Below are 50,183 nucleotides of genomic sequence, written 5' to 3'. Positions count from 1 at the left end.
CGCGGCGGACGTCCGCCGCGTGCGCCGCGTACACGGGGGCGAACCGAACCGGCTGCGGGGCGAACGGAATAAGTCGTACAAGCCTCGCTGAAGGGTGGCAATTCACCCTCCCCTCCGAAGAGGTGCGAAAACGGATCATCCCCCTGGTCAGGGACGGATCCACCCTTCGCGGACCCTCGCGCCGGTCCGATCGGAAGATGTGCCAGAGTTGCCACGTCCGGCCTGTGAACACGTACCGTACGGCGGAACAGGCGGACCAGCCGGGAGACCGGGAAGGGGCAGCTGGGTTGACCACGCACGCACCGCAGGCGCTGCAGTCGGTGACGCTGCCGGCCTCGCTCGACGAGGCCGTGGCGGCGCTGGAAGCCATGCCCGCCGCCGTCCCCGTGGCGGGGGGAACGGACCTGATGGCGGCCGTGAACAAGGGGCTCCTGCGCCCCTCGGCGCTGGTCGGCCTCGGCCGGATCAGCGAGCTGCGCGGCTGGCACTACCAGGACGGCCACGCCCTGCTCGGCGCCGGTCTCACCCACGCCCGCACGGGACGGCCCGACTTCGCCGCCCTGATCCCCGCCCTGGCCGCCGCCGCGCGCGCCGCGGGCCCGCCCCAGATCCGTAACGCCGGAACCCTCGGCGGCAACATCGCCACCTCCGCGCCCACCGGGGACGCCCTGCCGGTGCTGGCCGCCCTGGAGGCCGAGCTGGTCGTGGCCGGACCCGGTGGCACCCGCCGCGAGGTCCCCGTCTCGCACCTGCTGGCGGGCCGCGAGATGCTGGGCCCGGCCGAGCTGATCGGCTTCGTCCGGGTCCCGCTGCTGCACGCCCCGCAGGTGTTCCTGAAGGCCACCGGCCGCACCGGCCCCGGCCGTGCCACCGCCTCGGTCGCCATCGTGCTGGACCCGGCCCGGCGCGGGGTGCGCTGCGCGGTCGGCGCCATCGCCCCGATGCCGCTGCGCCCGCTGGAGGCGGAGCGCTGGATCGCCTCGCTGATCGACTGGGACGGCGAGCGGGGCCTGGCCCCCGACGCGCTGGCCGCCTTCGGCGAGTACGTCGCCGCCGCCTGCATCCCGGACCACGCACCGCCGGCCGACGGATCAGAGGCCCCGCCGCTGTCCCCGGCCGTACTGCACCTGCGCCGCACTGTCGCAGCGCTCGCCCGACGCGCGCTGGGGAGGGCCCTGTCGTGAGCAATGAGGAACCCCCCAACCAGCCGGGCCCCGACCCCCGGTACGGGGGCTGGGAGCCGACGCCGCAGAGCGGTGAGTACGACGCGGACGCCACCGCGTTCGTCCAGCTCCCGCCGGAGGACCTGGACAACGCGCCCCTGGCCGCCCCGGGCCAGGGCTACGTACCGCCGATGATCCTGCCGCTGACCCCGGCGGCCGGTCTGGACCCGGCCGCGACGGGCAGCTGGGTCGTGCAGACGCAGAGCCAGCAGCAGGCCCAGGCCGAGCGGCGCGCCCAGGAGGCGGCCGCTCCGGGCGCGGTGCAGTGGCCGGACCCGAACGAGCAGGGCGGGTACGCGCAGCCGTACCAGGACACCTCGCACACCACGGCCCAGTGGAACTTCACCGAGGCCATCGGCGAGCAGGCGGCGCCCGCAGAGCACTCCCGGCACACGGACCCTGGTGGCCACGCGGACCACTCCGGTCCTGCCAGCCACACAGACCACTCCGGTCCCGTCGGCCACACAGACCACTCTGGACCCGTCGGCCACACGGAGAACGCCGGACACACCGGCCCCGCCGGGCACACCGGCCACACGGAGAACCCCGGGCACACCAGCCCCGCCGGGGACACCAGCCCCGCCGGGCACACCGGCCAGTGGACGATCCCGGTCGCGGACGGGGATCTTCCGGACGAATCAGGCGAGTTCCCGGCCTCGGCGTCGGCCCCCCAGCAGTGGTACGCGGACGACACGCGCCCCGCGACGCTGCCCGGCGGCGCCCCCGCGCCCTGGGCCACGCAGCCGCAGCCCGAGGAGTCCCCGGCACCCGTGCGCCCCGGACCGGACGAGGAGCACGCGACCCCCTCGGGCCACCCCGGCCCCGGCCCCGAGGCCGCCCACCCGCTCCCCGCCACGGATCACGAAGCGGCGGCCCCCCAGCCAGAACCGGAATCCGTACCGGAACCGGAACCGGAAGCCCGAGCCGACCAGGAACCGGCAGCGGCGCCCACCTCCGCAACCGGCCACACGACCGACCACACGGCCCTGCCCGGCCCCGAGAACACAGCGGCCCCCGCATCCGAGGCCGGACCCGACCCGGCCCCCGAAGCGGAACCGGAACCGGACCCGGCCCACGACCCCGCGCACGACCCGGTCGCCGCCCCCGTCGACGTACCCAGCGAACACCCCTCCGCCTCCTACCTCCTGCACGTGAACGGCGTGGACCGCCCGGTCAGCGACGCCTGGATCGGCGAGTCCCTGCTCTACGTGCTCCGCGAGCGCCTCGGCCTCGCCGGGGCCAAGGACGGCTGCTCGCAGGGCGAGTGCGGGGCGTGCAACGTCCAGGTGGACGGCCGGCTCGTCGCCTCCTGCCTGGTGCCCGCGGCCACCGCCGCCGGGAGCGAGGTCCGTACGGTCGAGGGGCTGGCCGTCGACAGCGAACCCTCCGACGTCCAGCGTGCCCTCTCCGCCTGCGGCGCCGTCCAGTGCGGCTTCTGCATCCCCGGCATGGCGATGACCGTCCACGACCTGCTGGAGGGCAACCACGCCCCCAGCGAGCTGGAGACCCGCCAGGCCCTCTGCGGCAACCTCTGCCGCTGCTCCGGCTACCGGGGCGTGCTCGACGCCGTCGCGGACGTCGTGGCGGCCCGTGAGGCGAGCGCGGAGGCGGCCGCCTCCGCCCCGGCCCAGGACGAGGCCCGCATCCCGCACCAGGCCGAGCCCGGCGCCGGCGGCGTACAGCAGCCCCAGCCGCATCAGCCGCATCAGCCGCACCAGGGAGGCGCGCAGTGATCAACGCGCGCAGACCCGCGTCACCCGGTCACGATCACGGTCACCCGCCTGTCTCGCCCGTCCGGCCCGTCCGGCGCGCCCGGCCCATCCGATCAGTCCGACCGGCCCGATCAGTCCGGCCCCCCGCGACACCACAGGTCACCCCCCGCCGCCGACGCGGCGGTGCGAACGACAAGGAGGCGGCGTGAGCGGCGACGCAGCCACCGCGGCCAACGCGACCAGCACCAGCCTGCCCAGGATCGACGCCTCCGCCGGCCCCGGTGACGGGCCCGGCCAGGAGCCGCCCCTGATGGGCCTGGGCGCCTCGCTACAGCCCGCCGACGCCCGCGCGAAGACCGAGGGCACCTTCCCGTACGCCGCCGACCTCTGGGCCGAGGGGCTGCTCTGGGCCTCCGTGCTGCGCTCCCCGCACCCGCACGCCCGCATCCTGTCCATCGACACCTCGGCCGCCGCCGCGATGGCCGGGGTGCGCGCGGTCGTCACGCACGAGGACGTCCCCGGGGACAGCAACTACGGCCGCCGGGTCGTCGACCGCCCGGTCTTCGCCGCCGACCTGGTCCGCCACCACGGCGAGCCGATCGCCGCCGTCGCCGCCGACCACCCGGACACCGCACGGCTGGCCGCCGCCGCCATCGCCGTCGAGTACGAGGTGCTGGAGCCGGTCACGGACCCGGAGAAGGCGTTCGCGGCGGAGCCCCTGCACCCCGACGGCAACCTGATCCGGCACATTCCGCTCCGGTACGGCGACGCCGAGGCGACCGGCGAGGTCATCGTCGAGGGCCTCTACCGCATCGGCCGACAGGACCCGGCCCCGATCGGCGCGGAGGCCGCCCTCGCCGTGCCCCGCCCGGACGGCGGCGTCGAGCTCTACACCGCCTCCACCGACCCGCACACCGACCGCGACCTGGCCGCCGCCTGCTTCGGCCTGGAGCCGGACCGGGTCAAGGTCGTCGTCACCGGAGTCCCCGGCGCGACCGGCGACCGTGAGGACCCCGGCTTCCAGATCCCGCTGGGCCTGCTCGCCCTGCGCACCGGCTGCCCGGTGAAGCTGGCCGCCACCCGCGAGGACTCCTTCCTCGGCCACGCCCACCGCCACCCGACGCTCCTGCGCTACCGCCACCACGCGGACGCGGAGGGCCGGCTGGTCAAGGTGGAGGCGCAGATCCTGCTGGACGCGGGGGCGTACGCCGACGCCTCCTCGGAGTCGCTGGCCGCCGCGGTCGCCTTCGCCTGCGGCCCGTACGTCGTCCCGCACGCCTTCATCGAGGGCTGGGCGGTCCGCACGAACAACCCGCCGTCGGGCCACGTACGCGGCGAGGGCGCGATGCAGGTGTGCGCGGCGTACGAGGGCCAGATGGACAAGCTGGCCGCCAAGCTCGGCATCGACCCGGCCGAACTCCGCCTCCGTAACGTGCTGTCCACGGGCGACATCCTCCCCACGGGCCAGACGGTGACCTGCCCGGCCCCGGTGGCCGAACTGCTCCGCGCGGTCCGCGACCACCCCCTCCCCGCCCTCCCCAAGGACACCCCCGAGGACGACTGGCTGCTGCCCGGCGGCCCCGAGGGCGCGGGCGAGCCCGGGGCGGTGCGCCGGGGCGTGGGCTACGGCGTGGGCATGGTCCACATGCTCGGCGCCGAGGGCGCGGACGAGGTCTCCACGGCCACGGTCCGGGTCCACGACGGCGTGGCCACGGTGATCTGCGCGGCGGTCGAGACGGGCCAGGGCTTCACCACCCTCGCCCGCCAGATCGTCCAGGAGGTCCTGGGCGTGGACGAGGTCCATGTGGCGGCGGTCGACACCGACCAGCCCCCGGCGGGCCCGGCGACCCACGGCCGCCACACCTGGGTCTCCGGCGGGGCGGTGGAGCGGGCGGCCAAGATGGTCCGCACCCAGCTCCTCCAGCCGCTGGCCCACAAGTTCGGCATGTCCACGGAGCTGCTCCAGATCGCGGACGGCAAGATCACCTCGTACGACGGTGTCCTCTCCACCACCGTCATGGAGGCGATGGACGGCAAGGAGCTCTGGGCCACCGCCCAGTGCCGCCCCCACCCCACCGAGCCGCTGGACGACTCCGGCCAGGGCGACGCCTTCGTGGGCCTCGCGTTCTGCGCGGTACGGGCGGTCGTCGACGTGGACATCGAGCTCGGCTCGATCCGCGTGGTGGAAATGGCGGTAGCCCAGGACGTGGGCCGCGTCCTGAACCCGAAGCAGCTCGCGATCCGTATCGAGGCGGGCATCACCCAGGGCATCGGCGCGGCCCTGACGGAGAACCTCCGCACCGCGCGAGGCCTGATCCGCCACCCCGACCTGACCGGCTACGCGCTCCCGACCTCGCTGGACGCCCCGGACATCCGCATCGTCAAACTGGTCGAGGAGCGGGACGTGGTGGCCCCCTTCGGCGCCAAGCCCGCCTCGGCCGTCCCCGTCGTGACGGCCCCCGCCGCAGTCGCCTCGGCGGTCCGCTCGGCCACCGGCCGCCCGGTGAACCGCCTGCCGGTGCGCCCGCAGGCGGCGGTGGTGAACGCCAAGAGCTGAGGGACCGTGCGCCGGACCGGCGTACGGGATGTCGAACACGGGGAGGGACCGGCGTGATCACCGAGCCGGAGCTGGTGGGGGAGTCGGGCGCGGAACGCGGCGCCGACGAGGTGGGCGGCTACGACCGGAAGCCCGCGTCGGGTCGCCGACGCGGACACGGCCTGCTGTGGGGCGCGGCCGGGGCGCTGGTGGCATCCGCCGTGTGGGCATCGGCCGTCTTCGCGTACGGCATCGGCGGCGACCGCAAGCCGGAGACGCACGGTTACCAACTGGGGGAACGTTCCTGCTCCGCCCTCCGGCTGACGGCGCTCACCGCGTCCGTGGGCAAGCGGGAGGAGCCCCCGTCGCTCTCCTCGGGAACCATCGGACACCCGGCACTCGACAGCGTCACGTGCTCCACGTCGCTCGGCTCCTCCGGAGGCTCCAGCAAGGAATGGAGCTCCCAGCTCCACGTCTGGATGGTGGCCGAACTGCACAAGGAGACCGACCCCCGGCCCGAATTCGAGGCCCGCGGGGGCGTGGCGAGTCTGCTGGGCAACGAACCGGAACGCTCGGAGCTGGTACCCGGCCTCGGGGACCTGGCCTATCTGCTGGTCGTGGACGAATACGACGCGGAGCTGCGGGTGCTGGAGGGCGGTGCCGTCATCACTCTCTCCATCTCCCTGAATTGGGACTACACGGGGTCCGGCGACGGCGATGCGCCCCCGCCCGACGCCCCCGGTGTGGAGCAGTACCACCCGGACCTGATCAGTGACATGCGCGATCTGATGAAGAGGCTGAAGAAGGCCTGAGGACCGCTGCCCGCCGTGGCGGGCTCACTTGCTCTGGGAGCTGGAGGCTGCGGGAGCGGAGACGACGGGGCCGCTGAGTGCAGCTCCGCGTCAGTGGCCGGGACACGGCTGTGCGGCGGCAGAGCTGTGTTCGCCAACGTGGGCAAGGCGCTGAAGGTGATCATGGAGGCGTCGCAGTTCGAGGCATCGGGCGAGAAATTCCCGTCGGGCGACCCGGCCCCCAAGTTCACCGTGCTCAGGATGGGGGAGCGGGCCCTGACCGCGCCGGACGGGGCGTTCCTCCGGTTCGCCTGCCGAAGCGGAATGCTGCCCGGCTCCGGACCGGCTCACCTGGGCGTCGGTGTGGAGCGTGGGGGAATGACCGTGGAACCCGAGGGCGACCCCGAGGCGCTGAAGAACGCCTACGCGACCGTGGCCCACTCCTTCTCCTTGGCCATGGCGAAGGAATTGGAGTGCGAGAACGACGGGGGACTGGAGGCCAGGCCGTCACTGGACCCCATGACCCCATGACCCCGCACACGCCGAAGGCCGCCTCCAGAGGTATAGAGGCGGCCTTCGGCTTTCGGGCTTCTTCGCTGGAGGCCGTGACCGGAATCGAACCGGTGTAACTCGAGTTGCAGTCGAGCCCCTGAGCCTCTCGGGCACACGGCCATGCCTTGCTGTTGTGTCCTCGACGTTAGGGGGCGTGGGGAGCGGGCCACAAGGAAAACGGGCGGTCCGCAATACGACTGCCATACGCCGTTCACGCCCGGGGCTTCCGCCCTACGACCAAGGGACGAGCCCGGGCGGGCACAGCGACAGGGCTCAAACCGCCCCACGCCCCTTACTCTGGGGAAATGACCGCCCCCGAACAGCGTGACGGCACCGATGCCGCGCGCCCCGCCCCGACCGATCCGCCGCACGACCACCACCGGGCCGACCGACCGCACGACCAGCACCGGACCGGTCGGCCGCACGACCGCGACCAGGGCGGCCGACCGTACGACCGTCACCAGGGCGGTCCCACCGACCAGGCCGCCATGCTGCCCACCGATCCGGCCACCGGGCTGCCCGTCGACCTCCCCGCCGACCTCAAGACCGGCATACCCGGCGACGTACGGCCCGGTATGCCGGACGCTCTGCCCGGCGATCTGACCTCGGCGGTCGCGGGGGCGGCCGCCGAAGGGGTGCTCGGGCGGACCTATCGGGCGCTGAGCATCGGCATCGTCTCCGTGGTGTTCCTCATCGCGTTCGAGGCGACGGCGGTCGGTACGGCAATGCCGGTCGCCGCGCGTGAGCTGCACGGCATTCCGCTCTACGCGTTCGCCTTCTCCGCGTACTTCACCACCAGCCTCTTCGCCATGGTGCTCTCCGGCCAGTGGGCCGACCGGCGCGGGCCGCTCCAGCCGCTCGCCACCGGGATCACCGCGTTCGGTGTGGGGCTGCTGCTCTCCGGGGCGGCGGGCTCTATGTGGGTGTTCATCGCGGGCCGGGCGGTCCAGGGGCTCGGCGGCGGGCTGGTGATCGTTGCCCTGTACGTGGTCATCGGGCGCGCCTATCCCGAACGCATCCGGCCCGCCATCATGGCCGCGTTCGCCGCGAGCTGGGTGATCCCGTCCGTGGTCGGGCCGCTGGCCGCCGGAACGGTGACCGAGCACCTCGGCTGGCGGTGGGTCTTCGTCGGCATCCCCGCACTCATCGTCATTCCGCTCGCCCTGGCCCTGCCGCAGATCCGCCGGATGGCCTCGGGCCCGGCGGACCCGGAGGCTCCGGCGCAGCCGTACGACCGCCGCCGTATCCGGCTCGCGCTGGGGATCTCGGCGGGGGCGGCGCTGCTCCAGTACGCGGGCCAGGAGCTGAACTGGCTCGCCGTGCTGCCCGCCGCCGCGGGGGTCGCGCTGCTGGTGCCCGCGGTACGGGGCCTGCTGCCCACCGGGACCGTACGGGCGGCGCGCGGGCTGCCGTCGGTGATCCTGCTGCGGGGGGTGGCGGCCGGTTCGTTCATCGCCGCGGAGTCCTTCGTACCGCTGATGCTGGTCACCCAGCGCGGCCTGACCCCGACCATGGCGGGTCTCTCCCTGGCGGTGGGCGGCGCGACCTGGGCGCTCGGCTCGTTCGTCCAGTCCCGGCCGCGTCTGGAGCCGCACCGGGAGCGGCTGATGGTGAGCGGGATGGTGCTGGTGGCCGCGTCGATCGCCGTCGCCCCCACCGTACTGATCGAGGCGGTCCCGGTCTGGATCGTCGCCGTGGCCTGGGCCTTCGGCTGCTTCGGCATGGGCATGGTGATCGCCTCCACCAGCGTGCTGCTGCTGAAGCTGTCGGCCCCGGAGGAGGCGGGCTCCAACTCCGCCGCCCTCCAGATCTCGGACGGCCTCTCCAACGTCCTGCTGCTGGCCATCGGCGGCGCCGCCTTCGCGTCCCTCGGCGGCAAGGCCCTGGGCGCGGCGGCGCACGGCACGGTGAGCGGGGCGGCCTCGGGCTCGCACCCGATGGCCTTCGCGGCGGTGTTCCTGCCGATGGCGGTGGTGGCCGTGGTGGGGGCGTGGGTGGCTACGCGGGTCGTCGTGCGGGAGAAGTGATCAGTACCATTTTGGCCCCACCCGGTGGTACCGTTTTGGTATGGCTATGAACCTGCGTCTCCGTGACGACCAGACCGAGGCACTCAAGCAGCGCGCCGAGCAGGAGGGCACCAGCATGCACGCCATACTGCTCCAGGCCGTGGACGACTACCTCGCCAGAACGGCGCAGCAGGCCATCGTCCGCAAGACGGCGAAGGAGCAGGCGGCCAAGTGGAGCGAGCTGATGGAGCGGCTGAAGTGAGCTGTGTCTATCTGAGCTCCGAGGACGTGCTCGTGATCGCCGATCACGCCTGCGACGACATGCAGGTCGTCGTCCGGGACGCCGGTCTTCTGGAGTCCGCGGTCCACCGCCCCTCGGCCGCCATGTTCGGCCAGGAGGCCTATCCCGACCTGATCGACAAGGCGGCGGCGCTCCTCCAGTCCTTGGCGAACAACCACCTGCGTTCTTTCTTCGACGGCAACAAAAGGACGGCCTGGCTCTCCTGCGTCACGTTCCTGGCCATGAACGGCGTCGACCTGCGCTTGGACATCGACGCGGCGGAACGGCTGGTCATCGACGTCGCCACGGGTGAGGCGGACGAGATCAAGACCATCTCCGACGGGCTGCGGGGCCTGGTCGTCGACCAGGTGTGAGCACGGTCTCGTCGGGCGTCGGCGCGGCTCGTTCGTACCGGGTTTCAACCGGGCCCCCGGTAGGGTGGCCCGGTTGTCGTATCGCGGGCCGGGTCCTTCGGGCCGGGTGCGGTAGCGGCAGCGACCCACGTACCCGAGCGCCCCGAACCGGAGACCGTGACTACTACCACCGCCTCCCACCACCTCTCCCCCGCCTTTCCCGGCCGCGCCCCCTGGGGGACCGCCGGCAAGCTGCGAGCCTGGCAGCAGGGGGCCATGGAGAGGTACATCCAGGAGCAGCCGCGCGACTTCCTCGCCGTCGCCACGCCCGGCGCCGGCAAGACCACCTTCGCGCTGACCCTCGCGTCGTGGCTGCTGCACCACCACGTCGTCCAGCAGATCACCGTGGTCGCCCCGACCGAGCACCTCAAGAAGCAGTGGGCGGAGGCGGCCGCCCGGATAGGGATCAAGCTCGACCCGGAGTACAGCGCCGGTCCGCTGAGCAAGGAGTACCACGGTGTCGCCGTGACGTACGCCGGTGTCGGCGTCCGCCCGATGCTGCACCGCAACCGGTGCGAGCAGCGCAAGACCCTCGTGATCCTCGACGAGATCCACCACGCCGGTGACTCGAAGTCCTGGGGCGAGGCCTGCCAGGAGGCGTTCGACCCGGCGACCCGGCGGCTCGCGCTGACGGGTACGCCGTTCCGGTCGGACACCAACCCGATCCCGTTCGTCGCGTACGAGGAGGGGAACGACGGCATCCGCCGCTCCTCCGCCGACTACACGTACGGCTACGGCAACGCGCTCGCCGACGGCGTCGTCCGCCCTGTGATCTTCCTCAGCTACAGCGGCAACATGCGCTGGCGCACCAAGGCCGGGGACGAGATCGCCGCCCGGCTCGGCGAGCCGATGACCAAGGACGCCATCGGCCAGGCCTGGCGCACCGCGCTCGCGCCCACCGGGGAGTGGATCCCCAACGTTCTGGCCGCCGCCGACAAGCGGTTGACCGAGGTCCGCAAGGGCATCCCCGACGCGGGCGGGCTGGTCATCGCGACGGATCAGGACTCGGCACGCGCGTACGCCAAGATCCTGAAGAAGGTCACCGGAGAGACGCCGACCGTCGTCCTCTCCGACGAGAAGGCCGCCTCGAAGAAGATCGACAAGTTCAGCGCGGACGAGTCGCGCTGGATGGTCGCGGTGCGGATGGTGTCCGAGGGCGTCGACGTGCCGCGCCTGGCCGTCGGTGTGTACGCCACCACCATCTCCACGCCCCTCTTCTTCGCCCAGGCCGTCGGCCGCTTCGTGCGCTCCCGCAGGCGCGGTGAGACGGCCTCCGTCTTCGTACCGACGATCCCGATGCTCCTCGACTTCGCCAACGAGATGGAGGTCGAGCGGGATCACGTCCTCGACAAGCCGAAGAAGGGCAGCGACGAGGAGAACCCGTTCGCGGAGGAGGACCAGCTCCTCGCCGACGCCGAGAAGCTGGAGGACGAGGAGACCGAGGACCAACTGCCCTGGGAGGCACTGGAGTCCGACGCCGTCTTCGACCGAGTGCTGTACGACGGCGCCGAGTTCGGCATGCAGGCCCACCCGGGCAGTGAGGAGGAGCAGGACTACCTCGGTATCCCCGGCCTCCTCGAACCGGACCAGGTGCAACTCCTCCTCCAGAAGCGTCAGAGCCGCCAGATCGCGCACAGCCGCCAGAAGCCGGCCGAGGAGGCCGACCTCCTGGAGAAGCCCGCCGAGGCGCGGCCCGTCGTCACCCACAAGCAGTTGCTCAGCCTCCGCAAGCAGCTCAACACGATGGTCTCCGCCTACACCCACCAGAGCGGCAAGCCCCACGGCGTGATCCACAACGAACTGCGCCGCGTCTGCGGCGGCCCCCCGACCGCCGAGGCCACGGCCCACCAGATCCAGACGCGCATCGCCAAGGTCCAGGAGTGGGCCACCCGGATGACGTGAGGGGGCCGCCTGCCCGCCCCGCCCTCCTGCCGTGCGGCTCGTTCCGGTCCTGTCCGGGGCGGGCCGCACACCCGTTTTCGGCCACCTGTCGCTTCCTGCCACCGCCCGGCCGGAAAATTGTGCACGCTTCAATTCACGGTGAGTTAACGACAGTTCACACGAGATGTACGAAGGGTCACCACCACGTCTGCCGACCTGGACGCGCGTAGATGTTCGCGTTTCGGACGCCACCGCGCTGACCGGCGGTTATGTCGTACGGTCGAGGCCCCGCCCCGGGGAGCGCCCGGATTCTGGACGAGGGCTTCCGCTGAGCGGACTGGCTCGCTACTGTCCCCGCCATATGAACGCCCCGTGGCAGAGCCGCCGCGGAGCGCAGCCGGTGCCTTGGCCAGACCGGCGGCCTCTCCGTGCGTCGCCGCTGGGACCGGTGTCGCAACCCCCGGAGCAGGGCCGTCGTCGCTCACCCGAAGAGGAGAGGGCGTCGTGACAGCGGAGACTTCCCAGACGCTCGACCGAGGACTGCGGGTCCTCAAACTGCTCGCCGATACCGATCACGGCCTGACCGTCACCGAGTTGTCCAACAAACTCGGCGTCAACCGGACCGTCGTCTACCGACTGCTCGCCACCCTGGAGCAGCACGCCCTCGTCCGCCGCGATCTGGGCGGCCGCGCCCGGGTCGGGCTCGGCGTGCTGCGCCTCGGCCGACAGGTGCACCCCCTCGTCCGGGAGGCCGCGCTGCCCGCGCTGCGCTCCCTGGCCGAGGACATAGGGGCCACCGCCCACCTCACGCTCGTCGACGGCAGCGACGCCCTCGCGGTCGCCGTCGTGGAGCCCACCTGGACCGACTACCACGTGGCCTACCGGGCGGGCTTCCGGCACCCGCTGGACCGGGGGGCCGCGGGGCGGGCCATCCTCTCCGCCCGTCAGCAGACGACGGCCGGCCACCCCGGCTACACCCTCACCCACGGCGAGCTCGAAGCCGGTGCCAGCGGGGCGGCCGCGCCCCTGGTCGGGGTGTCGGGGGTGGAGGGGAGCGTCGGCGTGGTCATGCTCGCCGACGCCGTACCGGAGCGGGTCGGGCCCCGGGTGCTCGACGCCGCCCGGGAAGTGGCGGACGCCCTGCGGTAGCGCCTCGCGTCGGCGGCGCCCCCGCGGCAGTGGCATGTCGGGGGCGTACGCCGGGCGCGTTTCCGTCTGCGTGCGGCGGTTAGATTGGACGGGTGCTCACTCGTCTCTCGCGCCCCCGCGCGCTCGCCCTCTGCGCGCTGCCCGTCCTCGCCCTCTTCGGTACGGCGGCCCTCGCGCCGCTCCCGTTCACCCTGGCGGAGCCCGGGGTGACCGCCGATGTGCTCGGCAAGGACCGCGGCAAGCCGGTGATCACCATCACCGGCGCCGAGACCCGGCCCACCGCGGGGCAGCTGCGGATGACCACGATCGTCGCCACCGGCCCGAAGGCGGACGTCCGGATCGGCGATGTGCTGGACGGCTGGTTCCGTACGGACCGGGCGGTCATGCCCCGGGACTCCGTCTACCCGACCGGCGGCTCCGAGCAGGAGATCGAGCAGCACAACCTGAACGACATGAAGGACTCCCAGAACGTCGCCGTCGACGCCGCCCTGAACCATCTGAAGCGCGCGCCCGGCGCGATGCGCGTCAGCGTGGATCTCGGGGACATCGGCGGGCCCAGCGCCGGGCTCTTCCTCTCCCTCGGCATCATCGACAAGCTCGACGGCGACGGGAAGGGCGGCGACCTCACCGGGGGCCGCACCATCGCCGGTACGGGGACGATCACCGCGGACGGCAAGGTCGGCGCGGTCGGCGGGGTCTCCATGAAGACCCAGGCCGCCCACCGCGACGGGGCCACCGTCTTCCTCGTCCCGAAGGCCGAGTGCCGGGAGGCGGAGGCCGAGCGGCCCGACGGGCTGCGGCTGATCCCCGTCACGACCCTGGACGGGGCGGTGGCCGCGCTCAAGGCCCTGGAGCACGGCGGGAAGGTGCCGAGCTGCTGATCCCCTCCGGCGGTGGGGGTGGTTCGGACGGTACGGAGAGTTCCCGGCGCTTCTCCTCCATCGGTACGGAGGACTCCCGGGCCGACGCCTTTGCCGGGCCCTCCCCGGTCGGCCCCTCCACCGCCGGTTCCGTCCCCACCTGCCCCTCCATCGTCCGCCACGACGGGAACACCAGCGGGCTCAGCGTCGCCAGGAAGTACACCCCGCCCATCGCCAGCAGTGCCCCCGACGAGCCCATCCCCTCCACCAGCAGCCCGGCCGCGAGACCGCCCAGCGGCATCGCGAACTCGCAGCCCGCGGTCAGCGCCCCCGAGACCCGGCTGCGCAGCCGGTCCGGTACGCGTTCGTAGATCACCGTCGTCAGGATCGGGTTCAGCACCCCGCCCGCGATCCCGCCCAGCAGCATGGTCACCGCGAGCGGCAGCGTCGTTCCCGTCACCGCCGCCACCAGGAAGCGCGGCGCACCGCACAGGATCACGCAGGCCGTGAACACCGCCCGCCGGGGGAAGCGGTGCCCCACCGCCCCGTACAGCAGCGCCCCCGCCAGTCCGCCCGCCCCGAACAGCGCGGTGAGCAGCCCGATGTCCCGCGCTCCGCCCAACTCGGCCTCGGCGTGCACCGGGAGCAGGACGGCGTACCAGCCCTGGTCGGTGCCGTTCATGAGCATCACCATGACCACGATCGCCAGCAGCAGCCGGTTGCCCAGCAAGTGGGCGTATCCCTCGCGGAGTTCGGTGCCGTACGTGCGCAGGGAGACGGGTGCTCCGTCCTTGCGCGGTTCGGCCGCGCCCACCCCCCGTACGCCGACGGCGACCAGCAGTGCGGAGAGGCCGAACGTGGCCGCGTCCAGGAGGAGTACGGTCTCCGATCCGGCGAAGGCGATCAGGACCCCGGCCAGCGCCGCGCCGACCATCCTGGCCCCGCGCGAGACCGCGTCGAAGAGGCTCGCGGCGCGGGGGAGCGTGGTGCCCGCGTGCTCCGCGAGGTCGGGGATGAGGACATAGCGGGCGGTGTTGCCCGGGGTGTGGGCGAACCCGTTCAGCGCCATCAGCGCGCAGAGCATCCAGAATTCGAGGGCGCCCACCTGGTGCAGCAGCGGGATCGCGGCGATGGCGAGGCCGCAGACCGTGTCGGAGGCGATGGCGACCCGGCGGCGGCCGATCCGGTCGATGACCGGTCCGCCGATCAGCGCGGCGACGACGATCGGCAGGGTGGCGCAGAAGGCCACGACACCGGCCCGGCCCGCGCTGCCGGTGGTCTCCAGGACGAACCAGGGCACGCCGATCAGGGTGAGTGAAGTCCCGGCGGTGGAGATGGAGTTGGCCGCGAGCGTGGCGGCGAGCGGCATGCGGCGGCGATGGCGGTGGCGGTGATGATGGTGGCTGTGGCTGTGGTTCATGGCCGTGCTTCCCCCGGAGGCAGTCGGCTGGGTGGTGCGGACGTCGTGGCCGGCCAGGCCGTACGGAACGTGTGGGCGCCGGTCGTTGTCGGCCTGCTCCGGGGCGGCCGGAGGAGGTGGATGCCGGTGTGCGTGGCCGGTTCCCTCCGGGCCGTCGGCCCTTGGCGTGCGCCGCTCATCCGGAGGAGCGGGGAAACGTGTGCGGATGTCATTCGGAAGGGCGGGGGAAGGCGTGCAGATGAGTCCGTACGACCGCCGAACCCTCGGTGCCCTCCGGGACGCGGTCCCGGTAGCTCTCCACGACGCCGTGGAGCTCCTCCGCCAGTTCCCTTGCCAGCTCGGGGGTGAGGCGGAGCTTGAAGCTGCTCATGTTCGAGCTGCGCCGCCACTCCTCGGGCCATTCGCCCATCGTGCCGAGCCAGGTGCTCAGCTCCCGGGCGTGGGTGGTGGCCACCTCGTGCAGGACGACGCCGATGGCACCGCGCACCTCGGGGTCGGCGTGTCCGAGGAAGTCCGCACTCTCGATGGCCGAGGAGTCGTGCACCGCCCGCCACCAGCGCTCGCGGCCCTTGCCCAGCTCCGGGGCGTCTTCCACCAGCTCGGATTCCGCCAGTTGGCGCAAGTGGTAGCTGGTCGCGCCGCTCGACTCACTCAGCCGTTCGCCCAGCTGGGACGCGGTGGCGGGGCCGAACTCGCGCAAGGCTTCGAGCAGTCGGATCCGCAGGGGGTGCGCGAGGGTGCGCAGCGTACGGACGTTGACGTTGTGGATGTTCTGCCGGCCGGCGGGGGCGCGTCGGCCGGACTCGTTCTCCGTCATGCTGCGACCGTAGAGTTGCAAAGGGTTTGTTGCAAGGGTTTCTTTGCAACTCTTCCCGCCCGCTCGCCCCCGCCCCCCTCACCCCTCCTCGATGAACCCCTCCGCCACCAGCCACTCCTTCGCCACCTCGTGCGGGTCCTCGCCGTCCACGTCCACCTTGGCGTTCAGCACTTGGGCGACCTCCGTCGTCAGCTTCCGGCTGACCGGGTCCAGCAGGTCCGCGATCTCCGGGTACTTCTCGAAGGTGGCCCGGTGGATGACGGGGGCGGCGTTGTAGTTGGGGAAGAAGTGCTTGTCGTCCTCCAGCACGTCCAGGTCCATGGCCTTGATCCGGCCGTCGGTGGTGAACACCTCTCCCAGCAGGCAGGAGTTGGACTTGGAGACCTGGGTGTAGATGATCCCGGCGTCCATCTTCTGGATGTTGGCGGCCGGGATGTCCATCCCGTACCGCTTCTCCATGCCGGGCAGCCCGTCGTCACGGGAGGCGAACTCGTTCTCCACACAGATCGTCACCGCGCCCGGGTCCTTCTTCGCCAGGGCCGCCACGTCCGAGAGGGTCCTCAGCTTGTACCGGGCGTTGTTCTTCTTGCTGATGGCCAGGGCGTAGGTGTTGTCGAGCGTGGACTGCGGCAGCCAGACCACCCCGTTGCCCCGGTCCTCGTCCCGGACCGCCTCCCACTGCTTCTGCGGGGCGACGATCGGCTCCTCGTGGCCGAGGTAGGTGATCCAGGCCGTGCCCGTGTACTCGTACATCGCATCGGCGTCGCCGTTGATGATCGCCTCGCGTGCGCTGATCGAGCCCGGCAGGTTCGTGCGGTCCAGGACCTCCGCCCCGGCCGCCTTGAAGACCAGGCCGATCATCTGGCCCAGGATGATGTTCTCGCTGAAGTTCTTCGAGGTCACGGTCAGCGTGGCGCCCTTGAGCGGCTCACCCTGCCCGACCGACCCCGGCGAGACATCGTCCACCATCGGCGAACCGCTCTTGAGCCCGCAGCCGCTCACCAGCAGCAGCAAGGACGCGGCCGCCAGGACCCGTGCACCGTACGTCGTCGTCCTCACCGCTCCTCCAGCCCGCGCGGCGTCAGCGCCAGTTCGGCCAGCGAGGCCAGCCAGTCCACCAGCAGTGCCAGCACCACCGTCAGCACCGAGCCGATGATCAGCACCGGCATCCGCTGTGTCTGGATCCCCGAGGTGATCAGGTCGCCGAGCCCGCCGCCCCCGCCGAACGTGGCCAGCGTCGCCGTACCCACGTTCAGGACGAGTGCCGTACGTACCCCGGCCAGGATCAGCGGCACCGCGAGTGGCAGCTCCACCTTCATCAGGACGCCCCGTCCGGACATCCCCATCCCGCGCGCCGCCTCGATCATGTTCGGCTCGATCGCCCGCAATCCGGCCACCGTGTTGGAGAGCACCGGCAGCACCGCGTAGATCACGATGCCGATGATCGCGGTACGGGGTCCGATGCCCAGCCAGATCACCAGCAGGGCCAGCAGACCGATCGCCGGGGTCGCCTGGCCGATATTGGCCAGTGCCGTGAAGGCGGGCGCGGCCCTGCGCAGCCGCCGTCGGGTGAGGGCGATGCCCAGCGGGATCGCGATGATCAGCACCCAGAAGGTGGAGATCGCCGTCAGCCGTACGTGCTGCCACCAGCGCAGCTGCACATTGCCGCCGGAGAGCGAGTTCTCCGCGATGGAGTCCAGGTGGATGTTGGTGATCCAGATGTACGTGATCACCAGGATGACCGCCAGCACCGCGGGCAGGACCACCAGTTTCCGCCAGGTGATCCGGCGCGCCGGGGCGGCCGGGGCGGGGGAGGGGTCGCTCTCCTCGTCGTGGAACGCGTGGCCCTTGACGTCGTGTTCGCCCGGCGGCCGGGTGGGGGCGGCCGGGCCCTTGCCGGAACCTGGGCCGGAACCGGGGCCGGAACCGGGGCCCGGGACGGGACCGGAGCCGGGGCCGGCCGGATGGCTGGGGCTCATACTCCGCTGCCACCCCCCTCCAGCTCCTGTTCCGTCCGGTGGACGCGCAGCTCCTCCAGCTCGTGCTGGTGCTCCATGGCGGTCAGCCGGTCGGCCTCCAGCAGCTCCTGCACGTTGTCCATCAGCGTCTTCATGTCGACGACCCCGATGAACTCGCCGCGCCGCCCGGTCACCGCGACCCGCCCCCCGCTGTCGGTCAGCACCGCCTCCAGCGCGTCGTGCAGCGTGGCGTCCCGGGTCACCGTGTCGTGCACCAGCTGCCCGGCCCGCGCCAGCGAACCGCGCGCCCGCATCAGGTCGCCGCGCCGCAGCCACTTGTACGGGCGGTTCCGCCGGTCCAGCATCAGGAGCTCGTTGTGCGGGCCGTTGCGCAGCTTGTTGAAGATCGTCTGGAGCGGGTCCTCGACCGTCACCGTCGGGAAGTCCGCGATGCCCACATCCCGTACGCGGGTGAGGTTGAGGCGCTTCAGGGCCGCGCCCGCTCCCACGAAACCGGAGACGAAGTCGTCCGTCGGGTTGGTCAGGATCGCCTCGGGGGTGTCGAACTGTGCGATGTGCGAGTGCTCCCGCAGCACCGCGATCCGGTCACCCAGCTTGATCGCCTCGTCGAAGTCGTGGGTGACGAACACGATCGTCTTGTGCAGCTCGTGCTGGAGCCGGATCAGCTCGTCCTGGAGGTGGTCGCGGGTGATCGGGTCGACCGCCCCGAACGGTTCGTCCATCAGCAGGACGGGCGGGTCGGCGGCCAGCGCCCGCGCCACGCCCACGCGCTGCTGCTGGCCGCCGGAGAGCTGTCGCGGATAGCGGTCGTGGAACTCGCGCGGGTCCAGGCCCACCAGGTCGAGCATCTCCTCCACCCGGTCCTTCACCCGGGACGTGGACCAGCCGACCATCTTCGGGACCAGGGCGATGTTGTCGGCGACCGTCATGTGCGGGAAGAGGCCGGAGGACTGGATCGCGTACCCGATCTTGCGGCGCAGCTTCACCGGGTCGATGTCGGTGACGTCCTCGTCGCCGATCCTGATCCGGCCCGAAGAGGGCTCGATCAGCCGGTTGATCATCTTCAGCGTGGTGGACTTCCCGCAGCCGGACGGGCCGACGAAGATCACGGTCTCGCCGGCCCTGATCTCCATCGAGACGTTGTCGACGGCCGGGTTGGGGTTGCCCGGATACCTCTTGGTCAGGTTCTCCAGCTGGATCGTGGCCCCGGAGGTGGCGGCCGCCCCGCCCGCGGTGACTGTCTCGGTCTCAGGCACGGATCCCCCTCGGGATGGTCAGCCGCCCCAGCAGGACGTACGCGGCGTCGAAGAGCAGGGCGAGCACGACGATGCCGAGCGTGCCCGCGAGGACCTGGTTGATCGCGTTGGCGCTGCCCAGCGAGGCGATGCCCCGGAAGATCTCGTTGCCGAGGCCGGGCCCGGAGGCGTACGCGGCGATGGCGGCGATCCCCATCAGCATCTGGGTGGAGACCCGGATGCCGGTCAGGATCGGCGGCCAGGCGAGCGGCAGCTCCACCCGGCAGAGCCGCGCCACCCGGGACATCCCGATGCCCGTCGCCGCGTCCACCAGCGCCGGATCGACGCCCCGCAGCCCCACGATGGAGTTCCGGACGATGGGCAGCAGCCCGTACAGCGTCAGGGTGATCACGGTCGGCGCGACGCCCAGCCCCACCAGCGGGATCAGCAGACCGATCGCGGCGAGCGAGGGGATGGTGAGGATCGTCGCCGTGGAGGTGATCGCGAGCGAGCCGCCCCAGCCGCTGCGGTAGCTCACCACCCCGATCACCACGCCCAGCACGGTGGCGATGACCATGCACTGGAAGACCGCGCTGACGTGCTGGAACGCGTCCGTGAGGAGCTGCTGGTGGCGGGTGTTCAGATACTCCCAGAAGCTCACACGGCACTCCCTCAAGCTCTCAGCAGGCGTTCCGGCCCTCGGATCGCTCAGCAGGCGTTCCGGGCCCTCGGATCGCTCAGTCGGTGTCCTGGGCCGCCTGTTCCACCAGCGGGATGATCCGCAGCGGAACCGGGTTCTCCATGACGATCGCCGTGGCGGCCCGGACAATGCCATCAAATCCGACAACCCGGTCGATCACCCGCTGAAGGTCGGCGTTGGAGCGGGCCACCAGCCGGCAGAACATGTCGCCCTGCCCGGTCGTGGTGTGCAGCTCCAGCACCTCCGGTACGCCGCCCAAATGGGCCCGCACGTCGGCGCCTTGGCCCTGCTTGATCTCCAGCGTCGCGAACGCGGTGACCGGGTAGCCGAGCGCCGCCGGGTCGACGTCCGGGCCGAAGCCGCGGATGACGCCATTCGACTGAAGACGGTCCAGCCGCGCCTGCACCGTCCCGCGCGCCACGCCGAGCCGCCGGGATGCTTCGAGGACGCCGATCCGCGGCTCACGCGCGAGCAGCACGATGAGCCGGCCGTCCAGATGATCGATCGCCATGGGCCCGCCTCCAGTGGTCAGCCTGTACAGATAGTCCGGCCATCATGGCGATCGACTGTGCATATTGACCAGAGAATGCGCAAACTATTGCGCACCTTGCGATGCGGGGAGAGCCTTCGAACATGACTGAGACTCTGCACACCAGCCCTGACACCGCAGCGCAGGCCGACCGCTTCCCGGTCAAGGGAATGGACGCGGTCGTCTTCGCCGTGGGCAACGCCAAGCAGGCCGCGCACTACTACTCGACCGCCTTCGGCATGAAACTCGTGGCCTACTCCGGACCGGAGAACGGCAGCCGCGAGACCGCGAGTTACGTTCTGGCCAACGGCTCCGCCCGCTTCGTGTTCACCTCCGTGATCAAGGCGTCCACCGAGTGGGGCACCTTCCTCGCCGACCACGTCGCCGCGCACGGTGACGGCGTCATCGACCTCGCCATCGAGGTCCCGGACGCCCGCGCCGCCTACGCGTACGCCGTCGAGCACGGGGCCCGCGGCCTCACCGAGCCGCACGAGGTCAAGGACGAGAACGGCACGGTCGTCCTCGCCGCCATCGCCACGTACGGCAAGACCCGCCACACCCTGGTGGAGCGCTCCGGCTACGACGGCCCCTACCTCCCCGGCTTCGTCGCCGCCGACCCGATCGTCGAGCCGCCCGCCAAGCGAACCTTCCAGGCCATCGACCACTGCGTCGGCAACGTCGAGCTCGGCCGGATGAACGAGTGGGTCGGCTTCTACAACGAGGTCATGGGCTTCACCAACATGAAGGAGTTCGTGGGCGACGACATCGCCACCGAGTACTCCGCCCTGATGTCGAAGGTCGTCGCCGACGGCACGCTGAAGGTGAAGTTCCCGATCAACGAGCCGGCGATCGCGAAGAAGAAGTCGCAGATCGACGAGTACCTGGAGTTCTACGGCGGCGCCGGCGTCCAGCACATCGCGCTCGCCACCAACGACATCGTCGCCACGGTCCGCTCGATGCGCGCGGCCGGTGTGCGGTTCCTGGACACCCCCGACTCGTACTACGACACCCTCGGCGAGTGGGCCGGGGAGACCCGGGTGCCGGTCGAGACCCTGCGCGAGCTCAAGATCCTGGTCGACCGCGACGAGGACGGCTACCTGCTCCAGATCTTCACCAAGCCGGTCCAGGACCGCCCGACCGTCTTCTTCGAGATGATCGAGCGCCACGGCTCCATGGGCTTCGGCAAGGGCAACTTCAAGGCCCTGTTCGAGGCGATCGAGCGCGAGCAGGAGAAGCGCGGCAACCTCTGAGCCTCCCCGGTTCCTGAACCGCTCCCGAACCTCCCACATACGCCACCGCGGCCCGGGGCAGCACCCCGGACCGCGGTGGCGTATGCCGTTTCCGGCGGAGAGCTACGGAGACTTCGGCGCGTCGGCCTCCACCGCCGCCGGGCTGCTCGGGGCCGCCTTCGACGGGGCGGGGGCCGACTGCGAAGGGGCGGGCGCCGGGGCCTCGGGCTCGGGGGACTCCCGCTTCGGCTCCTGCTCCGGTTCCTGCTTCGGCTCGGGCCTGGTCTCCCGCTCCGGCTCCGGCTTCGTCTCCGGCTTCGGCTCAGGGGCCGGCGGTGCGGGCGGGGCCGGTGGCCGCACCTCCCCCGGACCGCCCGGCGGCGGCTCGCCCAGCGCCTCCAGCGCCTCCCGGGCCTTCGGCGCGTCCAGCGGGGAGAAGGCCGGGTTGGTGCGCAGCGCCTCCTCCAAGTGGCGGCGGGCCGGTCCGTACTGTCCCAGCTCCCGTTCGATCACGCCCAGGTGGTACGCGTACGAGGCGTTCCGCACGCCCGTGTCCACCGCCCGCTGCGCGTACTCCAGGCCCTCCTCGGACCGGCCCGCCCGGTGCAGCGCCCAGCCCAGCGCGTCCGCCACCGCCGCGCTGCGGTGCTGCTTCTTCCACTGGGCCCGCAGCAGCTCCACCGCCACCTCCGGGTCCCCGTGGTCGCTCTCGTACCGGGCCTGGATCACCGACTCGTCGACCCCGGCCTCCTTCGCCTGAGCCAGCAGCCCGGCCAGCTTCTCGTACTGGCTCCGCGCGTCCCCGTCGAGCTCCATGGACGCGTACAGCTCGCCCAGTTCGAGGACGTACAGCGGGCGCGGGAGCTTGGTGACGGCGCTCTGGTACGCGGCCAGCGCCTCGTCGGTGCGGTCCAGCGCCACCAGCGCCCGGGCCCGGCCCGCCAGCGACGCGTGGTGGCCGGACTCCGTGCGCAGCGCCGCGTCGAACTGCGCCACCGCCTCCTCCGGCTCGCCCCGCTCCCAGGCCAGCTCGCCCAGCCGGTGCAGCGCCTCGGCCTTCTCGGCGGGCGTCGTCGCCCGGTCGGCGGCCTCGCGGGCGGTGGCCAGGGCGTCCTCGCGCCAGCCCTGGCTGCGGTAGAGGTCGGCGGTGCGGGCCAGGGCAGGGACGCCCTTGCGCAGCTCGCCGAACTTCTCCGTCGCCCCGGTCGCCGCCTTGTGGTCGCCGAGGCCGGTGTACGCGTCGATGAGGACCGGGTACACCCGCCAGCTCTTCGGGTCCTGCTTCCGCACCGTCTCGCCCCACCGCTTCGCCGCCAGGAAGTCGTGCCGTGCGTTGGCCAGGGCCGCCATCCCCACCCACGCCTCCCCGTTGCCCCGCTCACCCGGCTGAGCCTCCAGCGAACGCTTCAGCGCCTCCTCCGCGCGCCCGTAGTACGCCGCGTCCGCCGAGCGCCGCCCCCACTCCACGTACGCCGAACCGAGCGTCGCCCACGAGGGCGCGTCCTGCGGGTGGGCCTCCACCCACTGCTGCCGGTCCCCGATCAGCGCGGTCAGGTCCGAGAGCGAGGCGGGGGAGCCCGCGGTCGCCGCCGCCTCGGCCCGCTCCACCGGCCCCGGCTCCTTCGGCGCGTCCCGCCCCCGGTCCGGTACGGCCACCAGCGCCCCGGCCAGCAGCACGCCCGCCGCCACCGCCCCGAACGCGGCCCGGCGCAGGGTCGTCCGCAGCGTGGGAGGAGGCGGCGGTACGGCGGTGGCGCCTTCGGCGGGCGGCACGGAGGGCTCCGCTCCGGACAGCGCGCCGGGCTCCGCGCCCGGCTCCGCACCGGACATCGCATCGCGCGCCCCGGCGCCGTACGGGGACGGCTCGGGCGGCCGGCGGGACTCGGGATCCTGCTGGGGCATGACATCCATGGCCATCACTGTGCGTCAGTCATACGAGCACACCGCGCCTTGGGATCGCTGCCGCCGACGGGTTCACACCTTTGGCCCCGAGTGCCACGCTGGAACCATGAGCGATCTTCTCGAACGCCTGCGCACGGGCCTTCCCGCCGAGGCCCTGATCACCGACCCGGACGTCACCGGGGCCTACGCCCACGACATGGCGAGCTTCTGCGCGGCGGGTACCCCGGCCGTCGTCGTCCTCCCGCGCACGGTCGAGCAGGTCCAGCACGTCATGCGCACCGCCACCGCGCTGCGCGTCCCGGTGGTCCCGCAGGGCGCCCGTACCGGCCTGTCCGGCGCGGCCAACGCCTCGGACGGCTGCATCGTGCTCTCCCTGGTGAAGATGGACCGGATCCTGGAGATCAGCCCGGTCGACCGGATCGCCGTCGTCGAGCCGGGCGTCATCAACGCGGTGCTGTCACGCGCGGTGAACGAACACGGCCTGTACTACCCGCCGGACCCCTCCAGCTGGGAGACCTGCACCATCGGCGGCAACATCGGCACGGCCTCCGGCGGCCTGTGCTGCGTGAAGTACGGGGTCACCGCCGAGTACGTCCTCGGTCTCGACGTCGTCCTCGCCGACGGGCGGCTCCTGACCACCGGCCGTCGCACGGCCAAGGGCGTCGCCGGGTACGACCTCACCCGGCTCCTCGTCGGCTCCGAGGGCAGTCTCGGGATCGTCGTCAAAGCCGTCCTCGCGCTCAAGCCGCGGCCTCCGCAGCAGCTCGTCCTCGCCGCCGAGTTCCCCTCGGCAGCCGCCGCCTGTGACGCTGTGTGCCGGATCATGGAGCGCGGTCACACGCCGTCACTCCTCGAACTGATGGACCGGACGACCGTGCGTGCCGTCAACGCACTGGCCTCCATGGGGCTGCCCGAGTCCACCGAGGCGCTCCTCCTCTGCGCCTTCGACACCCCGGACCCGGCGGCCGACCTCGCCGCCGTCGGAGCGCTCTGCACGGCGGCGGGCGCCACCGAAGTGGTCCCGGCCGACAACGCGGCCGAGTCCGAACTCCTCCTCCAGGCCCGCCGGATGTCGCTCACCGCGCTGGAGGCCGTCAAGTCCGCCACGATGATCGACGACGTCTGCGTACCGCGCTCGCGGCTCGGCGCGATGCTCGCGGGCACGGCGGCCATCGCCGAGCGGTACGACCTCACCATCGGCGTCTGCTCGCACGCGGGCGACGGCAACACCCACCCCGTCGTCTGCTTCGACCACACCGACCCCGACGAGTCCCGCCGGGCCCGCGAGTCCTTCGACGCGATCATGGCGCTCGGCCTGGAGCTGGGCGGGACCATCACGGGCGAACACGGCGTCGGCGTCCTCAAGAAGGAGTGGCTCGCCCGCGAACTGGGCGAGACCGGTATCGAGTTGCAGCGCGGCATCAAGGCCGCCTTCGACCCGCTCGGCCTCCTCAACCCCGGCAAGCTCTTCTAGAACACCCGCTGCGCACCCGCCTCTTACGGGGGCCCTCACGCCTCACCGTCCTGGGACGGCGACTCGTCCGCCGACCACGGGTCGCTCAGCCACAGGTCGTCCGCGGGCAGCGGGGCCAGCAGCTCCGCCAGCGCCTCGTCGATCCCGAGCCGGTCGGCCTCGGTGCCCGGCGGCACGATGCGCAGGGTCCGCTCCACCCAGGCGGCCACGGCGGCCGAGGGCACCTCCAGGAGGGCGTTGCCGTCGGGGGAGGTGAGGGCCACGCAGATCACGCTCCGGTTGTCGATCTTCGTCGGCCAGATCCGTACGTCCCCGTGCCCGCACGGCCGGAACACCCCTTCCACCAGCAGCTCCCGGGCGAACGTCCAGTGCACGGGCGACTCGGAGCCGATGTGGAAGGCGATGTGCACGGCGTACGGGTCGTCCGTGCGGTACGTCAGCCGGGCGGGTACCGGGATGGACCGCTCGGGGGACAGGACGAGCTTCAGCTCCAGCTCACGTTCCACGATGTTCATCATGAGAATGCACGACCTTCCGGTGCTCGTGGGACGGTCCCGTGACCGTCCCGCACAAGGAGAGAGCGCCCTCCCCGCCACCTATTACGCGACTTCTCAAAAAAACTTCGATCCGCCGCGAAAGTGGTCCCAAACAGGCGGACCGGCCCGGGGATACGTGCCGGTCTGATAGATGTGGACCCTTGTATTGAGGCCGTCCGCCCTCCCGGCGCCGAACGGCCTGAGGCCTCGAAGAGATACGGGACCCGCTGATGAGCGCGCCAACTCCGGCACCCGGTGACGAAAGCCCCCGCGAGGGCTACTACCCCGACCCCTCCATCCCCGGTTACGTCCGGTACTGGAACGGGGCGTCCTGGGTTCCCGGTACGAGCAGGCCCGCGCCCCAGCAGCCCGCTCCGGCGCCCTCCGCAGCCCCTGCTCCCGCGCCCGCGCCCGCCTCCGCTTCCGGCCCTGCTTCCGTTCCTGCCCCTGCCCCTGCCCCCGCTCCGCAGGCCGGTTCGCAGGCCGGGCCGGTGGAGGAGACCGGGCCGATCTTCTTCGACGAGGAGGAGGGGCTGCCGGACAGTTCGGGCGACCCCGCCGCCGACCGCTCCGACGCCGGGTCCGTCTGGCAGGCGGACTCCGCGCGCCAGACCGGCTTCGGCGGCGAGCGGGACCGCCGGGTCTCCTGGGGCGGTGGCCCGGCACCGGAGCCCGCCGGGGGCCCCGCCGACCCGAGGGCGTCCCTCGCCCAGGACCCGACCGGCGGCGCGCTGCCGGGGATGCGGGACGGCGGGGACGGCCGGGCGGCGGAGGAGGCGGGGGCGCGTCCGCCGACCGAGGGGACGGTCACGATCCGCGCGGTGGGCCCGCGGGCCGGTGCCGTACCGCCGAACGCCGTACGGGGGAGTGCCCCGCAGCCCGGCCCCGTACCGCCGAACGCGGCACAGGCGAACGCCGTACAGTCGAACGCCGGTACGCCGCAGGGGCCGCAGAACGTGGGCGTGGCGCAGGGGCCGAGCCCCGTACCGGCCTCCGAGCCCCGGCCGCTTCCGGCGCAGGCCCCGGCGGCCACGGCCCAGCCCCTCCCGGCCCAGGCGCAGCAGGCTTCCGCCCCCGCCCCCGCCCCCGCTTCCCAGGAGGCGCGGCAGGGACCGGTCCAGGCTCCCGAGGCCGCCGCACCCACCCCCGTACCTCCGGCGGCTCTCCACACCCCGCTCACCCCGGGCCCCGGCGGCGGTTCGGCCTCCTGGGCGCAGCAGGTCCACCAACTGGCCCAGCCCGAACCGCAGCAGCAGGCACACCAGCAACAGGCGTCCCAGCACCAGGCACCCCAGCCGCAACAGCACCAGCACCAGCACCAGCAGCAACAGGCGAACCAGCCGCAGCCCGCGCCTCACCCCCTCCCGCCCCAGCAACAGCAGCCCCCCTTCGCCCAGTCCGGTTCCGGGGCGGCGGGGGCGGACCAGCCCGTCGTGCCCTGGAAGCCCCCGGCGGCCGACGACCCCTTCCAGCAGCTCGTCCGCGCCCAGACCTCGGCCAGGCCCGCCGGGCTCGGCAAGCGGTTCGCCGCCCGGCTGGTCGACAACCTGGTGCTCGGTGCGGTCGTGGGTGCGGTGGCCGTCCCCCTGACCACCCGGGCGCTGGACCACATCGACCGGAAGATCACCGCGGCCAAGCAGACCGGCGAGACCGTCACCGTCTGGCTGCTGGACTCCACCACCGGGGCGCTGCTGGGGGCCCTGCTCGCGGCCTTCCTCCTCATCGGCTTCCTCCTGGAGGCGCTGCCCACCGCCAAGTGGGGCCGGACGCTCGGCAAGAAGCTCTTCGGGCTCGACGTACGGGACATCGAGTCCCACGACGCGCCCACGCTGGGCGCTGCCCTGCGCCGCTGGCTGGTCTACGGGGTGCTGGGGCTGCTCGTCATCGGCGTGGTCAACGTGTTCTGGTGCCTGGTCGACCGCCCCTGGCGTCAGTGCTGGCACGACAAGGCGGCCCGCACCTTCGTGGCGGGCTGAGCGGGCGGCTTTCAGGGCCCGCCACAGGAGGCCGGACGGCTGAGCGGGCGGCTTCCGGAGGCCCGCCGTAAACTCGTATGCCGCCCCGCGTCCCCCGAACGCACCTGAGCCGTTGCGGCCCCCGGTGGCCCGGGATGCACTGCCCCCATGAGCAACGACCAGCCGACGCCCGGCCAGCCGCCCGAGGACGACGATCCGTTCCTCAAGAAGCCGCAGGAGCCTCCGCCTCCGCCGCCGTCAGACGGTCAGCCGCCGTTCGGCCAGCCGCCGTACGGGAGTGCGCCGCCCCCTCCGCCGCCCCCGCCGAACGACCCGTACGGAAGCGGCGGGGGTTTCGGGGCACCGGACCCGCTGGCTGGGATGCCGCCGCTCGCCGAGCCGGGCAGGCGGATCCTGGCGCGGCTGATCGACTTCCTCATCATCTCGATCCCGCTGTACCTGATCTCGCTGCCGTGGGGCGGCGCGGTCGACGTGACCACCGACGACGGTGACGGGTTCGGCGACGCGATCAGCAACTCCTACACAGGCCACCAGTTCCTGTGGTCGCTGATCGGCCTGGTCGTCTACATCGCGTACGACACCTACTTCACCCAGAAGGACGGCCGCACCCTGGGCAAGCGGCTGCTGAAGCTGCGCGTGGCCATGCTCAACGACGGCCGGGTGCCCGATGTCAGCTCGTCGCTGATGCGCGCGGCCGTCCTCTGGGCCCCGGCGCTGCTGTGCTGCCCGTGCCTGTGGTGGCTGATCAACATCGTGCTGATGTTCACCGACAAGCCCTACCGGCAGGGGCTCCAGGACAAGGCGGGCAAGACCGTGGTGGTCTCGGCCGGGTAGGAAGGAAGGCAGGCAGGCAGGAAGGCAGGCCGCAGGGCGGTCGGGCGGAGGCGTCCGCCGGTCCGACCGCCCCGGTGTGCCGGGTCCCGGTGTCGCCGGTCGCTCAGCGGCGCAGCGAGTGCTCACCCGCCCGCTGCTCCGCCCGCTGCGCGGGACGGGCGGCCGGGACCCGCTGCCGGGCTCCGGTCCCGTCCACCGCGTGGTGCGCGACGGCCGCTCCCGGGTGCGCCGCGTGGAGCCGCGCGCTCTGCCCGGGGCGGGGCTGGGGCTGAGGCTGGGGCAGGCGTACGGCCACGAACACGCCGAGCGCGAGCGCGGCGGCGGCGCTGAGGGCCACCCCGATCCCCGATTCCGTACCGGAGAGCAGCAGCAGGGCGAGGGTCGTACAGACGACGGTGGCCGAACCGTAGACGAGCTGTGCGGCAGTCGGACGCGGCATGGCGGTTTCCGTCCTCGGGACGTCGGATGGGGCGGGGCGGTCGGCACGTTGGGGGTGTCTTGCCGGTCAGGACACCCCCCGGCGCCTTCCGACCCTACGACGGTGGATGCCCGACCGGGACCGGTAGTAAGCGTGACCTAACCCACGGTACCGGTGCACAGGGGGCGCACGGAGTCACGCCTCTCATCAACCGGACGGTACGGCGCGCCTGTTGGGGGCGATCCTGTCCGCATACCGGAAGAGCGCTCCTGCATAGTGCACTTGGTCTGTTCAAGTCAAGGTCTGTCTTTTCTCTCGCAACTCCGATCGAATGTCGTCACTTGTGACGCGTTGCGCGCGCGGCCCTCTCCATACCCCCCTGGCCGCTGCGCGGACGCCCGGGGAGGACTGCAATCAAGTGACCAATCAGAGACGGGCTCTTCGCACCGCCGCTGTTGTCGTGGCCATGGCCGCCACCGCAGCGACGGCGTCGACCTTCGCCACCGCCCAGGCGCATGACACCACGTCAGCTCCCGCCGCTTCCGCGGCTCCCACCGTCGACCGCCATGACCCGGCGCCCGGCAAGGGGCACGTGGAGCACAACCTCGAAGGTCCCTTCAGCGAGCAGCAGGCAGCGCAGCGGGAGGCCGCGCTGGAGCAGGTGCTCGCCGGGGACAAGAAGGTGACGAACCGGAGTGGCTCCAAGGTCGTCAAGCTCGGCGACAAGAAGTACGTGGAGCTCGGCCGGGAGAAGACCGACAAGATCTTCACCATCCTGCTGGAGTTCGGGGACAAGGTCGACGACACGACCATGTTCGACCCGGACGGCGACGGCCCCAAGCCGCCCATCAAGAAGTACGGCGGCACCCCCGGCCCGGCGCACAACGAGATCGCCAAGCCGGACCCGAAGAAGGACAACAGCACCGCCTGGAAGGCCGACTACAACCGGGCGCACTTCGAGAAGCTGTACTTCGGCGAGGGCAAGGGCGTCCACTCGCTCAAGACCTACTACGAGAAGACCTCCTCGGGCCGCTACTCGGTCGAGGGCACGGTCTCCGACTGGGTGAAGGTCGACTACAACGAGGCCCGTTACGGCTCCAACTACTGCGGCCAGTCCAACTGCGCCAACGTGTGGGACGCGGTCCGTGACGGCGTCAACGCCTGGGTCAGGGACCAGAAGGCCCAGGGCCGCACGGACGCGCAGATCAAGGCGGCCCTGGCCGAGTACGACCAGTGGGACCGCTACGACCACGACGGCGACGGCGACTTCAACGAGCCGGACGGCTACATCGACCACTTCCAGCTGGTCCACGCCGGTGAGGACGAGTCGGCCGGCGGCGGCGCGCAGGGCGGCGACGCCATCTGGGCGCACCGCTGGTACGCGTACGGCACCAACGCGGGTGCGACCGGCCCGGAGTACAACAAGGCCGGTGGCGCGCAGATCGGTGACACGGGCGTCTGGGTCGGTGACTACACCGTGCAGCCCGAGAACGGCGGCCTGGGCGTCTTCGCCCACGAGTACGCCCACGACCTCGGCCTGCCGGACCTGTACGACACCTCCGGCGGCGGCGAGAACTCGGTCGGCTTCTGGTCCCTGATGTCGGCGGGCTCCTGGCTCGGCACCGGCAAGGGCGAGATCGGTGACCTGCCGGGCGACATGACCTCGTGGGACAAGCTCCAGCTGGGCTGGCTCGACTTCGACACGGCCAAGGCGGGCAAGACCTCGCTGCACAAGCTGGGCGTCTCGGCGTACAACACCAAGGACCCGCAGGCGCTCGTCGTCGAGCTGCCCGCCAAGTCCGTCACCACCACCGTCGTCAAGCCCGCCCAGGGCACCAAGCAGTGGTGGAGCGACCAGGGCGACAACCTGTCGAACACCCTGACCCGTTCGGTCGACCTGACCGGCAAGTCCTCGGCCACGCTGGACCTTTCGGGCTGGTACGACATCGAGGCCGACTACGACTACCTCTACACCGAGGTGTCCGACAACGGCGGCAGCAGCTGGACCGCGCTCGACGGCACCGCCGACGGCCAGGCCATCCCGCGCGACGCCAGCGACAAGCCGGCGCTGACCGACGTCTCGGGCGCGTACAAGAAGCTCTCTTACTCCCTGGACGCCTACGCGGGCAAGAAGGTCGACCTCCGCTTCCGCTACCAGACGGACGGCGGCGCGGGCGGCAAGGGCTTCACGGCCGACGAGATCACCATCACGGCCGACGGCGCCACGCTCTTCTCGGACAACGCCGAGGGCGACGACAACGGCTGGGCCTCGAAGGGCTTCTCGCGGATCGGCGAGTCGTTCGCGAAGGACTACCCGCAGTACTACATCGCGGAGAACCGCCAGTACGTGTCGTACGACGAGACCCTCAAGGTCGGCCCGTACAACTTCGGCTTCGCCACCACCCGTCCGAGCTGGGTCGAGCACTACGCGTACCAGACCGGTCTGCTGATCTGGCTCTGGGACACCTCCCAGAAGGACAACAACACCTCGGTCCACCCCGGCCAGGGTCTGATCCTGCCGGTCGACGCGCACGCCAAGCCGCTCAAGTGGAAGGACGGCACGATCGTACGCAACAAGATCCAGCCGTTCGACGCCCCGTTCAGCTGGTACCCGAACAAGGGCTTCACGCTCCACAACAAGGACGTGCCGCTGAAGATCCAGCCCTCGCTGGGCAACCCGGTCTTCGACGACCGCAAGGGGACCTACTGGTACAAGGAGAACCCGACGGGCAGTGTCAAGGTTTCTGACACGAACACCCGCATCTCCATCGTCCTGGAACCGCTCAGCGGCTCCTCGATGACCGTGCTGGTCAGCCCCTCGGGCCGATGATCCGGTAACGCCGCAGGTCAGAGCATGATCGGCCGTCGCCCTCTAGCGGGCGGCGGCCGATCGTGTTTAGGTGCGTCTTGTTCACATCCTTATTGACACGACGTCTCACGGGGGAGTGCGGATCATGGCAGGCGGAGGTTTCTGCAGGTTGCCGAACGGCACGGTGGTGGTGGCGCTGACCCTCACCGGACCACCGTCCGGCGGTACGGGAACGGGGCCCGGGGCCCCGGTACGGGTCCTGGTCCACGCGGCGAACCGGGCGCGCGCCCTGACCAGGCTGCGCAACCTGGGGCTGCGGGCGGTGTACCTGCGCGGCAACGACCGGCCGCCCACCCCGGACGAGATCACGGCGGTGCTGCACCACCCGGACGGCCTGCTGTGGCGGGCGGCGCCGCCGGACGCGCCCGGCCAGTCGCCGCAGGGGCAGCTGTCGCTCCAGGCGGCCCAGGAGCTGTGGCACCCGATCAGGGCCCTGCTGGGCCCGGCGGGACACGCGGGACCGGCCCGCCCGGCGGCGTAGGGGCGAACGGGCGGGCCGGTCGGGGGCTGCCCAGTGGCCGTCCGGGGGTCTCGCGGACGGCTACAGGGCCTCCGCCACGACCGGCTTCCCGGAGAGCTTCACGCCCGCCGTCCGGAGCTCCTCCAGGGCCCGCTCGGTGGTCGCCGGGGAGACCCCGGCGGTCAGGTCGAGCAGCACGTGGGTGACGAAGCCCTCACGGGCCGCGTCCAGGGCGGTGGCCCGTACGCAGTGGTCGGTGGCGATACCGACCACGTCCACCTCGGTGACGGACCGGTCGCGCAGCCACTGGGCGAGGCCGGTGCCGTTCTCGTCGGCGCCCTCGAAACCGCTGTACGCGGCCGAGTAGGCGCCCTTGTCGAACACGCTGTCGATGGCCCCGGAGGCGACGGCGGGCGCGAAGTTCGGGTGGAACCCGACGCCCTCGGTCCCGGCGACGCAGTGCACGGGCCAGGAGTCCACGAAGTCCGGGGTCTCGGAGAAGTGGTCGCCGGGGTCGACGTGGTGGTCCCGGGTGGCGACCACGTGCCGGTAGCCGGGCTGGGCCTCACCGATGAGGTCGGTGATGGCGGCGGCGACATCGGCACCACCCGCCACCGCGAGGCTGCCGCCCTCGCAGAAGTCGTTCTGAACGTCCACGACGATCAATGCGCGGTGCATGGCGGGTGTCCTTAAGGTGTGGGGAGAGCGGTGATGTCCAGCGTTCATGGTTCACGGGGATGGCATCGAGCGTAGAGACTAGGGCCTGACAATCAACCCCTACCCACTCGGCCCGCTCCGGCCCGTCCGGCGTTCGAGGACGGAACCCCGCGGTGGGGAGCCCGCACCTTCCGGGCCGGGCCCTGCCCTCACACGTACTCCGTCCCGATCACCGGCTCCCCCCGCGACAACTGCACCGCCGACATCGGCAATCCACCCCGCGCCACGACGTGCCGCTCCCGAGCCGCTTCCAACGGCTCCCGCGCCACCACCGAACCGCCCCGCACCAGCTCCACCAGCAGCTCCCGCCCCGCCAGCTCCTCCGGTACCGCCCCGGTCCCGATCACCTCGGCCTCGGCCACCCCGTGCTCGTCGACCCGGCGCGCCGCCCACTTGCGACCCCCCACCGACGACTTCGCCCCCAGCGACTTCTTCGCCACCGGCACCAGCGGAGCATCCGGCTCCGCCGATCCGGCCCGGGCCACCAGCTTGTAGACCATCGAGCACGTGGGGTGCCCGCTCCCGGTGACGAGCTGGGTGCCGACCCCGTACGCGTCCACCGGCGCGGCCGCCAGCGAGGCGATCGCGTACTCGTCCAGGTCCGAGGTCACCACGATCTTCGTGCCCGTCGCCCCCAGCTCGTCCAGCTGCTGCCGCACCCGGTGCGCGACCAGCAGCAGGTCCCCGGAGTCGATCCGTACGGCCCCGAGCCCGGGCCCCGCGATCTCCACCGCCGCCCGCACCGCCTCGGCCACGTCGTACGTGTCGACCAGCAGCGTCGTCCCCCGCCCCAGCGAGTCCACCTGCGCCCGGAACGCGTCCCGCTCCGTGTCGTGCAGCAGGGTGAAGGCGTGCGCGCTGGTGCCCACGGTCGGGATCGCGTACCGGAACCCGGCCGCCAGGTCGGAGGTCGCGTCGAACCCGCCGACGTACGCCGCGCGCGCCGAGGCCACCGCCGACAGCTCGTGCGTCCGGCGCGCCCCCATCTCGATCAGCCTGCGCCCCCCGGCCGCGGCCGACATCCGCGAGGCGGCGGCCGCGATCGCGGAGTCGTGGTTGAGGATCGAGAGGATCACCGTCTCCAGCAGCACGCACTCGGCGAAGGACCCCTCCACCCGCAGGACGGGCGAGCCCGGGAAGTACACCTCGCCCTCCGGGTAGCCCCAGATGTCCCCGCCGAAGCGGTAGTCGGCCAGCCATTCGAGGGTCGGCTCGTCCACGATGTCCTGCTGGCGCAGGAAGCCGATCATCTCGTCGTCGAAGTGGAAGTTCTCCACCGCGTCCAGCACCCGCCCGGTGCCCGCGACGACTCCGTAGCGCCGCCCCTCGGGCAGCCGGCGGGTGAACGCCTCGAAGACGGAGTGCCGGCCGGCGGTGCCCGCCTTGAGGGCCGCCTGCACCATGGTCAGCTCGTACTGGTCGGTAAAGAGCGCGGTCGACGGAACGCCGACCCGTCGCCCGAGGTCCGCTGAGTTCATGGCTGGGATGCTACCCCCTATTCGTCAGAGTGACGAGATGTGGGGTCCGTTTGTGCGCCGGGCCCGCCCGGGTGGCAGCATGGGACAGGTGAGCGTTGCTACCCCCGTAGAGATCGAACGTCCTGATTCGGCCGAGGAGACCTTCGCGGTCCCCGAGCCGGACGTCCCGTGGGTGACGCTCGTCCACAACGACCCGGTCAATCTCATGAGCTATGTGACCTATGTCTTCCAGGCCTACTTCGGCTACCCGAAGGACAAGGCGCACAAGCTCATGCTCGACGTGCACCAGAAGGGCCGCGCCGTCGTCTCCAGCGGGAGCCGCGAGGAGATGGAGCGCGACGTCCAGGCCATGCACGGTTACGGGCTGTGGGCCACCCTCACCCAGGACCGCAACTAGCAACCCCCTCAGCGCCCCTGCCCCGTTCGACCCACCATCGGAGAATCCATGGCCGGCCATTTCGAGGCCACCCCGGGCGGCGGCGCGGCCGTCGCGCTCGACGAGGTCGAGATCTCGATCCTGCGCTCCCTCGCCGTGCAGCTGCTCGAACTGATCGGCCCGGGCGACACGCCCGCCGACGGCGAGGACCCGCTCGCCGCGCTCTTCGCGGAGGGCCCCAGCAAGCCGCCCTCCGACCCGGCCCTGGCCCGGCTCTTCCCGGACGCGTACGGGGGTCCCGACGGGGCCGCCCCCGAGGAGAAGTCCGAGGAGGAGCTGCGGGAGCTGTCCGCCGAGTTCCGCCGCTTCACCGAGAACGACCTGCGCTCCCGCAAGCGCGAGGACGCCCTCACCGTCGTACGGACCCTCGACTCCCTCGCCTCCGCCGGGGACGGCGGAGCCGTGCTCACCCTCACCGCCGTGGAGTGCCGCTCCTGGCTCGGCTCGCTCAACGATCTGCGACTCACCATCGGCACCCGGCTGGAGGTCTCCGACGAGGACGAGGGCGAGGACGGCTCGCTCTACCGGCTCCCCGACAGCGACCCGCGCAAGCCCATGGTGATGGCCTATCTCTGGCTCGGCGCGCTCCAGGAAACGCTCGTCGAAACACTGATGCCGTAATCGGCGCCGCCAGCGCCCCGCGCCACCCTCCGCGCGTACTCCGTTCGCTCAACGGACGCTCAGATCCGGGTAATGATCCTGCCAAGTCATAGGCGGCATTCGCTCTGGATGGAGTTCCTTGTCCCCTTTTGCCTGTGGGATGCGCCACAGAATGTCCCATGGTGTCCTGTGACGGCCGTGATAAATCTTCACGATCGCCCGGGGACGCCACCCCTGTTCCCGGGGTCGCCACAGCCGGCCGAACGCCGGCGGCACTCCATCCATATCCGGGGGGATCAGGACCTGATCCGCAGCCTGTACGGCGCGGATCGGCGTGGAGAAAGGCGCATCACACATGACATCGGCTCAGGTCGACGAGGGACAGGCCGACAGCGGAAGGCCCGGCACGGACACCGGGGAGGACGCGACCGGTGGCGAGGGGTACCAGCGCGGTCTGGGAGCCCGTCAGATCCAGATGATCGCCATCGGCGGAGCCATCGGCACCGGGCTCTTCCTCGGCGCGGGCAAAGCGATCGACCGGGCCGGACCCAGCCTCATCCTGGCCTATTGCCTCGCGGGCCTGGTCATCTTCTTCATCATGCGGGCCCTGGGCGAACTCCTCATGTACCGCCCGGTCTCCGGCTCCTTCTCGGAGTACGCCCGGGAATTCATCGGCCCCTTCTTCGGATTCGTGACCGGCTGGACGTACTGGCTGTTCTGGGTCGTCACCGGAATCACCGAAGTCACCGCCGCCGCCACCTATATGACGTACTGGTGGGACATTCCGCAGTGGCTGTCCGCACTCGTCTTCACCGTCATTCTGTACGGCGCCAACCTGATCTCCGTGAAGCTCTTCGGTGAGCTGGAGTTCTGGTTCTCCATGGTCAAGGTCACCGCGATCGTCGGCATGATCCTCATCTGTGCCGGCGTCCTGACCATCGGCTTCTCGGACGCGGGTGACACCGCGACCGTCTCCAACCTCTGGAACGACGGCGGGTTCTTCCCCAACGGCATCAGCGGCATGCTGATGACGCTCCAGATCGTCATGTTCGCCTTCCTCGCCGTCGAACTCGTCGGCGTCACCGCCGGGGAGTCCAAGGACCCCAAGACCGTCCTGCCCAAGGCCATCAACACCGTGCCGTGGCGCATCGCCGTCTTCTACGTCGGCGCGCTGATCATGATCCTGTCGGTCGTGCCCTGGTCCACCTTCAAGCCGGGCGTATCGCCGTTCGTGAAGGCCTTCGAGGAGATGGGCCTCGGCATCGGCGCCGCCATCGTCAACTTCGTCGTCCTGACCGCCGCGCTCTCCTCCTGCAACTCCGGCATGTACTCCACCGGCCGTATGCTCCGCGACCTGGCCATGAACGGACAGGGCCCGCGCGCCTTCACCAAGCTGACGAAGAACGGCCTGCCGCTCGTCGGTACGACCTTCTCCGCCGCCCTGATGCTGGTCGGCGTCTGGATCAACTACCAGTGGCCGGGCGAGGCGTTCCACTACGTCGTCTCCTTCGCGACGATCTCCGGCATGTGGGCCTGGATCATGATCCTGATCAGCCAGATCCGCTACCGCCGCCTCGCCGACGCGGGCATGCTGCCGCACTCCTCGTTCAAGGCCCCGGGCGCCCCGTACACCAGCTGGTTCGCGCTCGCCTTCATCGGTCTGGTCATCGTGATGATGGCGATCGACGCGGAGGCCAGGATCTCGCTGTACTGCGCCCCGCTCTGGGCGCTCGCCCTCGGCGTCTCCTACCTGGTGCTCAAGTCGCGCAACCCGGAGAACACCGCCTTCGCCAAGCGCTGACCCCGGCTCGGCCAAGCACCGAACCCGCCTTGGCCAAGCCTCGACCCCGGGGTGGGCCCGTCGACCACGGGCCTCCCCCTCCGACCCCGAGGGCGGGCCCGTCGACCACGGGCCCACGACCGGCCCTCCTCCCGGACGCCCCGGCCGCCTCCCCCTCCCCCCACGGCCCGGGCGTCCACCATGCGGCCCTCTCCGTACCACCCACCGGTACGCGGAGGGCCGCATGCCTATCCTGGGCGCCATGCTGACCATCACCCAGGCGCTCCACGACCAGATCGTCGCCCACTCCCGCGCCGACCACCCCGACGAGGCGTGCGGAGTGGTGGCGGGACCGGCCGGGACGGGGCGCCCCGAGCGCTTCATCCCGATGCTCAACGCCGCCCGCTCGCCCACGTTCTACGAGTTCGACTCCGGCGACCTCCTCAAGCTGTACCGCGAGATGGACGACCGCGACGAGGAGCCCGTGATCATCTACCACTCGCACACGGCGACCGAGGCCTACCCCTCCCGCACCGACGTGACGTACGCCAACGAGCCCGGCGCCCACTACGTCCTGGTCTCCACCGCCGACACCGACGGCGCGGGCCCCTTCCAGTTCCGCTCGTACCGCATCGTGGACGGCGAGATCACCGAGGAAGACGTGCAGGTCGTCGAGGCGTACTGAGCGGCAGCGCTTCTCCCCGGGGGCCCCGCCGACCCTCCGGATCGGTCTGGCACACTGCACCCCAGACCCGAACACAAGGCAGCGGGAACCAGGAAGCCGGTGCGAATCCGGCACGGTCCCGCCACTGTGACCGGGCCCCCTCCCGTACGGACCGACGTACCGGAGGCGGCCCGGAAGCCAGGAACTGGCCCGCTGCCTTCCCGCATCGACCAGGGGACGCGGAAATCCCCCGGAGAGGCCCCGCCATGCCCCGGCGCACCCCCGCGCTCATAGCCGCCGCCGTGCTGCTCCCGCTCGCCCTCACCGCCTGCTCCGCCTCGGAGACCTCCACCGACGCCAAGGGCAGGTCCGAGGCCTCGGCGAAGAGCGACGGCTTCCCGTACACCGTCACCAACTGCGGTGTCACCAGCACCTTCAAGGCCCCGCCCAAGCGCGTGGTGACCATGAACCAGCACGTCACCGAGATCATGCTGGAGCTGGGCCTCGCCAAGTCCCTCGTCGGCACCGCCTACCTCGACGACAAGGTCCTGCCGAAGTACGAGAAGGACTACGCGTCCGTCCCGGTCATCGCCAAGGAGTACCCCTCCTACGAGCAGGTCCTCGCCACCAACCCGGACTTCGTCTACGGCGGCTACGCCAGCGCGTTCGCCGCGGGCGACGGCCGCAGCCGCGAGGCGCTGAAGAAGTCCGGCATCGAGAGCCGGCTCAACACCGAGAGCTGTGCCAAGGCCGACACCCCGATGGAGACCTTGTACGAGGAGGTCCGCGAGGTCGGCCGCACCTTCGGCATCGCCGACCGCGCCGAGGCGTGGATCAAGCAGGCGAAGGCCGACAACGCCGCGACGGCCGAGAAGCTCAAGGACCTCAAGCCCCTCCCCGTCTTCGTCTACGACAGCGGCGACAAGACCGCGTTCACCGCGGGCGGCAAGGGCATCGGCAACGAGCTCATCAAGCGGGCCGGCGGCACCAACATCTTCGCCGACCTCGACAAGTCCTTCGGGGACGCCTCCTGGGAGAACGTCGTCGCCCGCAAGCCCGAGGCGATCGTGATCTACGACTACGGCGCCACCACCGTCGCCCAGAAGAAGAAGCGCCTCCTCACCGACCCGGCCCTCGCCGACGTCCCCGCGATCAAGAACAAGCGCTTCGCGGTCATGCCCCTGTCGGACGTGGTCCTCGGTGTCCGCGTCCCCGCCGCCGTCGACAAGCTCGCGGCCCAGCTCCACCCGGCGGCCACCACCCCGTGACCTGCCGCGCCCCCGCACCCCGGCGGCTGCTGCGCTACACCCTGGTGGTCGGCGTCCTCGCCGTACTCCTCGCAGTCGCCGTGGTCGCCGCCCTCGCCCTCGGCTCCGTACGCATCCCGCCCGGCCAGGTGATCGACATCCTGACCGGGCGGGCGGAGGCGAGCCCGTTCCGCACGATCGTCCTCGACGTGCGGCTGCCCCGGGTCCTGCTCGGCGTCGTCGTCGGCGCTGGACTGGCCGTCATCGGCACGGTCCTCCAGGCCCTCGTACGCAACCAGCTCGCCGACCCGTTTCTGCTCGGTGTCTCCTCCGGCGCCTCCACGGGCGCGGTCATCGTCATCGTCCTCGGCATCGGCGCGTCCCTCGCCACCACCGTCACGATCCCGGCCGCCGCCTTCGCCGGAGCGCTGCTCTCGCTGCTGCTCGTCTACACCCTGGCGCGCGGCGGAGGCGGCCTCACCACCAACCGGCTCGTCCTCGCCGGGGTCGCCGTCTCCTACATCCTCTCCGCCCTGACCAGCCTGATCCTGGTCACCTCCGCCCGCGCCGACCACCTCCAGGAAGTCCTGTACTGGACCCTCGGCGGCCTCGGCGCGGCCCGCTGGGACATGCTCGCGCTCCCCGCGATCGCGCTCGTCGCCGGTACGGCCGTACTCCTGACCCTGGCCCGCCCCCTCGACCTGCTCCTGGTGGGGGAGGAGGGCGCGACCGTGCTGGGCCTGGACACCGCCCGCTTCCGGGCCGCCGTCTTCGTCCTCGCCTCGCTGATGACCGGGGCGCTCGTCGCGTACAGCGGGGCGATCGGCTTCGTCGGGCTGATGGTCCCGCATATGGCCCGGATGGCGGTGGGCGCCTCGCACCGCGCGCTCCTCCCGGTCGTCGCGCTCGGCGGGGCGGTGTTCCTGGTCCTCGCCGACCTGGCCGCCCGGACGCTCGCGGCCCCGCAGGACATCCCGGTCGGCGTGCTCACGGCCCTGACCGGCGGCCCGTTCTTCCTGTGGATGCTGCGGCGCAGGCCGGAGGGGGCGCCGGCATGAGCACCGTACGATCCGCGCCTCCGGCCGGGGGAGCACCCGTATGACGACCGTACGTACGGCTGAGGGAGCGCCCCGCATGAAGACACCACTCCCCGAGGGAGCCCGCCCGTGACCACCCTGCGCACCGAGGCACTCTCGTACGGAACGGGCGAGGGCCGCCACCTCGTCGACGGCGTCGACCTCACCGCCGCCGACGGCGAGACGGTCGGCCTGGTCGGCCCCAACGGCAGCGGCAAGACCACCCTCCTGCGCTGCGTCTACGGCACCCTGCGCCCCACCCACGGCCGGGTCCTCCTGGACGGCGACGACCTCGCCACCCTCCCCGTGAAGGCCCGCGCCCAGCGCATCGCCACCGTCCCCCAGGACAGCCACGCCGGGTTCGAGCTCACCGTCGGCCAGGTCGTCGCGATGGGCCGCGCCCCGCACAAGCGGTTCTGGGAGGCGGACAACGCCGCCGACACCGCCCTCGTCACCGACGCCCTGAAGCGGGTCGGGATCGCCGCACTCGAACCCCGTACGTTCTCCTCCCTCTCCGGCGGCGAACGCCAGCGGGCCCTGGTCGCCCGCGCCCTGGTCCAGCAGCCCTCGCTGGTCGTCCTGGACGAGCCGACCAACCACCTGGACATCCGCTACCAGCTGGAGATCCTCTCCCTGATCCGCGAGCTGGGCACCACCAACCTCCTCGCCCTGCACGACCTCAACCTCGCCGCGTACTACTGCGACCGGATCTACGTCCTCAAGGACGGCCGGGTCGTCGCCTCCGGCACCCCGGAGGAGGTCCTCACGGCGGAGCTGCTGGGCGAGGTGTACGGCGTCGCCGCCGAGGTCAGCACCCACCCGAAGACGGGCGCCCCCACGGTGATCTACCTCCCGGAGGGGTCCGGACGCCCCACCTTGTCCACATAGCGGTCGCTCACCATCCACCATGTGGGATCACACTCGGGTTTCCGGACCGGGAATCGATACGATGCCCGCATGGTTCCCCATGACGTGAGCAACAGGACGCCGGGCACGCTGCTCGTCGCGCGGCTGCACGTCGACCTGTGCAGGCTCAAGAGCGCGATCTGTCCCCCGCCCGCAGCCTGCCCGTGAGCCGCACGGCCTGAGCGACGGCCCACGCGCCACCCATCTGCTCCACCCCCCGCGCGGGGGAAGAAACGCGCGCCCCACGCCACCACCTCCCCGCTTTCGACAGGAGCCCACGCCATGGCCATCGAGGTCCGCATCCCGACCATCCTCCGCACCTACACCGACGGCGCCAAGGCCGTCGAAGGCAACGGGGACACCCTCGCCGACCTCTTCGCCGACCTGGAGAGCCGCCACACCGGCATCCGTGAGCGACTTGTCGACGGCGCGAACGGCGATCAGCTCCGCCGCTTCGTGAACGTCTACCTGAACGACGAGGACGTCCGCTTCCTCGACGGCATCTCCACCAAGCTCAGCGACGGCGACAACGTCACCATCCTCCCGGCCGTCGCCGGCGGCATGCGCTGATGCGGTACGACTCCCCGCTGGCGGCCGTGGGGAACACTCCCCTCGTCCGCCTCCCGCGGCTGTCCCCGTCCGAGGACGTCCGCATCTGGGCCAAGCTGGAGGACCGCAACCCCACCGGCTCGATCAAGGACCGCCCCGCGCTCCACATGGTCGAACAGGCGGAGAAGGACGGCCGGCTCACCCCCGGATGCACCATCCTGGAGCCCACCAGCGGCAACACCGGCATCTCGCTCGCCATGGCGGCCAAGCTCAAGGGCTACCGCATCGTCTGCGTGATGCCGGAGAACACCTCGCAGGAGCGGCGCGACCTGCTCGCCATGTGGGGCGCCGAGATCATCTCCTCCCCGGCGGCGGGCGGCTCCAACACGGCTGTCCGCGTCGCGAAGGAACTCAGCGCGGAGCACCCGGACTGGGTGATGCTCTACCAGTACGGCAACCCGGACAACGCGGGCGCCCACTACGCCACCACCGGACCGGAGATCCTCACCGACCTCCCGTCCATCACGCACTTCGTCGCGGGCCTCGGCACCACCGGCACCCTGATGGGCGTCGGCCGCTACCTCCGCGAGAACCGCCCCGGCATCCGGATCGTCGCCGCCGAACCGCGCTACGACGACCTGGTCTACGGTCTCCGCAACCTCGACGAGGGCTTCGTCCCCGAGCTCTACGACGCCTCGGTCCTCACCACCCGCTTCTCGGTCGGCTCGGCCGACGCGGTCACCCGCACCCGCGAACTCCTCCAGCAGGAGGGCATCTTCGCGGGCGTCTCCACCGGGGCCGCGCTCCACGCGGCGATCGGCGTGGGGAAGAAGGCGGTCAAGGCGGGGGAGAGCGCGGACATCGTCTTCGTGGTGGCGGACGGCGGCTGGAAGTACCTGTCGACGGGCGTCTACACGGCCGAGACGACGGAAGCGGCCATCGAAACGCTGCAGGGCCAGCTCTGGGCGTGAGCCCCGAATTCCGGGCTCAGACCCTGGTCGACTCCGGCTCACGCCTTGGCCGACTCTGGGCTCACGCCCTGGTCGGCTCCGGGCTCAGGCCCTGCTTGTGTCCCGTCCGGGCATGTTCCAGCCCGTCCGGCGTTTGAGGACATCCTTCCCCCGGTCCGGGAAGCGCCGACTCAGCCCGTCCGCACCATCTCAGCCCCTCCGGCGCTTGAGGAGCGGGGTCCGGGGCGGAGCCCCGAAATCAGGGCCCCGCCCCCAACCCCCGCACCCGCTCCCAAAGCTCCGCATCCACGGCCCCCACCCTCCGCCGGAACCCCCCGATCCGCACCTCCCGCAGCTCATCCGTCTCCAGGAAGCTCTGCCGCCCCCGCTGATCGCCCACCGTCCCCGCGGGCAGCGCGATCACCCCGGTCCGCTCCTCGTGATGCTTGCTGGTGATCTTGGCGACGAGCGCCGTGCGCCCCCGGCCCCGCCCCCGTACGGAGAGGACCAGGCACGGCCGGTCCTTGGACCCGGGCCCGTCCTCGTACGGCACATCGGCCCACCACACCTCACCCGCCCGCGGCGTACGCCCGTCCCCGCGCCCCGCCGGGCCCGAAGGCACCGACGGCCGTGACGGCGGCCGGGTCGTCCCCTCCGGCTGCCGGGGCCGCCGCGACCGGGGCCCCCGGTCCGAGCGGCCCCGCCCGTCCACCACCGCGGCGACGAGGGCCAGCAGAACCATGGCGACCAGCGCCACCCACCAGAACGTGTCCATCCCCCGACCGTACCGGCGCCGGGGACGGCACCACCCCGCCCGCCCGCCGCGGCCCGGACCCCGCGGCGCGCCCGGCCCCCACCGTGGGCGCGCTTCCATCGAACCGGTGACAGAGCAGGTGAGTTGCCCCACAACGGCAGGCGGCAGAGGAGCGACGCGGAGTTTCGCGCCTTACGCTCGACAAACCGCAAAACGTTCCGGCAGGAACGGCACGACTCCTCCCGCACGGCTCCTCCCGCACGATCCCTTCCGCACGAACCCTCCCCGTTCCCACGTCTCGGAGGTTCACGCTCCATGAAGCTCACCGTCGTCGGCTGCTCCGGCTCGTTCCCGTCCCCGGGTTCGGCATGCTCGAGCTACCTCGTAGAGGCCGACGGCTTCCGGCTGCTCCTCGACATGGGCAACGGCGCCCTCGGCGAGCTGCAGCGCCACGTCGGTCTCTACGACCTCGACGCGATCTTCCTCAGCCACCTCCACGCCGACCACTGCATCGACATGTGCGCGTACTTCGTCGTGCGCTACTACCGCCACGACGGCGCCCGCCCCGTCCCCCTCCCGGTCTACGGCCCCGAGGGCACCGAGCAGCGGCTGACCGCCGCCCACGGCGACACCCCCTCAGACCGGGCGATGAGCGAGGTCTTCGACTTCCACACCCTCAAGTCGGGGTCCTTCGAGATCGGCCCCTTCTCCGTCCGTACGGAGAAGCTCCGCCACCCCGTCGACACCTTCGGCATCCGGATCGAGCACGGCGGCTCCACCCTCGCCTACTCCGGTGACACGGGGACCTGCGACGCCCTGGAGGAGCTGGCCCGGGACGCGGACCTGTTCCTCTGCGAGGCGTCGTTCGTCGACGGCAAGGAAGACATCCCCGACCTGCACCTGAACGGCCGGGAGGCCGGTGAGGCCGCCGCCCGCGCGGGCGCCCGCCGACTCGTCCTGACCCACATCCCGCCGTGGACCGACGAGGACCGCAACCTCGCGGACGCGCGGACGGCCTACCCGGGACCGGTGGAACTGGCCGCGCCGGGAGCGGTGTACGAGGTCTGAGGAAGCGGTGTACGAGCTCCGGTAAACCGGCTGCCGGGCCGGTGCCCGCTCTGCGAGACTCCCGGGATGATCACGACCAGACTCGCCCGTGAGGGCGACCTCGACGGCTTCCTGTCCCTCGCGTCCCAGGTCGAGCACTGGTTCGGGCCGATGGTGGCGGAGCCGGGTTTCCACCGGGCGGTGGACGACCACATCCGTGACGGGGCGGCCCTGGTCGCCGAGTCCGCCACCGGTACCGGAATCGTCGGCGGCCTGCTGTTCGGCGCCGCCCCGCCCACGTACCACGTCCACTGGCTCGTCACCTCCGAGCGCTGCCGGGGCGAGGGTGTGGGCCGCCTGCTGATGGCGGACGCGATGGGCCGGTACGTCACCGGGCCGGGCACCGTCGAGGTGGTCACCTTCGGGCCCGGCCACCCCGGGGCCGTGGAGAGCGGAGCCCGTACCTTCTACGAGAAGCTCGGCTTCCGGCCGGGGGAGCCCGCCGAACCGGGACCGGAGGGCGGGCCCCGGCAGATCTACCGGCTGCCCGTCCCGGAGGCCGGGCCGCGAGCGTAGGGCGCTCCACCGCCTGCGGACACGGCGAGACCCCGCCTTCCAACAGGAGGGCGGGGTCTCGTACGTACGTACCGTAGGTGCGGCGGAGGCTACTTCGCCTCGGCCTTCTGCAGCTCGGCGAGCTCCTCGTCCGACTCCCGGCCCGGGGTCGGGAGGTTGAACTTGGTGATCGCGAAGCGGAAGACCGTGTAGTAGATCGCCGCGAAGCCGAGGCCGACCAGGACCAGCAGCCAGGGCTTCGACGCGATGCCGAGGTTCAGCAGGAAGTCGACCAGACCGGCGGAGAAGCCGAAGCCGTCCTTGATGCCGAGTGCCCAGGTCAGGGCCATCGACACACCGGTCAGCACCGCGTGGATCGCGTACAGCACCGGGGCGATGAACATGAACGTGAACTCGATCGGCTCGGTCACACCGGTGACGAACGAGGTCAGCGCGAGCGAGAACATCATGCCGCCGACGACCTTGCGGCGCTCGGGGCGGGCGCAGTGGACGATCGCGAGGCAGGCCGCCGGGAGGGCGAACATCATGATCGGGAAGAAGCCGGTCATGAACTGTCCGGCGTTCGGGTCACCGGCCAGGAAGCGGGCGATGTCACCGTGGGCGCCGTTGTACTCGCCCGCCTGGAACCACGGGAAGGAGTTCAGCAGGTGGTGCATGCCGACCGGGATCAGCGCACGGTTGGCGACACCGAAGACGCCCGCGCCGACCGCGCCGGAGCCGACGAGCCACTCACCGAGGTTGTGCAGACCGGCGCCGAGGACCGGCCAGATCAGACCGAAGGCGATACCGATGACCAGACCCGCGAAGGCGGAGAGGATCGGGACCAGACGGCGGCCGCTGAAGAAGCCCGCCCAGTCGGGAAGCTTGGTCCGGTAGAACTTCTGGTACAGCAGGGCCACGACTATGCCCATCACGACACCGCCGAGGACACCGGCGTTGACGGGGGCGTCGCTCATCACGATCTTGCCGTCGGCCACGCTCGCGACCTGGGGCAGGTTGCTGTCCGTGAAGGTGGCCAGCACCTTCTGGAAGACGAGGTAGCCGGTGACGGCGGCCAGGGCGGTCGAGCCGTCCGACTTCTTCGCGAAGCCGATGGCGATGCCGACGGCGAACAGCAGCGGCATGTTGTCGAGGATCGCGCCACCGCCCGCGGCCATGTAGCCGGCGAGCTTGGTGATGAAGGTCGGGAACGACTCGCGGCCCAGCATGTCGCCGTTGCCGAGGCGGACCAGGAGTGCGGCGGCCGGCAGTACGGCGACCGGCAGCATGAGGCTGCGGCCGATGCGCTGCATGACGGCCATCACGCCGGCGCCCTTCTTCTTCTCGGCCGCGGGTGCGGTCTCAGCCGTGGTCATCAACTTCCTCCATGGGGCACGGTGCCGCCCGGGTCATTGATGCGGGGAGGCGGCGACTCGACAGACGCGGCAGACAGCCGTGGTCTGGACCACTCAGTGGTGTAGACCAGTTTTAGCACGGTGAGGGTTAGATAAGGAACCTTCAATTCCCTTCTGATTCGCGGTAGCAGAGCCAGCACGTTCGGTGACATGACGAAGGCCCCCGGACCAGGTGGTCCGAGGGCCTTGCGCGGCCGGGGGAAACCCCCGTTGGCCTGCTACTTCGTGAGGTTCTTCTCGATCTCCCTCTCGATCTCCTCCGGTTCCCGGCCCGGCGTCTTGAGGTCGAACAGGGTGATCGCGAAGCGGAAGACCACGTAGTAGATCACCGCGAAGCACGCGCCGATCGGGATGATCAGCCAGGGTTTCGTATCGAGATGCCAGTTGACGACGTAGTCGATCAACCCGGCCGAGAAGCTGAACCCGGCATGCACCCCCAGCAGCCAGGTGATGCCCATCGACGCCCCGGTGAGCACCGCGTGGACGCCGTACAGCAGCGGTGCGACGAACATGAACGAGAACTCGATCGGCTCGGTCACGCCCGTGACGAACGAGGTCAGCGCCACCGACACCATCAGGCCGCCCACTTCCTTGCGGCGCTCGGGTCGGGCGGTGTGGGTGATGGCCAGGGCGGCGGCGGGCAGGCCGAACATCATGATCGGGAAGAAGCCCGAGGTGAACTGCCCGGCCGACGGGTCCTGGGCGAAGAACCGGGAGATGTCGCCCTGTACGGTCTGGCCGTCGGCGCCCACGAACTCGCCCGCCTGGAACCAGAAGAACGTGTTCAGGAACTGGTGCATACCGATCGGGATCAGCAGCCGGTTCGCGAAGCCGAAGATCGCCGCGCCCCACGAGCCGAGGTTGATCAGCCGCTCGGAGAACCAGGTCAGCCCGTCACCCACCGGCTGCCACAGGAGCCCGAACACCACGCCCAGGATCACGCAGAGGAAGGCCATCAGGATCGGCACCAGGCGGCGGCCGTTGAAGAAGCCCAGCCAGTCCACCAGCTTGGTGCGGTGGTAGCGCTGCCAGACCACGGCGGTCAGCAGGCCGATCAGGATGCCGCCGAGCACGCCGGGGTTCTGCGGCTCCCCGGCGGGCAGCTCGTCCGTCACCGTGCCGTCCATGGGGAACGCCGCGAGGACGCCCCGGTAGACCAGGAAGCCCACCACGGCCGCCAGTGCGGTGGAGCCGTCCGCCTTCTTCGCGAAGCCGATGGCGACGCCGATGCAGAAGAGCAGGGGCAGGCCGAGCTTGCCGTCGAGGATCGCGGTGCCGCCGTTGAACAGGACCGAGGCGGTCTTCTCCCAGAAGGCGCCGTGCAGATAGGAGCTGAACAGGTTCCCGAGGCTGACCAGCAGGCCCGCCGCCGGAAGGACGGCCACCGGGAGCTGGAGGCTGCGGCCGACCTTCTGCAAGCCCTGGACCGGCCCGTTCCACCATTTTGGCTGCGGTGCCGCAGCGGCGCTCGAACTCATCGGCATCCTTCCGGAACAAGCCTCGTTTGGCGGTCGTCGGAAACTGGTGTAGACCAGTTGCGTCACGGTCCGGGGCCCGCCCCGAAGTCAGGGCACCGGTGATCGTTATCTTTGGTGATAGTCCGGTTACCCGCCCGCGAAGTTGGGCCAACCGTGCGTTACCGTGACGAAACGGACCCGCAGCGGGCGGCCCGTCCGCACGCGAACACCAGGGAGAAGGCATGGCCACCAAGGCTGAGAAGATCGTCGCCGGGCTCGGCGGCATCGAGAACATCGACGAGATCGAAGGCTGCATCACCCGCCTCCGTACCGAGGTCCACGACGCCAGCAAGGTCGACGAGGCCGCCCTGAAGGCCGCCGGCGCCCACGGCGTCGTCAAGATGGGCACCGCGATCCAGGTCGTCATCGGCACCGACGCGGACCCCATCGCCGCCGACATCGAAGACATGATGTGACCGGCTGACCCTCCCCGCCGGACACCGCAGGCCCCTTGGGGCTCGCACCCGCAGGCCCTCAGGGCCCGCACCCGCAGGCCCCCTGGGGCTCGCACCCGCAGGCCCCGCACTTCATCGGTGCCGGGGCCTGCGCCGCACCCGAACGGAGCCACCCCCGCCAACGGATAAAGTCGGCCCCATGTCTCGCATCGACGGCCGCACCCCCGAACAGCTCCGCCCCGTCACCATCGAACGCGGCTGGAGCAAGCACGCCGAGGGCTCAGTCCTCATCTCCTTCGGCGACACCAAAGTCTTCTGCACCGCCTCCGTCACCGAAGGCGTCCCGCGCTGGCGCAAGGGCAGTGGCGAAGGCTGGGTCACCGCCGAGTACTCCATGCTGCCCCGCTCCACCAACACCCGCGGCGACCGCGAAGCCGTACGCGGCAAGATCGGTGGACGCACGCACGAGATCAGCCGTCTGATCGGCCGTTCGCTGCGCGCGGTCATCGACTACAAGGCCCTCGGCGAGAACACCATCGTCCTGGACTGCGATGTCCTCCAGGCCGACGGAGGCACCCGTACGGCCGCCATCACCGGGGCGTACGTGGCCCTCGCCGACGCCGTCGTCTGGGCCCAGGGCAAGAAGATCGTCAAGGCCGGACGCAAGCCGCTCACCGACACCGTCGCCGCGATCAGCGTCGGCATCGTCGACGGCACCCCGCTGCTCGACCTCTGCTACGAGGAGGACGTCCGCGCCGAGACCGACATGAACGTCGTCTGCACCGGGGACGGCCGCTTCGTCGAGGTCCAGGGCACCGCCGAAGGCGCCCCCTTCGACCGCAAGGAGCTGGGCTCGCTCCTGGACCTGGCCACCGCGGGCTGCGTCGACCTCGCCACGCTCCAGCGTGACGCACTCGCCACCACGCAGAACGCGTAACGGCTTACCCTCCCCGGGTAAAGAAGCAACCGAACAAGCACGCCACAGCGTCGTTACGAGCACGGGCGCACGGGTCGAACCGTGCGCCCGTCCGCGTACCGATCCCCGGGGAGGGACCCGCACCATGGCTTCGCGCCGCCACCAACGCCTCGCACTCGCCACCGTCGCCACCCTGCTGACGCTGACCACGGCCGTGGGCTGCGCCGGACTCGACAAGGCGCTCGACTGCGTCCGCACCGCCGACGCGATCGCCACCAGCGTCGGCAACCTCCAGCGGGCGGTCTCCAGCGCCTCCGAGGACATCACCCAGGCCTCCGAAGCCCTGGACGAGATCGACCGCGAGCTCAAGAACCTCGGCGACACCACGGACAACGCCGACCTCTCCAAGGCCATCGACGACCTCAAGGAGGGCGTCACCAACGTGCGCGACTCCATCGAGAGCGGCGACGCGACCCCCGACATCAGCCCGGTGACGGACGCGGCGACGGAGATCGGCAAGGTCTGCACGCCGTAGGAACGACGGGGCGAGTACGGGTACGAGCACGGCTACGGGGACGGGCACAAGTACGGGTACGAGCACGGCTACGGGGACGGGCGCGGGTGCGACGGGTCCGGGTGCCGGTCCACGGCCTGCCCCGCCCCGGCGATAATCGGTGCATGAAGCGCCTGATCCTCGCCACCCGCAACGCCGGGAAAATCACCGAACTGCACGCCATCCTCGCCGACGCGGGACTCGACTACGACCTCGTCGGCGCGGACGCGTACCCGGACATCCCCGACGTCAAGGAGACCGGCGTCACCTTCGCCGAGAACGCGCTCCTCAAGGCCCACGCCCTGGCCCGGGCGACCGGCCTCCCGGCGATCGCCGACGACTCCGGCCTCTGCGTCGACGTCCTCAACGGCGCCCCCGGCATCTTCTCGGCCCGCTGGTCCGGCACCCACGGCGACGACGAGGCCAACCTCAACCTGCTCCTGGCCCAGCTCGGCGACATCGCGGACGACCACCGCGCCGCCCACTTCGCCTGCGCCGCCGCCCTCTCCCTCCCCGACGGCACCGAACGCGTCGTCGAGGGCCACCTCCTGGGCACCCTCCGCCACACCCCGTCCGGCACGAACGGCTTCGGCTACGACCCGATCCTCCAGCCCGAGGGCGAGACCCGCACCTGCGCGGAGCTGACCCCGGCCGAGAAGAACGCGATCAGCCACCGCGGCAAGGCGTTCCGGGCGCTGGTGCCGGTGGTCCGGGAGCTGGTGGGCTGAGACGGCCACTTCGGACACCGAGAGGGGGGGGCCCCCGGCCGGCGGGGGCCCCCAGCGGTGGGGTGGGGGCCGGGGGGCGACAAAACCCCAAAGAACACGACCACCGCGGTCAGAAACCC

48 protein-coding genes, 1 tRNA gene and 1 riboswitch are annotated in these 50,183 nt (G+C 71.4%); of the genes, 33 read left to right on the top strand and 16 right to left on the bottom strand.

Annotation, left to right across the window (positions count from 1 at the left end):
- Positions 1 to 287: 287 nt before the first annotated feature.
- The 5 genes from ACFW9Z_RS25350 (at position 288) to ACFW9Z_RS25330 (ending at position 6,793) form a co-directional block, all read left to right on the top strand.
- Positions 288 to 1,184, top strand: coding sequence for an FAD binding domain-containing protein (locus ACFW9Z_RS25350; RefSeq protein WP_384644730.1), 897 nt, complete (start codon positions 288 to 290; stop codon positions 1,182 to 1,184).
- The gene (locus ACFW9Z_RS25345) at positions 1,181 to 2,956 is read left to right on the top strand and encodes a 2Fe-2S iron-sulfur cluster-binding protein (RefSeq protein WP_384644728.1); all 1,776 of its coding nucleotides are present in this window, start codon (positions 1,181 to 1,183) and stop codon (positions 2,954 to 2,956) included. Before ACFW9Z_RS25350 ends, ACFW9Z_RS25345 begins: the two co-directional genes overlap by 4 nt.
- Positions 2,957 to 3,140: 184 nt before the next feature.
- Entirely contained in the window at positions 3,141 to 5,492 is a 2,352-nt protein-coding gene (locus tag ACFW9Z_RS25340; RefSeq protein ID WP_384644726.1) for a xanthine dehydrogenase family protein molybdopterin-binding subunit, read from the top strand.
- Positions 5,493 to 5,545: 53 nt separating this feature from the next.
- A complete protein-coding gene (locus ACFW9Z_RS25335; RefSeq protein WP_384644724.1) occupies positions 5,546 to 6,283 on the top strand; it encodes a hypothetical protein in 738 nt (245 codons plus the stop codon).
- 126 nt (positions 6,284 to 6,409) lie between these two features.
- Positions 6,410 to 6,793 carry a hypothetical protein gene (locus ACFW9Z_RS25330; RefSeq protein WP_384644722.1) on the top strand — a complete coding sequence of 128 codons (384 nt, stop codon included), beginning with the start codon at positions 6,410 to 6,412 and terminating at the stop codon, positions 6,791 to 6,793.
- Positions 6,794 to 6,859: 66 nt separating this feature from the next.
- Here the strand turns inward: ACFW9Z_RS25330 and ACFW9Z_RS25325 are convergent.
- Positions 6,860 to 6,934, bottom strand: a tRNA-Cys gene (locus ACFW9Z_RS25325).
- A 185-nt stretch (positions 6,935 to 7,119) separates the two neighbouring features.
- Here ACFW9Z_RS25325 and ACFW9Z_RS25320 point away from each other — a divergent pair.
- The 6 genes from ACFW9Z_RS25320 (at position 7,120) to ACFW9Z_RS25295 (ending at position 13,424) form a co-directional block, all read left to right on the top strand.
- A complete protein-coding gene (locus ACFW9Z_RS25320) occupies positions 7,120 to 8,841 on the top strand; it encodes an MFS transporter (protein ID WP_384644720.1) in 1,722 nt (573 codons plus the stop codon).
- A gap of 40 nt (positions 8,842 to 8,881) precedes the next feature.
- Positions 8,882 to 9,082: a ribbon-helix-helix protein, CopG family gene (locus ACFW9Z_RS25315; RefSeq protein ID WP_026290595.1), complete on the top strand. Its 201-nt coding sequence runs from the start codon at positions 8,882 to 8,884 to the stop codon at positions 9,080 to 9,082.
- On the top strand, positions 9,079 to 9,474 hold the full coding sequence (locus tag ACFW9Z_RS25310) for a type II toxin-antitoxin system death-on-curing family toxin (protein ID WP_384644717.1): 396 nt from the start codon (positions 9,079 to 9,081) through the stop codon (positions 9,472 to 9,474). The genes ACFW9Z_RS25315 and ACFW9Z_RS25310 overlap by 4 nt, the downstream gene beginning before the upstream one ends.
- A gap of 156 nt (positions 9,475 to 9,630) precedes the next feature.
- Entirely contained in the window at positions 9,631 to 11,415 is a 1,785-nt protein-coding gene (locus tag ACFW9Z_RS25305) for a DEAD/DEAH box helicase (protein ID WP_384644715.1), read from the top strand.
- A 483-nt stretch (positions 11,416 to 11,898) separates the two neighbouring features.
- A complete protein-coding gene (locus ACFW9Z_RS25300; RefSeq protein WP_366387086.1) occupies positions 11,899 to 12,543 on the top strand; it encodes a helix-turn-helix domain-containing protein in 645 nt (214 codons plus the stop codon).
- 92 nt (positions 12,544 to 12,635) lie between these two features.
- Complete coding sequence (locus tag ACFW9Z_RS25295) at positions 12,636 to 13,424, top strand: S16 family serine protease (RefSeq protein WP_384644713.1); 789 nt, start codon at positions 12,636 to 12,638, stop codon at positions 13,422 to 13,424.
- On the opposite strand, the gene ACFW9Z_RS25290 is transcribed toward ACFW9Z_RS25295, so the two are convergent.
- The 7 genes from ACFW9Z_RS25290 to ACFW9Z_RS25260 form a co-directional block, all read right to left on the bottom strand.
- Positions 13,384 to 14,823 carry an MFS transporter gene (locus ACFW9Z_RS25290; RefSeq protein WP_384644711.1) on the bottom strand — a complete coding sequence of 480 codons (1,440 nt, stop codon included), beginning with the start codon at positions 14,821 to 14,823 and terminating at the stop codon, positions 13,384 to 13,386. The two genes, ACFW9Z_RS25295 and ACFW9Z_RS25290, sit on opposite strands and share 41 nt — an antisense overlap.
- 208 nt (positions 14,824 to 15,031) lie before the next feature.
- A complete protein-coding gene (locus tag ACFW9Z_RS25285) occupies positions 15,032 to 15,640 on the bottom strand; it encodes an ArsR/SmtB family transcription factor (protein WP_384644709.1) in 609 nt (202 codons plus the stop codon).
- A 78-nt stretch (positions 15,641 to 15,718) separates the two neighbouring features.
- Complete coding sequence (locus ACFW9Z_RS25280; protein WP_384644742.1) at positions 15,719 to 16,609, bottom strand: glycine betaine ABC transporter substrate-binding protein; 891 nt, start codon at positions 16,607 to 16,609, stop codon at positions 15,719 to 15,721.
- Positions 16,610 to 16,695: 86 nt separating this feature from the next.
- Positions 16,696 to 17,619: an ABC transporter permease gene (locus ACFW9Z_RS25275; protein WP_384644707.1), complete on the bottom strand. Its 924-nt coding sequence runs from the start codon at positions 17,617 to 17,619 to the stop codon at positions 16,696 to 16,698.
- Positions 17,616 to 18,875, bottom strand: a complete 1,260-nt coding sequence (locus ACFW9Z_RS25270; RefSeq protein ID WP_384644705.1) for a betaine/proline/choline family ABC transporter ATP-binding protein — start codon at positions 18,873 to 18,875, stop codon at positions 17,616 to 17,618. Before ACFW9Z_RS25270 ends, ACFW9Z_RS25275 begins: the two co-directional genes overlap by 4 nt.
- Positions 18,868 to 19,515 (bottom strand): ABC transporter permease, encoded by a 648-nt coding sequence (locus tag ACFW9Z_RS25265; RefSeq protein ID WP_030567765.1) that lies wholly within the window; start codon positions 19,513 to 19,515, stop codon positions 18,868 to 18,870. The genes ACFW9Z_RS25270 and ACFW9Z_RS25265 overlap by 8 nt, the downstream gene beginning before the upstream one ends.
- A 76-nt stretch (positions 19,516 to 19,591) precedes the next feature.
- Positions 19,592 to 20,065, bottom strand: coding sequence for an Lrp/AsnC family transcriptional regulator (locus ACFW9Z_RS25260; protein WP_384644703.1), 474 nt, complete (start codon positions 20,063 to 20,065; stop codon positions 19,592 to 19,594).
- A 122-nt stretch (positions 20,066 to 20,187) separates the two neighbouring features.
- Between ACFW9Z_RS25260 and hppD the strand changes: the two genes are divergently transcribed.
- Entirely contained in the window at positions 20,188 to 21,333 is a 1,146-nt protein-coding gene (gene hppD / locus ACFW9Z_RS25255; protein ID WP_384644701.1) for a 4-hydroxyphenylpyruvate dioxygenase, read from the top strand.
- Positions 21,334 to 21,435: 102 nt separating this feature from the next.
- On the opposite strand, the gene ACFW9Z_RS25250 is transcribed toward hppD, so the two are convergent.
- Complete coding sequence (locus ACFW9Z_RS25250) at positions 21,436 to 23,223, bottom strand: tetratricopeptide repeat protein (RefSeq protein WP_384644699.1); 1,788 nt, start codon at positions 23,221 to 23,223, stop codon at positions 21,436 to 21,438.
- 97 nt (positions 23,224 to 23,320) lie between these two features.
- Here ACFW9Z_RS25250 and ACFW9Z_RS25245 point away from each other — a divergent pair, with 97 nt between their 5' ends.
- Positions 23,321 to 24,688, top strand: a complete 1,368-nt coding sequence (locus ACFW9Z_RS25245; protein WP_384644697.1) for an FAD-binding oxidoreductase — start codon at positions 23,321 to 23,323, stop codon at positions 24,686 to 24,688.
- 35 nt (positions 24,689 to 24,723) lie between these two features.
- On the opposite strand, the gene ACFW9Z_RS25240 is transcribed toward ACFW9Z_RS25245, so the two are convergent.
- The gene (locus tag ACFW9Z_RS25240) at positions 24,724 to 25,206 is read right to left on the bottom strand and encodes an SsgA family sporulation/cell division regulator (protein WP_384644695.1); all 483 of its coding nucleotides are present in this window, start codon (positions 25,204 to 25,206) and stop codon (positions 24,724 to 24,726) included.
- A 248-nt stretch (positions 25,207 to 25,454) separates the two neighbouring features.
- Between ACFW9Z_RS25240 and ACFW9Z_RS25235 the strand changes: the two genes are divergently transcribed.
- Both ACFW9Z_RS25235 and ACFW9Z_RS25230 read left to right on the top strand, forming a co-directional pair.
- Complete coding sequence (locus ACFW9Z_RS25235; protein ID WP_384644693.1) at positions 25,455 to 27,200, top strand: RDD family protein; 1,746 nt, start codon at positions 25,455 to 25,457, stop codon at positions 27,198 to 27,200.
- Positions 27,201 to 27,347: 147 nt separating this feature from the next.
- A complete protein-coding gene (locus tag ACFW9Z_RS25230; protein ID WP_384644691.1) occupies positions 27,348 to 28,034 on the top strand; it encodes an RDD family protein in 687 nt (228 codons plus the stop codon).
- A 103-nt stretch (positions 28,035 to 28,137) separates the two neighbouring features.
- Here ACFW9Z_RS25230 and ACFW9Z_RS25225 read toward each other — a convergent pair whose 3' ends face one another.
- Positions 28,138 to 28,473: a hypothetical protein gene (locus ACFW9Z_RS25225; protein WP_384644690.1), complete on the bottom strand. Its 336-nt coding sequence runs from the start codon at positions 28,471 to 28,473 to the stop codon at positions 28,138 to 28,140.
- Between the two features lie 397 nt (positions 28,474 to 28,870).
- On the opposite strand from ACFW9Z_RS25225, the gene ACFW9Z_RS25220 reads away from it, so the two are divergent.
- Together ACFW9Z_RS25220 and ACFW9Z_RS25215 are read left to right on the top strand one after the other, a co-directional pair.
- Positions 28,871 to 31,282 (top strand): immune inhibitor A domain-containing protein, encoded by a 2,412-nt coding sequence (locus tag ACFW9Z_RS25220; protein WP_384644688.1) that lies wholly within the window; start codon positions 28,871 to 28,873, stop codon positions 31,280 to 31,282.
- A gap of 124 nt (positions 31,283 to 31,406) precedes the next feature.
- On the top strand, positions 31,407 to 31,802 hold the full coding sequence (locus ACFW9Z_RS25215; protein WP_384644686.1) for a hypothetical protein: 396 nt from the start codon (positions 31,407 to 31,409) through the stop codon (positions 31,800 to 31,802).
- Positions 31,803 to 31,862: 60 nt separating this feature from the next.
- On the opposite strand, the gene ACFW9Z_RS25210 is transcribed toward ACFW9Z_RS25215, so the two are convergent.
- Together ACFW9Z_RS25210 and ACFW9Z_RS25205 are read right to left on the bottom strand one after the other, a co-directional pair.
- Entirely contained in the window at positions 31,863 to 32,459 is a 597-nt protein-coding gene (locus ACFW9Z_RS25210; RefSeq protein ID WP_384644684.1) for an isochorismatase family protein, read from the bottom strand.
- Between the two features lie 188 nt (positions 32,460 to 32,647).
- Positions 32,648 to 33,976, bottom strand: coding sequence for a nicotinate phosphoribosyltransferase (locus ACFW9Z_RS25205; protein ID WP_384644682.1), 1,329 nt, complete (start codon positions 33,974 to 33,976; stop codon positions 32,648 to 32,650).
- Positions 33,977 to 34,055: 79 nt separating this feature from the next.
- Here ACFW9Z_RS25205 and clpS point away from each other — a divergent pair, with 79 nt between their 5' ends.
- The 10 genes from clpS to ACFW9Z_RS25155 all read left to right on the top strand — a co-directional run bounded on the left by clpS (position 34,056) and on the right by ACFW9Z_RS25155 (position 42,205).
- The gene (gene clpS, locus ACFW9Z_RS25200) at positions 34,056 to 34,373 is read left to right on the top strand and encodes an ATP-dependent Clp protease adapter ClpS (protein ID WP_031125181.1); all 318 of its coding nucleotides are present in this window, start codon (positions 34,056 to 34,058) and stop codon (positions 34,371 to 34,373) included.
- A gap of 48 nt (positions 34,374 to 34,421) precedes the next feature.
- Positions 34,422 to 35,033 (top strand): DUF2017 domain-containing protein, encoded by a 612-nt coding sequence (locus ACFW9Z_RS25195; protein ID WP_384644680.1) that lies wholly within the window; start codon positions 34,422 to 34,424, stop codon positions 35,031 to 35,033.
- Positions 35,034 to 35,367: 334 nt separating this feature from the next.
- Positions 35,368 to 36,813 carry an amino acid permease gene (locus tag ACFW9Z_RS25190; RefSeq protein WP_384644678.1) on the top strand — a complete coding sequence of 482 codons (1,446 nt, stop codon included), beginning with the start codon at positions 35,368 to 35,370 and terminating at the stop codon, positions 36,811 to 36,813.
- Between the two features lie 241 nt (positions 36,814 to 37,054).
- The gene (locus ACFW9Z_RS25185) at positions 37,055 to 37,477 is read left to right on the top strand and encodes a Mov34/MPN/PAD-1 family protein (protein ID WP_032759081.1); all 423 of its coding nucleotides are present in this window, start codon (positions 37,055 to 37,057) and stop codon (positions 37,475 to 37,477) included.
- Between the two features lie 86 nt (positions 37,478 to 37,563).
- Positions 37,564 to 37,664: riboswitch (cobalamin riboswitch) on the top strand.
- Positions 37,665 to 37,722: 58 nt separating this feature from the next.
- A complete protein-coding gene (locus ACFW9Z_RS25180) occupies positions 37,723 to 38,724 on the top strand; it encodes an ABC transporter substrate-binding protein (protein ID WP_384644676.1) in 1,002 nt (333 codons plus the stop codon).
- The gene (locus ACFW9Z_RS25175) at positions 38,721 to 39,761 is read left to right on the top strand and encodes a FecCD family ABC transporter permease (protein ID WP_384644674.1); all 1,041 of its coding nucleotides are present in this window, start codon (positions 38,721 to 38,723) and stop codon (positions 39,759 to 39,761) included. The genes ACFW9Z_RS25180 and ACFW9Z_RS25175 overlap by 4 nt, the downstream gene beginning before the upstream one ends.
- Before the next feature lie 108 nt (positions 39,762 to 39,869).
- On the top strand, positions 39,870 to 40,667 hold the full coding sequence (locus tag ACFW9Z_RS25170; RefSeq protein ID WP_384644672.1) for an ABC transporter ATP-binding protein: 798 nt from the start codon (positions 39,870 to 39,872) through the stop codon (positions 40,665 to 40,667).
- Positions 40,668 to 40,736: 69 nt separating this feature from the next.
- A complete protein-coding gene (locus ACFW9Z_RS25165) occupies positions 40,737 to 40,853 on the top strand; it encodes a putative leader peptide (protein WP_309544402.1) in 117 nt (38 codons plus the stop codon).
- Between the two features lie 114 nt (positions 40,854 to 40,967).
- The gene (locus ACFW9Z_RS25160) at positions 40,968 to 41,255 is read left to right on the top strand and encodes a MoaD/ThiS family protein (RefSeq protein WP_030567729.1); all 288 of its coding nucleotides are present in this window, start codon (positions 40,968 to 40,970) and stop codon (positions 41,253 to 41,255) included.
- Positions 41,255 to 42,205 carry a PLP-dependent cysteine synthase family protein gene (locus ACFW9Z_RS25155; protein ID WP_118906302.1) on the top strand — a complete coding sequence of 317 codons (951 nt, stop codon included), beginning with the start codon at positions 41,255 to 41,257 and terminating at the stop codon, positions 42,203 to 42,205. The genes ACFW9Z_RS25160 and ACFW9Z_RS25155 overlap by 1 nt, the downstream gene beginning before the upstream one ends.
- 238 nt (positions 42,206 to 42,443) lie before the next feature.
- On the opposite strand, the gene ACFW9Z_RS25150 is transcribed toward ACFW9Z_RS25155, so the two are convergent.
- A complete protein-coding gene (locus ACFW9Z_RS25150; protein WP_384644669.1) occupies positions 42,444 to 42,959 on the bottom strand; it encodes a type II toxin-antitoxin system PemK/MazF family toxin in 516 nt (171 codons plus the stop codon).
- A gap of 294 nt (positions 42,960 to 43,253) precedes the next feature.
- Here ACFW9Z_RS25150 and ACFW9Z_RS25145 point away from each other — a divergent pair, with 294 nt between their 5' ends.
- Together ACFW9Z_RS25145 and ACFW9Z_RS25140 are read left to right on the top strand one after the other, a co-directional pair.
- Positions 43,254 to 44,006, top strand: coding sequence for an MBL fold metallo-hydrolase (locus ACFW9Z_RS25145; RefSeq protein ID WP_384644667.1), 753 nt, complete (start codon positions 43,254 to 43,256; stop codon positions 44,004 to 44,006).
- A gap of 66 nt (positions 44,007 to 44,072) precedes the next feature.
- Entirely contained in the window at positions 44,073 to 44,561 is a 489-nt protein-coding gene (locus ACFW9Z_RS25140) for a GNAT family N-acetyltransferase (RefSeq protein WP_384644665.1), read from the top strand.
- An 89-nt stretch (positions 44,562 to 44,650) separates the two neighbouring features.
- Here ACFW9Z_RS25140 and ACFW9Z_RS25135 read toward each other — a convergent pair whose 3' ends face one another.
- Complete coding sequence (locus ACFW9Z_RS25135) at positions 44,651 to 45,916, bottom strand: PTS transporter subunit EIIC (RefSeq protein ID WP_384644663.1); 1,266 nt, start codon at positions 45,914 to 45,916, stop codon at positions 44,651 to 44,653.
- A gap of 257 nt (positions 45,917 to 46,173) precedes the next feature.
- Positions 46,174 to 47,433 (bottom strand): PTS transporter subunit EIIC, encoded by a 1,260-nt coding sequence (locus ACFW9Z_RS25130; protein WP_384644661.1) that lies wholly within the window; start codon positions 47,431 to 47,433, stop codon positions 46,174 to 46,176.
- A 221-nt stretch (positions 47,434 to 47,654) separates the two neighbouring features.
- Between ACFW9Z_RS25130 and ACFW9Z_RS25125 the strand changes: the two genes are divergently transcribed.
- The 4 genes from ACFW9Z_RS25125 (at position 47,655) to rdgB (ending at position 50,064) form a co-directional block, all read left to right on the top strand.
- Positions 47,655 to 47,888, top strand: a complete 234-nt coding sequence (locus ACFW9Z_RS25125) for a glucose PTS transporter subunit EIIB (RefSeq protein WP_015608814.1) — start codon at positions 47,655 to 47,657, stop codon at positions 47,886 to 47,888.
- Between the two features lie 178 nt (positions 47,889 to 48,066).
- Positions 48,067 to 48,804, top strand: coding sequence for a ribonuclease PH (rph, locus tag ACFW9Z_RS25120; protein ID WP_384644659.1), 738 nt, complete (start codon positions 48,067 to 48,069; stop codon positions 48,802 to 48,804).
- A 124-nt stretch (positions 48,805 to 48,928) separates the two neighbouring features.
- Positions 48,929 to 49,318 carry a hypothetical protein gene (locus ACFW9Z_RS25115; RefSeq protein ID WP_384644657.1) on the top strand — a complete coding sequence of 130 codons (390 nt, stop codon included), beginning with the start codon at positions 48,929 to 48,931 and terminating at the stop codon, positions 49,316 to 49,318.
- 143 nt (positions 49,319 to 49,461) lie between these two features.
- Positions 49,462 to 50,064 (top strand): RdgB/HAM1 family non-canonical purine NTP pyrophosphatase, encoded by a 603-nt coding sequence (rdgB, locus tag ACFW9Z_RS25110; protein ID WP_384644655.1) that lies wholly within the window; start codon positions 49,462 to 49,464, stop codon positions 50,062 to 50,064.
- Positions 50,065 to 50,183 lie beyond the last annotated feature (119 nt).

Source organism: Streptomyces sp. NPDC059452, assembly GCF_042750035.1.
In the GTDB taxonomy this organism is placed as follows: Bacteria; Actinomycetota; Actinomycetes; order Streptomycetales; family Streptomycetaceae; genus Streptomyces.
The sequence above is the reverse complement of the archived record's forward strand: the minus strand, read 5'-3'. Positions and strand labels throughout refer to the sequence as shown.

Coding starts and splice junctions, on each gene's coding strand:
- ACFW9Z_RS25320 (WP_384644720.1), top strand. CDS start 7,120: ATGACCGCCCCCGAACAGCGTGACGGCACCGATGCCGCGCGCCCCGCC.
- ACFW9Z_RS25315 (WP_026290595.1), top strand. CDS start 8,882: ATGGCTATGAACCTGCGTCTCCGTGACGACCAGACCGAGGCACTCAAG.
- ACFW9Z_RS25290 (WP_384644711.1), bottom strand. CDS start 14,823: ATGAACCACAGCCACAGCCACCATCATCACCGCCACCGCCATCGCCGC.
- ACFW9Z_RS25285 (WP_384644709.1), bottom strand. CDS start 15,640: ATGACGGAGAACGAGTCCGGCCGACGCGCCCCCGCCGGCCGGCAGAAC.
- ACFW9Z_RS25280 (WP_384644742.1), bottom strand. CDS start 16,609: ATGGTGGACGATGTCTCGCCGGGGTCGGTCGGGCAGGGTGAGCCGCTC.
- ACFW9Z_RS25275 (WP_384644707.1), bottom strand. CDS start 17,619: ATGAGCCCCAGCCATCCGGCCGGCCCCGGCTCCGGTCCCGTCCCGGGC.
- ACFW9Z_RS25260 (WP_384644703.1), bottom strand. CDS start 20,065: ATGGCGATCGATCATCTGGACGGCCGGCTCATCGTGCTGCTCGCGCGT.
- hppD (WP_384644701.1), top strand. CDS start 20,188: ATGACTGAGACTCTGCACACCAGCCCTGACACCGCAGCGCAGGCCGAC.
- ACFW9Z_RS25250 (WP_384644699.1), bottom strand. CDS start 23,223: ATGGATGTCATGCCCCAGCAGGATCCCGAGTCCCGCCGGCCGCCCGAG.
- ACFW9Z_RS25245 (WP_384644697.1), top strand. CDS start 23,321: ATGAGCGATCTTCTCGAACGCCTGCGCACGGGCCTTCCCGCCGAGGCC.
- ACFW9Z_RS25240 (WP_384644695.1), bottom strand. CDS start 25,206: ATGATGAACATCGTGGAACGTGAGCTGGAGCTGAAGCTCGTCCTGTCC.
- ACFW9Z_RS25235 (WP_384644693.1), top strand. CDS start 25,455: ATGAGCGCGCCAACTCCGGCACCCGGTGACGAAAGCCCCCGCGAGGGC.
- ACFW9Z_RS25230 (WP_384644691.1), top strand. CDS start 27,348: ATGAGCAACGACCAGCCGACGCCCGGCCAGCCGCCCGAGGACGACGAT.
- ACFW9Z_RS25225 (WP_384644690.1), bottom strand. CDS start 28,473: ATGCCGCGTCCGACTGCCGCACAGCTCGTCTACGGTTCGGCCACCGTC.
- ACFW9Z_RS25215 (WP_384644686.1), top strand. CDS start 31,407: ATGGCAGGCGGAGGTTTCTGCAGGTTGCCGAACGGCACGGTGGTGGTG.
- ACFW9Z_RS25210 (WP_384644684.1), bottom strand. CDS start 32,459: ATGCACCGCGCATTGATCGTCGTGGACGTTCAGAACGACTTCTGCGAG.
- ACFW9Z_RS25205 (WP_384644682.1), bottom strand. CDS start 33,976: ATGAACTCAGCGGACCTCGGGCGACGGGTCGGCGTTCCGTCGACCGCG.
- clpS (WP_031125181.1), top strand. CDS start 34,056: ATGGGACAGGTGAGCGTTGCTACCCCCGTAGAGATCGAACGTCCTGAT.
- ACFW9Z_RS25195 (WP_384644680.1), top strand. CDS start 34,422: ATGGCCGGCCATTTCGAGGCCACCCCGGGCGGCGGCGCGGCCGTCGCG.
- ACFW9Z_RS25190 (WP_384644678.1), top strand. CDS start 35,368: ATGACATCGGCTCAGGTCGACGAGGGACAGGCCGACAGCGGAAGGCCC.
- ACFW9Z_RS25185 (WP_032759081.1), top strand. CDS start 37,055: ATGCTGACCATCACCCAGGCGCTCCACGACCAGATCGTCGCCCACTCC.
- ACFW9Z_RS25180 (WP_384644676.1), top strand. CDS start 37,723: ATGCCCCGGCGCACCCCCGCGCTCATAGCCGCCGCCGTGCTGCTCCCG.
- ACFW9Z_RS25165 (WP_309544402.1), top strand. CDS start 40,737: ATGGTTCCCCATGACGTGAGCAACAGGACGCCGGGCACGCTGCTCGTC.
- ACFW9Z_RS25160 (WP_030567729.1), top strand. CDS start 40,968: ATGGCCATCGAGGTCCGCATCCCGACCATCCTCCGCACCTACACCGAC.
- ACFW9Z_RS25155 (WP_118906302.1), top strand. CDS start 41,255: ATGCGGTACGACTCCCCGCTGGCGGCCGTGGGGAACACTCCCCTCGTC.
- ACFW9Z_RS25150 (WP_384644669.1), bottom strand. CDS start 42,959: ATGGACACGTTCTGGTGGGTGGCGCTGGTCGCCATGGTTCTGCTGGCC.
- ACFW9Z_RS25145 (WP_384644667.1), top strand. CDS start 43,254: ATGAAGCTCACCGTCGTCGGCTGCTCCGGCTCGTTCCCGTCCCCGGGT.
- ACFW9Z_RS25140 (WP_384644665.1), top strand. CDS start 44,073: ATGATCACGACCAGACTCGCCCGTGAGGGCGACCTCGACGGCTTCCTG.
- ACFW9Z_RS25135 (WP_384644663.1), bottom strand. CDS start 45,916: ATGACCACGGCTGAGACCGCACCCGCGGCCGAGAAGAAGAAGGGCGCC.
- ACFW9Z_RS25130 (WP_384644661.1), bottom strand. CDS start 47,433: ATGAGTTCGAGCGCCGCTGCGGCACCGCAGCCAAAATGGTGGAACGGG.
- ACFW9Z_RS25125 (WP_015608814.1), top strand. CDS start 47,655: ATGGCCACCAAGGCTGAGAAGATCGTCGCCGGGCTCGGCGGCATCGAG.
- rph (WP_384644659.1), top strand. CDS start 48,067: ATGTCTCGCATCGACGGCCGCACCCCCGAACAGCTCCGCCCCGTCACC.
- ACFW9Z_RS25115 (WP_384644657.1), top strand. CDS start 48,929: ATGGCTTCGCGCCGCCACCAACGCCTCGCACTCGCCACCGTCGCCACC.
- rdgB (WP_384644655.1), top strand. CDS start 49,462: ATGAAGCGCCTGATCCTCGCCACCCGCAACGCCGGGAAAATCACCGAA.